46 protein-coding genes, 1 other RNA gene and 2 pseudogenes (1 of these 49 only partly in view) are annotated in these 57,671 nt (G+C 56.7%); 32 read left to right on the top strand and 17 right to left on the bottom strand.

Annotated features, from left to right (window positions below):
- The 6 genes from carB to grpE form a co-directional block, all read right to left on the bottom strand.
- Positions 1-2,515, bottom strand: partial view of a carbamoyl-phosphate synthase large subunit gene (carB, locus tag OPU96_RS12800; RefSeq protein ID WP_192298924.1) — the 5' portion only. Its footprint begins 707 nt before the window's first position; 2,515 of the gene's 3,222 nt are visible here — the first part of the coding sequence; its start codon is at positions 2,513-2,515; its stop codon lies beyond the left edge, outside the window.
- A 105-nt stretch (positions 2,516-2,620) separates the two neighbouring features.
- A complete protein-coding gene (gene carA / locus OPU96_RS12795; protein ID WP_192298925.1) occupies positions 2,621-3,757 on the bottom strand; it encodes a glutamine-hydrolyzing carbamoyl-phosphate synthase small subunit in 1,137 nt (378 codons plus the stop codon).
- Positions 3,758-4,016: 259 nt separating this feature from the next.
- The gene (dapB, locus tag OPU96_RS12790) at positions 4,017-4,823 is read right to left on the bottom strand and encodes a 4-hydroxy-tetrahydrodipicolinate reductase (protein ID WP_192298926.1); all 807 of its coding nucleotides are present in this window, start codon (positions 4,821-4,823) and stop codon (positions 4,017-4,019) included.
- A 9-nt stretch (positions 4,824-4,832) separates the two neighbouring features.
- Positions 4,833-5,957, bottom strand: a complete 1,125-nt coding sequence (gene dnaJ / locus OPU96_RS12785; RefSeq protein WP_192298927.1) for a molecular chaperone DnaJ — start codon at positions 5,955-5,957, stop codon at positions 4,833-4,835.
- Positions 5,958-6,275: 318 nt separating this feature from the next.
- Complete coding sequence (gene dnaK / locus OPU96_RS12780) at positions 6,276-8,192, bottom strand: molecular chaperone DnaK (RefSeq protein ID WP_226455732.1); 1,917 nt, start codon at positions 8,190-8,192, stop codon at positions 6,276-6,278.
- 102 nt (positions 8,193-8,294) lie between these two features.
- Positions 8,295-8,855 carry a nucleotide exchange factor GrpE gene (grpE, locus tag OPU96_RS12775; RefSeq protein WP_192298929.1) on the bottom strand — a complete coding sequence of 187 codons (561 nt, stop codon included), beginning with the start codon at positions 8,853-8,855 and terminating at the stop codon, positions 8,295-8,297.
- 253 nt (positions 8,856-9,108) lie between these two features.
- Here grpE and recN point away from each other — a divergent pair, with 253 nt between their 5' ends.
- On the top strand, positions 9,109-10,782 hold the full coding sequence (recN, locus tag OPU96_RS12770; protein WP_192298930.1) for a DNA repair protein RecN: 1,674 nt from the start codon (positions 9,109-9,111) through the stop codon (positions 10,780-10,782).
- 86 nt (positions 10,783-10,868) lie between these two features.
- Here the strand turns inward: recN and fur are convergent, their stop codons facing one another.
- Complete coding sequence (gene fur / locus OPU96_RS12765) at positions 10,869-11,273, bottom strand: ferric iron uptake transcriptional regulator (protein WP_192299108.1); 405 nt, start codon at positions 11,271-11,273, stop codon at positions 10,869-10,871.
- 98 nt (positions 11,274-11,371) lie between these two features.
- On the opposite strand from fur, the gene OPU96_RS12760 reads away from it, so the two are divergent.
- On the top strand, positions 11,372-11,899 hold the full coding sequence (locus OPU96_RS12760) for an outer membrane protein assembly factor BamE (RefSeq protein WP_192298931.1): 528 nt from the start codon (positions 11,372-11,374) through the stop codon (positions 11,897-11,899).
- A gap of 61 nt (positions 11,900-11,960) precedes the next feature.
- Here the strand turns inward: OPU96_RS12760 and OPU96_RS12755 are convergent, their stop codons facing one another.
- Positions 11,961-12,263, bottom strand: coding sequence for an RnfH family protein (locus OPU96_RS12755; protein WP_498559163.1), 303 nt, complete (start codon positions 12,261-12,263; stop codon positions 11,961-11,963).
- The gene (locus OPU96_RS12750) at positions 12,256-12,690 is read right to left on the bottom strand and encodes a type II toxin-antitoxin system RatA family toxin (RefSeq protein WP_017735533.1); all 435 of its coding nucleotides are present in this window, start codon (positions 12,688-12,690) and stop codon (positions 12,256-12,258) included. Before OPU96_RS12750 ends, OPU96_RS12755 begins: the two co-directional genes overlap by 8 nt.
- A 166-nt stretch (positions 12,691-12,856) precedes the next feature.
- Here OPU96_RS12750 and smpB point away from each other — a divergent pair, with 166 nt between their 5' ends.
- Entirely contained in the window at positions 12,857-13,339 is a 483-nt protein-coding gene (gene smpB, locus OPU96_RS12745; protein WP_192298933.1) for an SsrA-binding protein SmpB, read from the top strand.
- Positions 13,340-13,377: 38 nt separating this feature from the next.
- Here smpB and OPU96_RS12740 read toward each other — a convergent pair whose 3' ends face one another.
- Positions 13,378-14,145, bottom strand: coding sequence for a GntR family transcriptional regulator (locus tag OPU96_RS12740; RefSeq protein ID WP_498559162.1), 768 nt, complete (start codon positions 14,143-14,145; stop codon positions 13,378-13,380).
- Between the two features lie 261 nt (positions 14,146-14,406).
- On the opposite strand from OPU96_RS12740, the gene OPU96_RS12735 reads away from it, so the two are divergent.
- From OPU96_RS12735 to OPU96_RS12695, 9 genes and pseudogenes are all read left to right on the top strand, one after another.
- Positions 14,407-16,101: a lactate permease LctP family transporter gene (locus OPU96_RS12735; RefSeq protein WP_192298935.1), complete on the top strand. Its 1,695-nt coding sequence runs from the start codon at positions 14,407-14,409 to the stop codon at positions 16,099-16,101.
- Positions 16,102-16,171: 70 nt separating this feature from the next.
- On the top strand, positions 16,172-18,982 hold the full coding sequence (locus tag OPU96_RS12730; RefSeq protein ID WP_498559161.1) for an FAD-binding and (Fe-S)-binding domain-containing protein: 2,811 nt from the start codon (positions 16,172-16,174) through the stop codon (positions 18,980-18,982).
- A gap of 136 nt (positions 18,983-19,118) precedes the next feature.
- Positions 19,119-19,397, top strand: coding sequence for a PA2433 domain-containing protein (locus tag OPU96_RS12725; protein WP_226455738.1), 279 nt, complete (start codon positions 19,119-19,121; stop codon positions 19,395-19,397).
- Positions 19,398-19,498: 101 nt separating this feature from the next.
- Positions 19,499-19,895, top strand: a transfer-messenger RNA (tmRNA) gene (ssrA, locus tag OPU96_RS12720).
- 188 nt (positions 19,896-20,083) lie between these two features.
- Positions 20,084-21,340 (top strand): annotated as a pseudogene (locus tag OPU96_RS12715) (integrase domain-containing protein).
- Between the two features lie 953 nt (positions 21,341-22,293).
- Positions 22,294-23,691: a YfjI family protein gene (locus OPU96_RS12710; protein ID WP_498559160.1), complete on the top strand. Its 1,398-nt coding sequence runs from the start codon at positions 22,294-22,296 to the stop codon at positions 23,689-23,691.
- Positions 23,675-24,034 carry a hypothetical protein gene (locus OPU96_RS12705; protein WP_498559159.1) on the top strand — a complete coding sequence of 120 codons (360 nt, stop codon included), beginning with the start codon at positions 23,675-23,677 and terminating at the stop codon, positions 24,032-24,034. The genes OPU96_RS12710 and OPU96_RS12705 overlap by 17 nt, the downstream gene beginning before the upstream one ends.
- Positions 24,012-24,991 (top strand): annotated as a pseudogene (locus tag OPU96_RS12700) (integrase domain-containing protein). The gene OPU96_RS12705 and the pseudogene OPU96_RS12700 overlap by 23 nt, the downstream one beginning before the upstream one ends.
- Complete coding sequence (locus OPU96_RS12695; protein ID WP_498559158.1) at positions 24,988-25,299, top strand: hypothetical protein; 312 nt, start codon at positions 24,988-24,990, stop codon at positions 25,297-25,299. Before OPU96_RS12700 ends, OPU96_RS12695 begins: the two are co-directional and overlap by 4 nt.
- Positions 25,300-25,333: 34 nt before the next feature.
- Here the strand turns inward: OPU96_RS12695 and OPU96_RS12690 are convergent, their stop codons facing one another.
- Positions 25,334-25,780, bottom strand: a complete 447-nt coding sequence (locus tag OPU96_RS12690) for a very short patch repair endonuclease (protein ID WP_498559157.1) — start codon at positions 25,778-25,780, stop codon at positions 25,334-25,336.
- A 28-nt stretch (positions 25,781-25,808) separates the two neighbouring features.
- On the opposite strand from OPU96_RS12690, the gene OPU96_RS12685 reads away from it, so the two are divergent.
- The 10 genes from OPU96_RS12685 (at position 25,809) to OPU96_RS12640 (ending at position 39,388) form a co-directional block, all read left to right on the top strand.
- Entirely contained in the window at positions 25,809-27,434 is a 1,626-nt protein-coding gene (locus tag OPU96_RS12685) for a DNA cytosine methyltransferase (protein ID WP_498559156.1), read from the top strand.
- 218 nt (positions 27,435-27,652) lie between these two features.
- Positions 27,653-29,119, top strand: coding sequence for an ATP-binding protein (locus tag OPU96_RS12680; protein ID WP_498559155.1), 1,467 nt, complete (start codon positions 27,653-27,655; stop codon positions 29,117-29,119).
- The gene (locus tag OPU96_RS12675) at positions 29,116-31,857 is read left to right on the top strand and encodes a Z1 domain-containing protein (RefSeq protein ID WP_498559154.1); all 2,742 of its coding nucleotides are present in this window, start codon (positions 29,116-29,118) and stop codon (positions 31,855-31,857) included. Before OPU96_RS12680 ends, OPU96_RS12675 begins: the two co-directional genes overlap by 4 nt.
- The gene (locus tag OPU96_RS12670) at positions 31,847-32,779 is read left to right on the top strand and encodes a PD-(D/E)XK motif protein (RefSeq protein WP_498559153.1); all 933 of its coding nucleotides are present in this window, start codon (positions 31,847-31,849) and stop codon (positions 32,777-32,779) included. Before OPU96_RS12675 ends, OPU96_RS12670 begins: the two co-directional genes overlap by 11 nt.
- A 17-nt stretch (positions 32,780-32,796) precedes the next feature.
- Positions 32,797-34,884, top strand: a complete 2,088-nt coding sequence (locus tag OPU96_RS12665; RefSeq protein ID WP_498559152.1) for an AIPR family protein — start codon at positions 32,797-32,799, stop codon at positions 34,882-34,884.
- A gap of 605 nt (positions 34,885-35,489) precedes the next feature.
- Entirely contained in the window at positions 35,490-36,947 is a 1,458-nt protein-coding gene (locus tag OPU96_RS12660) for a DUF726 domain-containing protein (RefSeq protein ID WP_226455745.1), read from the top strand.
- 157 nt (positions 36,948-37,104) lie between these two features.
- The gene (locus tag OPU96_RS12655) at positions 37,105-37,920 is read left to right on the top strand and encodes an ATP-binding protein (RefSeq protein ID WP_498559151.1); all 816 of its coding nucleotides are present in this window, start codon (positions 37,105-37,107) and stop codon (positions 37,918-37,920) included.
- Positions 37,917-38,285, top strand: a complete 369-nt coding sequence (locus OPU96_RS12650) for a hypothetical protein (protein WP_305391552.1) — start codon at positions 37,917-37,919, stop codon at positions 38,283-38,285. Before OPU96_RS12655 ends, OPU96_RS12650 begins: the two co-directional genes overlap by 4 nt.
- A 3-nt stretch (positions 38,286-38,288) precedes the next feature.
- Positions 38,289-38,702 (top strand): hypothetical protein, encoded by a 414-nt coding sequence (locus tag OPU96_RS12645; protein WP_226455748.1) that lies wholly within the window; start codon positions 38,289-38,291, stop codon positions 38,700-38,702.
- Between the two features lie 65 nt (positions 38,703-38,767).
- Entirely contained in the window at positions 38,768-39,388 is a 621-nt protein-coding gene (locus OPU96_RS12640) for a hypothetical protein (RefSeq protein WP_498559150.1), read from the top strand.
- Positions 39,389-39,421: 33 nt separating this feature from the next.
- Here the strand turns inward: OPU96_RS12640 and OPU96_RS12635 are convergent, their stop codons facing one another.
- The gene (locus tag OPU96_RS12635) at positions 39,422-39,679 is read right to left on the bottom strand and encodes a hypothetical protein (RefSeq protein WP_226455750.1); all 258 of its coding nucleotides are present in this window, start codon (positions 39,677-39,679) and stop codon (positions 39,422-39,424) included.
- A 119-nt stretch (positions 39,680-39,798) separates the two neighbouring features.
- Here OPU96_RS12635 and OPU96_RS12630 point away from each other — a divergent pair, with 119 nt between their 5' ends.
- Positions 39,799-40,674, top strand: a complete 876-nt coding sequence (locus tag OPU96_RS12630) for a helix-turn-helix transcriptional regulator (protein ID WP_463983871.1) — start codon at positions 39,799-39,801, stop codon at positions 40,672-40,674.
- Between the two features lie 56 nt (positions 40,675-40,730).
- Here OPU96_RS12630 and OPU96_RS12625 read toward each other — a convergent pair whose 3' ends face one another.
- Positions 40,731-42,200, bottom strand: coding sequence for a hypothetical protein (locus OPU96_RS12625; RefSeq protein WP_498559149.1), 1,470 nt, complete (start codon positions 42,198-42,200; stop codon positions 40,731-40,733).
- A 206-nt stretch (positions 42,201-42,406) separates the two neighbouring features.
- On the opposite strand from OPU96_RS12625, the gene OPU96_RS12620 reads away from it, so the two are divergent.
- Both OPU96_RS12620 and OPU96_RS12615 read left to right on the top strand, forming a co-directional pair.
- Positions 42,407-43,432 (top strand): hypothetical protein, encoded by a 1,026-nt coding sequence (locus tag OPU96_RS12620; protein WP_498559148.1) that lies wholly within the window; start codon positions 42,407-42,409, stop codon positions 43,430-43,432.
- Between the two features lie 121 nt (positions 43,433-43,553).
- Positions 43,554-44,987 carry an ArnT family glycosyltransferase gene (locus OPU96_RS12615; protein WP_226455754.1) on the top strand — a complete coding sequence of 478 codons (1,434 nt, stop codon included), beginning with the start codon at positions 43,554-43,556 and terminating at the stop codon, positions 44,985-44,987.
- A 15-nt stretch (positions 44,988-45,002) separates the two neighbouring features.
- On the opposite strand, the gene OPU96_RS12610 is transcribed toward OPU96_RS12615, so the two are convergent.
- A complete protein-coding gene (locus OPU96_RS12610) occupies positions 45,003-45,491 on the bottom strand; it encodes a TIGR00645 family protein (protein WP_017739158.1) in 489 nt (162 codons plus the stop codon).
- Between the two features lie 162 nt (positions 45,492-45,653).
- Here OPU96_RS12610 and OPU96_RS12605 point away from each other — a divergent pair, with 162 nt between their 5' ends.
- Positions 45,654-47,477, top strand: a complete 1,824-nt coding sequence (locus OPU96_RS12605) for a hypothetical protein (protein ID WP_498559147.1) — start codon at positions 45,654-45,656, stop codon at positions 47,475-47,477.
- A gap of 3 nt (positions 47,478-47,480) precedes the next feature.
- Here the strand turns inward: OPU96_RS12605 and OPU96_RS12600 are convergent, their stop codons facing one another.
- Together OPU96_RS12600 and OPU96_RS12595 are read right to left on the bottom strand one after the other, a co-directional pair.
- Positions 47,481-47,789, bottom strand: coding sequence for a PA4575 family protein (locus OPU96_RS12600; RefSeq protein ID WP_226455756.1), 309 nt, complete (start codon positions 47,787-47,789; stop codon positions 47,481-47,483).
- A 308-nt stretch (positions 47,790-48,097) separates the two neighbouring features.
- A complete protein-coding gene (locus OPU96_RS12595; protein WP_192298958.1) occupies positions 48,098-50,536 on the bottom strand; it encodes a Lon protease family protein in 2,439 nt (812 codons plus the stop codon).
- A 268-nt stretch (positions 50,537-50,804) separates the two neighbouring features.
- On the opposite strand from OPU96_RS12595, the gene OPU96_RS12590 reads away from it, so the two are divergent.
- From OPU96_RS12590 to OPU96_RS12565, 6 genes are all read left to right on the top strand, one after another.
- Positions 50,805-51,293 (top strand): DUF3015 domain-containing protein, encoded by a 489-nt coding sequence (locus OPU96_RS12590; RefSeq protein WP_253399264.1) that lies wholly within the window; start codon positions 50,805-50,807, stop codon positions 51,291-51,293.
- Between the two features lie 91 nt (positions 51,294-51,384).
- Positions 51,385-53,238 carry an Lnb N-terminal periplasmic domain-containing protein gene (locus OPU96_RS12585; RefSeq protein ID WP_226455757.1) on the top strand — a complete coding sequence of 618 codons (1,854 nt, stop codon included), beginning with the start codon at positions 51,385-51,387 and terminating at the stop codon, positions 53,236-53,238.
- A 165-nt stretch (positions 53,239-53,403) separates the two neighbouring features.
- Positions 53,404-53,703 (top strand): chorismate mutase, encoded by a 300-nt coding sequence (locus OPU96_RS12580; protein ID WP_192298960.1) that lies wholly within the window; start codon positions 53,404-53,406, stop codon positions 53,701-53,703.
- 216 nt (positions 53,704-53,919) lie between these two features.
- Positions 53,920-55,005 carry a type I restriction endonuclease gene (locus OPU96_RS12575; RefSeq protein WP_192298961.1) on the top strand — a complete coding sequence of 362 codons (1,086 nt, stop codon included), beginning with the start codon at positions 53,920-53,922 and terminating at the stop codon, positions 55,003-55,005.
- A gap of 162 nt (positions 55,006-55,167) precedes the next feature.
- Entirely contained in the window at positions 55,168-55,524 is a 357-nt protein-coding gene (locus OPU96_RS12570) for a hypothetical protein (RefSeq protein WP_226455759.1), read from the top strand.
- 70 nt (positions 55,525-55,594) lie between these two features.
- Positions 55,595-56,083: a GreA/GreB family elongation factor gene (locus tag OPU96_RS12565; protein WP_192298963.1), complete on the top strand. Its 489-nt coding sequence runs from the start codon at positions 55,595-55,597 to the stop codon at positions 56,081-56,083.
- Here OPU96_RS12565 and gdhA read toward each other — a convergent pair.
- Entirely contained in the window at positions 56,080-57,417 is a 1,338-nt protein-coding gene (gene gdhA / locus OPU96_RS12560) for an NADP-specific glutamate dehydrogenase (protein ID WP_226455761.1), read from the bottom strand. The two genes, OPU96_RS12565 and gdhA, sit on opposite strands and share 4 nt — an antisense overlap.
- Positions 57,418-57,671 lie beyond the last annotated feature (254 nt).

The raw sequence follows: 57,671 nt of genomic DNA, 5'->3' as shown, positions 1-57,671 counted from the left end.
TAACGTAGATGTCTTCGCCTTGCAGCGCCAACTGTACGTTCATCAGGCCGACCACACCCAGCTCCAGGGCCATTTTCTTGACCTGTTCGCGCATCTCGTCCTGGATGTGCACCGGCAGCGAGTACGGCGGCAGCGAGCACGCGGAGTCACCGGAGTGAACGCCAGCCTGTTCGATGTGCTGCATGATCGCGCCGATCACCACGTCGGTGCCGTCGCAGACAGCGTCCACGTCCATTTCGATGGCGCAGTTGAGGAAGTGGTCCAGCAGCACCGGGCTGTCATTGGACACTTTCACGGCGTCACGCAGGTAACGCTTGAGCTCTTCTTCTTCGTAGACGATTTCCATCGCCCGACCGCCCAGCACGTAGGACGGACGCACCACCAGCGGGTAGCCGATCTTGCTGGCTGCACGGATGGCCTCGTCTTCGCTGCGCACAGTGGCGTTTGGCGGCTGACGCAGGTTCAGGCGCTCAACCATTTGCTGGAAGCGCTCACGGTCTTCGGCACGGTCGATGGCGTCAGGGCTGGTACCGATGATCGGCACGCCAGCCGCTTCAAGGGCGCGAGCCAGTTTCAGCGGGGTTTGGCCGCCGTACTGGACGATCACGCCTTTGGGCTTCTCGACGCGTACGATTTCCAGCACGTCTTCCAGGGTCACTGGTTCGAAGTACAGGCGATCAGAAGTGTCGTAGTCGGTGGACACAGTTTCCGGGTTGCAGTTGACCATGATGGTCTCGTACCCGTCTGCGCGCAGGGCCAGAGCGGCGTGTACGCAGCAGTAGTCGAACTCGATGCCTTGGCCGATACGGTTTGGACCGCCGCCCAGGATCATGATCTTGTCGCGACCCGACGGCGCCGCTTCGCACTCTTCCTCGTAGGTGGAGTACAGGTACGCGGTATCGGTGGAGAACTCGGCAGCGCAGGTGTCAACGCGCTTGTAGACCGGGAAGATCTCCAGCTTGTGGCGATGGGTCCGCAGGTTTTTCTCGGTAACTCCCAGCAGCTTGGCCAGACGCTGGTCGGAGAAACCTTTGCGCTTGAGGCGGAACATCATGTCGCGGTCGATGCTGGCCAGACCCAGGGTCTTGACCTTCTCTTCTTCCTTGATCAGATCTTCGATCTGCACCAGGAACCACGGGTCGATCATGTTCATGCCGAAGATGTCTTCGACGGACAGGCCGGCACGGAAGGCATCAGCCACGTACCAGATACGCTCGGCGCCCGGCACGGTCAGCTCGCGCTTGAGCACGCTCATGCTTTCCGGGTTGCTCAGGTCGAGCTTCTCGTCCAGGCCACAAACGCCCACTTCCAGGCCGCGCAGGGCTTTCTGCAAGGATTCCTGGAACGTACGGCCGATGGCCATGACTTCACCCACGGATTTCATCTGGGTGGTCAGGCGCGCGTCAGCCTTGGCGAACTTCTCGAAGGCGAAACGTGGCAGCTTGGTCACGACGTAGTCGATGGACGGCTCGAAGGACGCCGGAGTCTTGCCGCCGGTGATGTCGTTCGACAGCTCATCCAGGGTGTAACCCACCGCCAGCTTGGCCGCGACCTTGGCAATCGGGAAGCCGGTGGCTTTCGAGGCCAGAGCCGAAGAGCGGGATACACGCGGGTTCATTTCGATCACGACCATGCGGCCGGTGTTCGGGCAGATGCCGAACTGAACGTTGGAACCGCCGGTTTCCACGCCGATCTCGCGCAGTACCGCCAGGGAGGCGTTACGCAGGATCTGGTATTCCTTGTCGGTCAGGGTCTGCGCTGGAGCCACGGTGATCGAGTCACCGGTGTGCACGCCCATCGGGTCAAAGTTTTCGATGGAGCAGACGATGATGCAGTTGTCCTTCTTATCGCGGACAACCTCCATCTCATATTCTTTCCAACCGATCAGGGATTCGTCGATCAGCAGCTCTTTGGTCGGCGACAGGTCCAGGCCGCGGGCGCAGATTTCTTCGAATTCTTCACGGTTGTAAGCGATACCGCCACCCGTGCCGCCCATGGTGAAGGACGGACGGATGATGCACGGGAAGCCCAGGGTCTCGAGGACCGCGTTGGCCTCTTCCATGCTGTGGGCGATACCGGAACGCGGGCACGCCAGGCCGATGGATTTCATCGCCTTGTCGAAACGCGAACGGTCTTCAGCCTTGTCGATGGTGTCGGCGTTGGCACCGATCATCTCTACGCCGAACTTTTCCAGGACGCCTTCGCGCTCCAGGTCCAGGGCGCAGTTCAGGGCAGTCTGGCCACCCATGGTTGGCAACAGTGCGTCCGGACGCTCTTTCTCGATGATCTTGGCAACGGTTTGCCACTTGATCGGCTCGATGTAGGTGGCGTCGGCCATGTCCGGGTCGGTCATGATGGTGGCCGGGTTGGAGTTCACCAGGATGACGCGGTAGCCCTCTTCGCGCAGGGCTTTGCAGGCCTGGGCGCCGGAGTAGTCGAATTCGCAGGCCTGGCCGATAACGATCGGGCCAGCGCCAAGAATCAGGATGCTTTTTATGTCTGTACGTTTTGGCATGGGTTTGTCACTCAAATCCGCAGGTCAGTCGGCAAGCCGTCTTGAACAATCTTTGAAGAGCCTGCGGGGGCCACCGAGGTACGGGGCCGCCCGCAGGCCGCTCAGTCAGCGTCGCTTGGCCATCTCATTGATGAAACGGTCGAACAGCGGCGCTACGTCGTTCGGGCCCGGGCTCGCTTCCGGGTGGCCCTGGAAGCTGAACGCGCTCTTGTCGGTGCGCTCGATGCCTTGCAGGGAGCCGTCGAACAGCGACTTGTGAATGGCGCGGACATTGCCCGGCAAAGTCGCTTCATCCACCGCAAAACCGTGGTTCTGGCTGGTGATCATGACGACGCCAGTGTCCAAGTCCTGCACAGGGTGGTTGGCGCCGTGGTGGCCGTGCCCCATTTTCAGGGTCTTGGCGCCGGAGGCCAGGGCCAGCAGTTGGTGACCGAGGCAGATGCCGAACACCGGGATCTCGGTTTCCAGCACGTCCTTGATCGCCTGGATGGCGTAGTCGCACGGCTCAGGGTCGCCCGGGCCGTTGGACAGGAACACGCCGTCCGGTTGCAGGGCCAGGACATCGCTGGCCGGGGTTTGCGCCGGCACCACGGTCACGCGGCAGCCGCGCTCGACCAGCATGCGCAGGATGTTGTACTTGACGCCGTAGTCGTAGGCCACAACGTGGTAAGGCAGCTCGGCGGCCTCGATGGTCGCGTGACTGTCGGTCTTCAATTCCCAGACAGTGGAGCGCCACTCATACGATTCCTTGGTGCTGACCACTTTTGCCAGGTCCATGCCTTTCAGGCCAGGGAAACCCTGCGCAGCAGCAATTGCAGCAGCTTCGGAAATATTGTCACCGACCATGATGCAGCCGTTCTGCGAGCCTTTTTCACGCAGGATGCGTGTCAGGCGGCGCGTATCGATACCGGCGATCGCCACAACATTGTTGGCTTTCAGGTAATCGGACAGCGACATCGTGTTACGCCAGTTGCTCGCAACCAGTGGCAGGTCACGAATCACCAGACCAGCCGACCAGACACGATCAGACTCGACGTCTTCCGGTGTAGTACCGGTGTTGCCGATGTGTGGATAGGTCAGGGTAACGATCTGTTGGGCGTAGGAAGGATCGGTAAGGATTTCCTGATAGCCGGTCATGGCGGTGTTAAACACCACCTCTCCAACGGTCTGACCGTCGGCTCCAATGGCTTCGCCGCGAAAAATGCTGCCATCAGCAAGGGCGAGTATGGCTGGCTTAGTCAAGAAGACCTCCCGTAAATAAAGCCTGAAAGGGCGATCGCAGGTTGTAAAAAAGCGGAGTGACGTATGGACACGTCACCCCGCTTCTTCACTGAATTATTCTGCGCGCTTTTAGTGGACACACTAAAGCTGTAGCTTACAGAAAAAGGCTTTTTGGGTCCACCGCTAATGAGCCTAAAAGGCAGGGGAATGCGACAGGACGTCGCTTAGCGGGTAAAAACGGGGCCTCAGGATAATCCTGACACCCCGTTTTAGCTACTGATTAGTGCAGATCCAGCACATCACGCATGTCATACAGACCCGGCTCACGGCCGTCCAACCAGAGCGCAGCACGCACCGCACCCTTGGCAAAGGTCATGCGGCTGGATGCCTTGTGCGTAATCTCCAGACGCTCGCCTTCGGTGGCGAACAGCACCGTGTGATCACCGACCACATCGCCACCGCGCACGGTCGCAAAGCCGATGGTGTCACGCGCACGCGCCCCGGTATGGCCTTCACGACCGTACACCGCAACCTTCGACAGATCACGACCCAACGCATCGGCAATTGCCTCACCCATGCGCAGCGCAGTGCCCGAGGGCGCATCGATCTTATGACGGTGATGGGTTTCGATAATCTCGATGTCCGCCTCATCTCCCAGCACCCGCGCCGCCAGATCCAGCAACTTGAGCGACAGATTCACGCCGACACTGAAATTGGCCGCGAACACGACAGGAATCTCCTTGCCCGCCTCCACCAGCACCTGCTTCTGCTCAGCGCTCAAGCCCGTAGTACCGATGACCATGGCCTTGCCCGCCTTGCGGCAGAACGCCAGGTTCTTCAGCATCACGTCCGGCAGGGTGAAGTCGATCAGGACGTCAAATTCATCCGCCACCTGCTCCAGGCTGCCCGACAGCGAAACGCCGATCCGACCCAACGAGGCCAACTCACCGGCGTCCGCACCGATCAACGTGCTGCCGGGGCGAACGATCGCCGCCGTCAGCCCGGAAACCGGCGAGCGCTGCTGCACCGCCTCGATCAGCGTCTTGCCCATGCGCCCGGCAGCGCCCATTACGGCTATACGTCGCATATTCATTCCTTACAGGTCGCCGAAGAAGCGCTTCACGCCATCGAAAAAGCCTGTGGTTTTCGGCGAATGGGAGTCATCACCTTCCAGCGAACTGCGGAACTCTTCAAGCAACTCGCGCTGACGACGATTCAGATTGACAGGCGTTTCAACCGCCACACGGCACATCAGGTCGCCAGCACCGCCACCGCGCACCGGCGCAACGCCTTTGCCACGGATACGGAACTGCTTGCCGGTCTGAGTCCCCTCAGGGATCTTCAGCTTGACCCGACCATCCAGCGTCGGAATCTCCAGCTCGCCACCCAGCGCCGCATCCACAAAGCTGATCGGCACTTCGCAGAACAGGTGCTTGCCGTCACGCTGGAAGATCGAGTGCTCGCGCACATTGATCACCACGTACAGGTCGCCCGTTGGCCCGCCCTGAGTGCCCGCTTCGCCCTCACCCGACAGGCGGATGCGATCACCAGTATCCACGCCCGCCGGCACTTTCACCGACAGCGTCTTGTACTCTTCGACACGCCCTTCGCCGTGGCATGAATCGCACGGGTCGGAAATGATCTTGCCCTGGCCATGGCAACGCGGGCAGGTCTGCTGCACCGAGAAGAAGCCCTGCTGCATGCGGACCTGACCAATACCACCGCACGTCGGGCAAGTGATCGGCGAGGAGCCTTTCTTGGCACCCGAGCCGTCGCACGGCTTGCAGTTAACCAGTGTCGGCACACGAATGTTGACGCTGGTGCCGCGCACGGCCTCTTCCAGGTTCAGCTCGAGGGTGTAGCGCAAGTCGCTGCCACGCTGGGCCCCGCCACGCTGACCGCCACGACCACCGCCGAAGAAATCACTGAACACATCGCCGAAAATATCGGAGAAATTCTGACCACCAAACCCGGCACCACCGCCACCCATGCTCGGGTCGACGCCGGCATGGCCATACTGGTCGTAGGCCGCACGCTTATTGGGATCAGACAAGCACTCGTAGGCCTCGTTGGCCTCTTTGAACATCTCTTCGGATTCTTTGCTATCCGGATTACGGTCCGGGTGGTGCTTCATCGCCAGGCGACGGTAGGCCTTCTTCAGGTCCGCATCGCTGGAGCCGCGCTCCACACCCAACACTTCGTAATAGTCACGCTTTGCCATAAGTCTTTGCACTCTTGTAGGACGTTCAGCCAGACCCTCCTGAGCCTTGCCAAACTCGTTGAGCCCCAATACAGGCCCGGACCCAACTCACGTCAATTCAACGATCCTGGTCATAACTACTTTTAGCCAGGGACCTGGCCAAAAATGCGGTATTTACTGCTCGGAAAGCAGGAGCATTCCCGATCACACCGCCAGCATCCGAGCGATGTCGCATGCTGTAAAAATTCCCATACCCCAGACACGCCAACGCGGGAGCAAGCTCCCGCGCGGCGACATCCTACCAGTCACCGCTTGATAGCGGTCAACCGGACGAGCAACTTACTTCTGCTCTTTGACTTCTTCGAACTCAGCATCAACCACGTCGTCGTGCTTGGCTTCAGGCTCTGCCTGTTGCGCGCCGCCCTCAGGCTGAGCCTGTTGTTCGGCGTACATCTTCTGAGCAACCGGCGCGGAGACTTTCGACAGCTCCTCAACCTTGGCATCGATGGCAGCCTTGTCGTCGCCCTTGATGGCGGCTTCCAGGGCAACCACGGCAGCTTCGATCGCGGTCTTCTCTTCGGCAGTCACTTTGTCGCCAGCATCAACGACCATTTTGCGCGTCGAGTGAACCAATGCATCACCCTGGTTACGGGCAGCGGCCAGCTCTGCAAACTTGGCGTCCGCGTCAGCGTTGGCTTCAGCATCACGAATCATCTGTTGAATTTCTTCATCAGACAGACCGGAGTTGGCCTTGATCGTGATCTTCTGCTCTTTGCCGGTAGCCTTGTCTTTCGCACCAACGTGCAGGATGCCGTTGGCGTCGATGTCGAAGGTCACTTCGATTTGTGGCACGCCACGTGGTGCTGGTGGAATCTCGGCCAGGTCGAACTTGCCCAGGGACTTGTTCTGCGCAGCCTGCTTACGCTCACCTTGCAGCACGTGAATGGTCACAGCGCCCTGGTTGTCATCGGCAGTCGAGAACACTTGCGATTTCTTGGTAGGAATCGTGGTGTTTTTCTCGATCAGCGCAGTCATCACGCCACCCATGGTTTCAATACCCAGGGTCAGCGGGCTGACGTCCAGCAGCAACACGTCTTTCACGTCGCCGGCCAATACCGCGCCCTGGATAGCAGCACCCATGGCAACCGCTTCGTCCGGGTTAACGTCTTTACGTGCTTCTTTACCGAAGAACTCGGTTACTTTTTGCTGTACCAGCGGCATGCGAGTCTGGCCGCCGACCAGGATCACGTCGTTGATGGAACCAACGTCGATACCGGCATCTTTCAATGCAATGCGGCAAGGCTCGATGGTGCGCTGAACCAGGTCTTCGACCAGCGATTCCAACTTGGCGCGAGAAATCTTCACGTTCAAGTGTTTAGGACCGGTGGCGTCTGCAGTGATGTACGGCAGGTTCACGTCGGTCGCATTGCTGGACGACAGTTCGATCTTGGCTTTTTCAGCAGCTTCTTTCAGACGCTGCATCGCCAGCGGATCACCCTTGAGGTTCATGCCGCTTTCTTTCTTGAATTCGTCGACGAGGTAGTCGATCAGGCGAATGTCAAAGTCCTCACCACCCAGGAAGGTGTCGCCGTTGGTGGCCAACACTTCGAACTGGTGCTCGCCGTCAACTTCAGCGATCTCGATCACGGAGACGTCGAAAGTACCACCACCCAGGTCATAAACGATCACGGTGTGGTCGCCTTTGGCCTTGTCCATACCGTAAGCCAGAGCGGCCGCAGTAGGTTCGTTGATGATACGTTTTACGTCCAGGCCCGCGATACGGCCGGCGTCTTTGGTTGCCTGACGCTGGCTGTCGTTGAAGTAGGCCGGAACGGTGATGACCGCTTCAGTCACTGGCTCGCCGAGGTAGTCTTCGGCGGTTTTCTTCATCTTTTTCAAGACTTCAGCCGAGATCTGCGGTGCAGACATCTTGTTGCCGTTTACTTCAACCCAGGCGTCACCGTTGTCAGCCTTGGCGATTTTGTACGGAACCATCTTGATGTCTTTCTGCACGACTTCTTCGTCGAACTTACGACCGATCAGACGCTTTACCGCGTACAGAGTGTTGTGCGGGTTGGTGACAGCCTGGCGCTTGGCCGACTGACCTACAAGAATTTCACCGTCATTGGCGTAAGCAATGATCGACGGCGTGGTACGCGCGCCTTCGGCGTTTTCGATAACTTTAGCTTTACCGTTTTCCAGAACGGAGACACACGAGTTGGTGGTCCCCAGGTCGATACCGATAATTTTGCCCATGATTTACTCTCCCGAAACTTGAATTTGGTTGCCGCAGCAGTGGTGGCTAACTGCGGTAGCACTTAAACGCTTGACTTATAGATGGGGGCCTTGCGGCGGATTTCAAGCCTGCTCATCAATAGAAGGTGCAACAGGTGCCGGCGTCTTGCTTACCACCACCATTGCCGGGCGCAACAAGCGACCGTTGAGCAGATAACCCTTCTGGAACACTTTCAACACGCTGTTCGGTTCAAGGTCATGGCTTTCCTGCATGGCCATGGCCTGGTGATGCTCAGCGTTGAACGGCTCGCCGCCTTGCGGATCAATCGCCTCCAACTGATAACGCTTCAGGGTGTCCTGGAACATTTTCAGGGTCAGCTCGATCCCTTCGCGCATTGGGCGGATGTTTTCATCGTCCGGGTTGGACAAATCAAGGCCACGTTCCAGGCTGTCGATAATCGGCAGCAGGTCGCCAGCGAATTTTTCCAGCGCGAACTTGTGAGCCTTCTCCACATCCTGCTCGGCACGGCGGCGGACGTTCTGCAGATCGGCGGCAACACGCAGAGCCTGATCATTCGCCGCAGCCAATTGCTCTTCGAGCACTTGCACACGCGTTGCCAGCTCATCACCGACAGCCGAATTGGCGTCTGGAGTTTGCGTATCCTGCGTCTGTTCGTCAGCCATAGTTTTCTCCTTTCAAAATCATGCGCGAACTCAACTCGCGCTTCTGTTCCGGTATATGGGGCCACAATTTCCAGGTTCAAGGGCCAGAGCGTTACCAAAAGTCGTTCACGTGCTCCGGATCAGTTCCTGCACGATCATTCCTCATCGCGCTAAAAAAAACAGCCGATCAAGCAAATCGAGCTAAGCATCAGGATTGTCAGCCCAGAACAAAACACTGTATAAATAACCAGACCTAACGCCTGGGAGCGCCCTCATGCTCGTGCACCTGTCTGTACATAACTACGCCATCGTTGAACACCTGGATCTCGAACTGGATCGCGGGATGAGCGTAATCACGGGCGAAACCGGCGCCGGTAAATCGATCATGCTCGACGCCCTGGGCCTGACCCTCGGTGACCGCGCCGATAGCGGCGTGGTGCGCCCAGGCGCAGACAAGGCCGACATCCTCGCGACCTTCGACCTGGCAGACATTCCCGAGGCTGAAGCCTGGCTGGCCGAACGCGACCTTAATAATGACGGCCCATGCATCCTGCGCCGGGTCATCACCGCCGAAGGCCGCTCACGTGGCTATATCAATGGCACGCCCTGCCCCCTTGGCGACCTGAAAGCCCTGGGCGAGTTACTGATCGACATCCACAGCCAACACGAACACCAGTCCCTGCTGAAAACCGACACCCATCGTCGCCTGCTTGACGAGTACGCCGGCGCCACCGACCTTGCGCGACAAGTGCAACTGGCCGCCCAACGCTGGCGCCAGACCCGCCAGGAACTGGAACGCCTTTCCAATTCCGGCGACGAACAGCGTGCTCGCCACCAGCTACTCAGCTACCAACTCGAAGAACTCGAAAGCCTGGGCCTGGGCGAGACCGAACTGGAACAGCTTGAGCAGGAACACAAAAACCTGACCAACGCCGAAACCCTGCTGGGTATTTGCCGCCAGGTGGTCGAGCAGTGCAGCGAAAGCGACTCCGGCAATGTGCTCAACGCACTGACTGCCAGCCTCAATCGCCTGTCCAGCGTTAACAACGCCTCTGGCTCCCTTTGCGAAGCCACCACCCTGCTGACCAGCGCCCAGATTCAAGTGGAAGAAGCCGTCGGCGAGCTGAATCGCTTCCTCGACCATTTCGACGCCGACCCGGCACGACTGCAGGAAATCGAAGAGCGCCTGGACACTATTTATACCCTGGCGCGCAAACATCGAATCCAGCCCACCGAAGTGGCAGCGATGCAGCAGAAGCTGCTGGATGAAATCGAAACCCTGAATGCCAATGACGAATCCATCGAGCGACTCGGCGATGAGCTCGCCTCTTTCGCCCGCCACTATCAAGAGAAGGCCCGCGAACTAAGCGACCTGCGCCAACAGGCCGCCACCAGCCTCGCCGGCGCAGTGGAACTGGAAATCCAGCGCCTGGGCATGCCAGGCGGACGCTTCACCATCGAGCTACGCGCCAACTCCAACGCCGAACTGCAACCTCACGGCCTTGAACAGGTAGAACTACTGGTCAGCGCCAACCCTGGGCAGCCGCTCAAGGCACTGGCAAAAGTGGCGTCCGGCGGCGAGCTGTCCCGGATCAGCCTGGCCATCCAGGTCATCACCGCACAGACATCTCGCGTGCCAACGCTGGTATTCGATGAAGTGGACGTAGGGATTGGTGGGCCGACCGCGGAAATTGTGGGCCAACTGCTACGCCGACTGGGAGATCGCGGTCAGGTACTTACCGTCACTCACCTGCCGCAAGTGGCGGCCCAGGGGCATCAACACCTGTTCGTGCACAAAGTCCGCGGTAGCGATGCGACGCACACGGCCGTGTCCAAGCTGAACAAATCGGAACGCGTGGAAGAAGTAGCACGGATGCTCGGCGGCATCGACTTGACCAAGGAGTCCTTGGCGCACGCGAAAAAAATGGTAGTGGCGTCGAAGGCCTGACCTGACGCTTTTACCTTTATATAGAACGCACGAAGGCGACCCCAGGGTCGCCTTCGTGCGTTTCACAGAACAAATCTGCGCTATTTTTACTTTTTCTTACGGATGTACAACACGAGATTATGGTCAATCAAATCGAAGCCATGCTCTTCAGCTATTTTGTGCTGGAGCGCTTCGATTTCCGGACTGGTGAACTCGACAACCTCGTTGGTATCCAGGTTAACCATGTGATCGTGATGACCACCGTCAGCCAGTTCAAATACCGCATGACCGCCGTCGAAATTATGACGAACCACCAGCCCTGCGGCTTCAAACTGGGTCAGCACACGGTAAACCGTGGCCAGGCCAACGTCCTCGTTAGACTCCATCAGCGCCTTGTAGACATCTTCAGCACTCATGTGACGCTGCTCAGCAGAATCGAGCATTTGTAGAATCTTGACTCGTGGCAGAGTCACTTTAAGACCGGCTTTACGTAGTTCGCTATTTTCAACCATGGTTAGCTTTCTCGCGGATGCTGCTTCGCAGCTTCTCTTAATACGGGTATGATCGGCGTTTACGTTGTCCCAGCCAAGATAGTGGAAGTCGCCCACCGATGCAAAACACCAAGCTCTTGCTAACCAGTTTCACCTTTGTGGGACTGCTCGCACTCGCCGGTTGTTCATTCCCCGGGGTTTACAAAATCGACATCCAGCAGGGCAATGTCGTCACGCAGGACATGATAGACCAGTTACGCCCGGGAATGACCCGACGGCAAGTACGGTTTATCATGGGTAATCCCCTGCTGACCGACACTTTCCATGCTGATCGCTGGGATTATCTCTACAGCATCCAACCTGGTGGCGGTGAGCGCCAGCAGGAACGCGTCAGCGTCATTTTTAATGGCAACGACCAGCTTGTGAGCCTGTCCGGTGACTTCATGCCTGGCGTAAGCCGCGATGAAGCCTTGCTCGGCAAGGACAACGGCACCAACGTGACTGCGCCAGCGCAGGAAGCCGAGAAGCCGAAGTCCGAAGTCCCTGCCAAACCAGGCTCTCTGCTCGACAAGATCCAGAAAGACGTCGACGGCGTGGAAACTGTTCCAGTCCCAACGCCACAGCCTCTGGACACCAGCCCGCAGTAAGTGTGCGGCGCTCAAAAAAGCCCGGCATGCCGGGCTTTTTGTTGCCTGCCGCTTGGCAAGCTCAGGAGTTCTGTTGCCGGGCCAAGGCCGCCTTGGCTGCACGCAGCCTACGCACCTCCTTAGGGTCCGCCAGCAAGGGCCGGTAGATCTCAATCCGATCACCCGCCTGTACGGCGCGCACCTCTGCATCCGCAACGACCTTGCCGAATATTCCCAAGGGACAATCAGCCAGATTCAGCTCGGGAAATTGCGCCGCAATCCCCGAAACCTGCACCGCCGCCCGCAGGCTGGTGCCGGGCGCCACTGCCACTGCCAGCAAGACCTGGCGATCCACGCCGGCATACACCACTTCAATCTCAACCATGCAGTTGCTTGGCTCGCTGACAAAACGCGTCCACCAACGTATTGGCCGCCTGGTTGAACAAAGGCCCCAGTGTCGCGCGAACAAGCGGCCCCGCGTAATCAAAAGAAAGATCCAGGCTGATCTTGCAAGCCTTGTCAGTCAGCGCCTTGAATACCCATACGCCATGTAACTGGGTGAACGGCCCTTCCTGCAGATTCATCTCGATGGATTTCCCGGGCACCAACACGTTACGTGTAACAAAGTGCTGGCCAATGCCCCCTTTCGCCACACCAACGCTGGCAACCATATGCTCATCACTGCTTTCCAGCACCTCGGCCGCCGAGCACCAGGGCAGGAATTCCGGGTAACGCGCCACGTCGTTGACCAGGTCATAGAGCGCTTGCGCCGGATAAGGCAACAAGGCCGAACGTTGAATATGCGTCGTCATGTGAGCGTTATTTCCACTGCTGAGGCAAACATCGCGAAACAACAGCCCGATCCGCGAGAGAAAAAAACCAAAGAACTGCCCGTATTGTCCGGGATTCATCCAACACGCTCAAGCACGCAGGTTGACCGTAGCCGACTCGCTCGCAACTCCCTATAATGCCGCCCCTATGGCTAAACAAAAGAAACACCCCACAGGGACCATCGCGCAAAATAAAAAGGCGCGACACGATTACTTCATCGAACATCGGTTCGAGGCTGGTCTGGTCCTGGCCGGCTGGGAAGTAAAAAGTCTGCGTGCCAACAAGCTGCAACTGGTCGACAGCTACGTGCTGCTCAAGGATGGCGAGGCGTGGCTGCTGGGCAGTCATATCACCCCGCTGACCACCGCGAGCACCCACGTGATTGCCGACCCGGTGCGCACGCGCAAACTGTTGCTCAATGCGCGCGAACTGGAAAAACTCGCCGCCGCCGTACAGCAGAAAGGCTATGCCTGCGTCTGCCTGTCCTGGTATTGGAGCAAGCACCTGGTCAAATGCGAGATAGCACTCGGCAAGGGCAAGAAGGAATACGACAAGCGCGATACCGAGCGTGAACGCGACTCCAATCGCGAGCTGCACCGCGCCGTGCGCAACAAGGGCAAGGAAGAGTAATCCTTGCAGCGATGTAGCCTTGGGTGCATCACCCTTGGCTACATGCCTTTACGCCGCTCAGCCCGCGCAACCCGCTGAACCTCCTGACGCACCTCTTCCAACACTTCCTGCACGTACTGCAGATGACGCGTGGAAACCTCACGCGCCGCCTCGGCCCGCCCCTCGATAATCGCCAGATACAAATCCCGGTGCTGACTGATCAGCATGTCGCGGGTTTCCGTACGCTGCTGATACATCCCACCGATATTGGTCACCACGTTGCGCTTGAGCAAATCGAACAGCCCGCGGATGGTGTGCAGCAACACGGCGTTATGACTGGCCTCGGCGATCGCCAGGTGAAAGCTCGCATCCGCCGCCCCCTCCTCCGCCCGACTGACCTCATCGACCCGCGAGTAGCAATCCTGCAACGCATTAAACGCCACTGTCAGCCGCTCACGGTCAACCTCGGTGGCACGCAACGATGCGTAATACGCACATGACGCCTCAAGCGTCTGGCGAAACTCCAACAGATCCCGTTGCGCCTCGGGGTTGTTCTCCAACAGGTGCAACAGCGGATCACTGAACGTAGACCCCAACGATTCAGCGACATAGTTACCCCCGCCCTGGCGACTGACCAGCAACCCCTTGGCCGCGAGCTTCTGGATCGCCTCGCGCAACGACGGTCGCGACACGCCAAACCGCTCCGCCAATGCGCGCTCGGCTGGCAAGCGCTCGCCCGACTTCAGCGTGCCCTCAAGGATCATGCCCTCAAGCTGCTCGACAATATCGTCGGACAAACGGCGCTGACGCACCTGATCAAACCCCATAACTCACTCTCCACCATCCCGACCACTCGCCGGGCCCTCTATTCTCGCCTATCGCAGCGCTTGCAGCACCTATCAGAGCGCCTCGGATTTATCCGATCAGATCCCCTCGCCCAACTTCCTACGACGAAAGTTTCGCAGGCGGCAAATTGACACATCCCCCGAAGGCTTTTAACCTAGCCAACAGCGATTGTAAATTGGTATTACCAATTATCCAAATCGACTAAACAGTGCCTGACCAACAACAATTAGGGGCCACCCCATATGCAAACTTGGCAACAGCTCTACAGCCCGCTCGGCAGCCTCGGCCTGTCCGCACTGGCCGCCGTCATTCCCATCGTATTCTTCTTCCTGGCCCTGGCCGTGTTTCGCCTCAAAGGCCACGTAGCCGGCAGCATCACGCTGGCCCTCTCGATCCTGGTGGCGATCTTTGCCTTCCAAATGCCGGTGGACATGGCGTTCGCCGCGGCCGGTTACGGTTTTGCCTATGGCCTGTGGCCGATCGCGTGGATCATCGTCGCCGCGGTATTCCTCTACAAACTGACCGTCAAGAGCGGCCAGTTCGAGGTCATCCGCAGTTCGGTCCTGTCGATCACCGACGACCAGCGCTTGCAAGTGCTGCTGATCGGCTTCTGCTTCGGCGCCTTCCTCGAAGGGGCTGCCGGTTTCGGCGCGCCCGTGGCGATCACCGCCGCACTATTGGTGGGCCTGGGTTTCAACCCGCTGTACGCGGCCGGTCTGTGCCTGATTGCCAACACCGCACCCGTGGCGTTCGGCGCCCTGGGGATCCCGATCATCGTGGCAGGCCAGGTAACCGGCATCGACGCGTTCAAAATCGGCGCCATGACTGGTCGCCAACTGCCGCTACTGTCGCTGTTCGTACCGTTCTGGCTGGTGTTCATGATGGACGGCCTGCGCGGCGTTCGCGAAACCTGGCCCGCGGCACTGGTCGCAGGCTTGAGCTTTGCGATCACGCAGTACTTCACATCCAACTTCATTGGCCCGGAACTGCCGGACATCACCTCGGCCCTGGCCAGTCTGATTTCCCTGACCCTGTTCCTGAAGGTCTGGCAACCCAAGCGCACCGCGGGCGCGCAGATTGCTGGCGCCACCGCCGGCGCCACTGTCACCGCCAGTGCCGGCGGTTTCGGCCAACCACGCACCACGGTTGCATCGCCCTACAGCCTGGGGGAAATTTTCAAGGCATGGTCGCCGTTCCTGATCCTCACCGTATTGGTGACCATCTGGACCCTCAAACCGTTCAAGGCCATGTTCGCTGCGGGCGGCTCGATGTACAGCTGGGTCTTCAACTTCGCGATTCCGCACCTGGACCAGATGGTAGTGAAGGTCGCCCCCATCGTGACCAATCCGACCGCGATCCCGGCAGTGTTCAAGCTGGACCCGATCTCGGCGACCGGCACGGCGATTTTCTTCTCCGCACTGATCTCGATGCTGGTACTGAAGATCAATATCAAAACTGGTCTTACCACTTTGAAAGAGACCTTCTACGAACTGCGCTGGCCGATCCTGTCCATCGGCATGGTGCTGGCCTTCGCCTTCGTCACCAACTACTCCGGCATGTCTTCGACCATGGCGTTGGTATTGGCCGGCACGGGCGCGGCATTCCCGTTCTTCTCGCCATTTCTCGGCTGGCTGGGCGTGTTCCTGACAGGCTCGGACACCTCGTCCAACGCTCTGTTCAGCTCGTTGCAAGCCACCACCGCACACCAGATCGGCGTCAATGACACCCTGCTGGTCGCGGCAAACACCAGCGGCGGCGTCACCGGCAAGATGATCTCGCCGCAATCGATCGCCGTGGCCTGCGCCGCCACCGGCCTGGTCGGCAAAGAGTCAGACCTGTTCCGCTTCACGCTCAAGCACAGCCTGTTCTTTGCCACCATCGTCGGCCTGATCACCCTGGCCCAGGCCTACTGGTTCACCGGTATGCTGGTGCACTAAGACCTGCACGCAATAGAGTAAGAACCGACGCCGGACCACGGTTCCGGCGTCAGCTATTTCTGGAGGACCGATGAGCCTGCCTGCTGCTTTTCTGCGCGATGTCGCACAGCTGATCCCACAGGATCGACGCTTCGACGACCCACTTTCCACCCTCGCCTTCGGCACTGACGCCAGCTTTTACCGACTGATCCCACAGCTGGTTATCCGCGTGGAGTCAGAAGACGAAGTCGTCGCACTGCTTCAACTGGCCCAACGCGACCACGTACCCGTCACTTTCCGCGCAGCCGGCACCAGCCTGTCCGGGCAAGCCATCAGCGACTCCGTGCTGATCGTATTGGGCGACAACTGGAACGGCCGCGAGATTCGCGGGCAAGGCACGCAAATCCGCCTGCAACCTGGCGTCATCGGCGCCCAGGCCAACGCGTGGCTGGCACCATTCGGGCGCAAGATCGGGCCGGACCCGGCGTCGATCAACGCCTGCAAAATTGGTGGCATCGTTGCCAACAACGCCAGCGGCATGTGCTGCGGCACGGCGCAAAACACCTATCACACCCTCGCAGGCATCCGCCTGGTACTCGCTGACGGCAGCCGCCTGGATACCGAAGACGCAAGCAGCATCGCGGCCTTTCGTGAACAACACGGCCCACTGCTTGAGCGCCTGGCGACACTGGGGCGCGAGACGCGGGCAAACGCTGAATTGGCGGCTAAGATCCGCCACAAATACCGTCTGAAAAACACCACCGGCCTGTCACTCAACGCCCTGGTGGATTTCGACGAGCCGCTGGACATCCTCAGCCACCTGCTGGTGGGCTCCGAGGGCACCCTGGGCTTTATCAGCGCAGTAACCTACGACACAGTGGTCGACCATCCGAACAAAGCCTCGGCGCTGATTGTGTTCCCGGATGTGGAAACCTGCTGCAACGCGGTAACGGTACTGAAAACCCAACCGGTTTCAGCCGTTGAACTGCTGGACCGGCGCAGCATGCGCTCGGTACAGAACAAACCGGGCATGCCTGCTTTCGTACAACACCTATCGGAAAATGCCTGCGCGCTGCTGATCGAATCCCGCGCCGCTTCGCCGTCACTGCTGCACGAGCAATTGGCATTGATCATGGCGTCCCTGTCCGCATTTGCGGTGGAAAAACAGGTCGACTTTACCGAAGACCCCGTGGAGAACGCCCGTCTGTGGGCGATCCGCAAAGACACCTTCCCAGCAGTGGGTGCCGTGCGCAAAACCGGCACTACAGTGATCATCGAGGACGTAACCTTCCCGGTCGAACAGCTGGCCATCGGTGTGAACCGCTTGATCGAACTGTTCGACAAACATCACTACGATGAAGCCATCCTTTTCGGACACGCTCTGGAAGGCAATCTGCACTTTGTATTCACCCAAGGCTTCAACAGTGCGCAAGAAGTCGCACGCTATCAAGCGTTCATGGATGACGTCGCCCAGTTAGTGGCCGTGGAATTCGGCGGCTCGCTGAAAGCCGAGCACGGCACGGGTCGCAACATGGCACCGTTTGTCGAACTGGAATGGGGCAGCGATGCCTATCAGTTGATGTGGCAACTCAAGCGCCTGCTCGACCCCAACGGCATCCTCAACCCGGACGTGGTACTCAGCGAAGACCCGCAGATCCACCTCAAACACCTCAAACCGCTGCCCGCCGCCGACGAGCTTGTGGATAAGTGCATCGAGTGCGGCTTCTGCGAGCCGGTGTGCCCGTCCAAAGGGCTGACGCTGAGCCCGCGCCAGCGCATCGTGATCTGGCGCGACATCCAGGCGAAGAAGCGCGCTGGCGTCGACACCACCGAACTGGAAGCGGCCTACCACTACCAAGGCATCGAAACCTGCGCTGCCACCGGCCTGTGCGCCCAGCGCTGCCCTGTAGGAATCAACACCGGCGACCTGGTGAAAAAGCTGCGTAGTCGCGACGCCGACCGCACGAAAACCGCCGAATGGCTCGCCACCCATTTCGCCACCGCACTGCAAGGCGCGCGCTTTACCCTGCACGTGGCCAATGGCGCACGCATGCTGTTGGGCGCCCCGCGCCTGGCGAAACTGTCGGCCACGGTGACCAAGCTGTCCAAGGGGCAAATCCCACAATGGACCAACGCCATGCCGCAGCCGGAAAAGGCTATCCGCTTCAGTCCGCCGGTGACCGACGAGCGGCCACGCGTGGTCTATCTCGCGGCCTGCGTCTCACGCACCATGGGCCCGGCAGCTGGGGATAAAGAGCAGATGTCGCTGTACGACAAAACCCGCGGCCTGCTGGAAAAAGCCGGTTACCAGGTCGTCTTCCCCGACAACCAGGACAGCCTGTGCTGCGGCCAGCCCTTCGCCTCCAAAGGCTACGCCGAACAAGCCGAACACAAACGTCAGGAACTCATTGGCGCCCTGCTCCACGCCAGCCGTGGCGGGCTCGACCCGATCTATTGCGACACCAGCCCATGCACCCTGCGCCTGGTGCAAGACCTCGGCGAAACACGCCTGGACCTTTACGATCCGGTGCGTTTTATCCGCACCCACTTGATGGACCGCCTCGACTTCACGCCGCAAGACGCACCGATCGCCGTGCATGTCACCTGCAGCACCCAACACCTGGGCGAAAGCCAAGCGCTGATCGACCTGGCCCGACGCTGCTCCAACACGGTGGTCATCCCGGAAGGCATCCATTGCTGCGGCTTTGCCGGCGACAAGGGCTTTACCACGCCGCAACTCAACGCCCACTCACTGCGCTCCCTCAAAGACGCGGTGCAACATTGCAGTGAAGGCATCTCCACCAGCCGCACCTGCGAGATCGGCCTGAGCCAGCATGGCGGTATCGATTACCACGGCCTCGTGTACCTCGTGGATCGTGTCACACAGGCACGCGCCCATTGATCCGACAAAAAAAACAGAACCCCCGCGCACCCGCGTAGTCATCTAGATAGGCCTCGGCGAACGAGGCTCATCAGTGATGTCGCTGGCAGCCGTTGAACGCCAGCAGCGTCGAGCCCTATTTGCGAGGAGATACCCTATGAAGCGTTCCGCTCTTGCTGGCTTGTTCATCACCGCTGCGATGCTGGCCTCCCCTGTTTTCGCCGCCGGTGACAAAGACCTCTGCGAGATCAACCTCAACAAAATCAACAACGGCAAAGCGCTGCTCGCCACCGACTCCAGCGGTAAAAGCGGCGAAATCGACACCGCCGTCGCCCAGGCCAAAGCCGCCCACGCTGCCGGCGATGAGAAAAAGTGCATCGAGATCACCAGCAAGGCGCTGCAAGACCTGCAAGACCTCGACAAAGGCGGTAAATAATCCCACAGCCGTGAGGCCAACCTTCGGGTTGGCCTTCCCGCGCTGTTTGGCGTACACTGCACAGGCTTGTCACTCACTATGAAACAACGAGTTACAAGCACGGGGCCGTTTAGGATTCGACGCCGGTCGCGAAACTTTAGGTGCATGCCGAGTTGGTAACAGAACTCGTAAATCCACTGTTGCAACTTCTTATAGTTGCCAATGACGAAAACTACGGCCAGGAATTCGCTCTCGCTGCGTAAGCAGCCTTAGCCCTGAGCTTCTGGTACCTTCGGGTCCAGCAATCACCAGGGGATGTCTGTAAACCCAAAGTGATTGTCATATAGAACAGAATCGCCGTGCAGTACGTTGTGGACGAAGCGGCTAAAACTTACACAACTCGCCCAAAGCACCCTGCCCTTCGGGTCGCTGAGGGTTAACTTAATAGAAACGGCTACGCATGTAGTACCGACAGCGGAGTACTGGCGGACGGGGGTTCAAATCCCCCCGGCTCCACCACTTCAACATCTAAAGACGTCCACGGACGTCTTTTTTTGTGCCTGTAATTCAGTGAAATCAAAGACTTGTAGCGCTTTTGAGAGCCACAACGGTTTTTTGAGTTCCAGCCCTCTCGGTATTCCCAGTGGTATTCCCGGCTACCTGGGACTAATCTTGGGAATACCAAAAGGTCTCATGGAGCTCATCCCATGTGTGCCCAAACAGCCCGACTCTCGGACCGTCAGCTCAAGGCGGTCAAACCCAAAGACAAGGACTATGTTCTGACCGACGGTGACGGCCTACAGCTTCGCGTCCGGGTCAACCGCTCGATGCAGTGGAATTTTAACTACAGGCACCCGGTTACTAAGAACCGAATCAACATGGCGCTTGGCTCGTATCCCGAGATTTCTCTAGCGCAAGCTCGGAGGAAAGCCGTTGAAGCCAGAGAAATACTAGCGCAGGGCATCGATCCCAAAGCTCAGCGCAACGAGCTCACGCAGGCCAAGCTAGCCGAGACGTAACATACGTTCGAGAAAGTGGCAACCGCCTGGTTTGGGCTGAAGAAGGACTCGGTCACGCCAGCCTATGCCGAGGACATCTGGCGCTCACTCACGCTGCACGTTTTCCCTAGCATGAAATCGACACCAATCTCGGAAGTCGGCGCCCCGATGGTGATCAAGCTCCTTCGTCCTATTGAGGCGAAAGGCAGCCTGGAAACTGTGAAGCGGCTTAGCCAACGGCTCAACGAGATTATGACCTACGGGGTCAATTCGGGAATGATCTTCGCGAACCCCCTCAGCGGTATTCGGGCAGTGTTCAAGAAGCCGAAGAAAGAGAACATGGCCGCGCTTCCACCTGAGGAGCTTCCCGAGCTCATGCTGGAAATAGCGAACGCCAGCATCAAGCGCACAACCCGCTGCCTGATCGAATGGCAGTTGCACACCATGACTCGCCCTGCCGAGGCGGCAACCACTCGCTGGTCAGACATCGACTTCGAAAGGCGTGTCTGGACCATCCCACCGGAGCGGATGAAGAAGCGCCGCCCGCACAGCATCCCGTTGAGCGATCAAGCCATGTCATTGCTGGAGATACTGAAGCCTCACAGTGGTCATCGGGAATACGTCTTCCCGGCGGACCGAAACCCTCGTACTCATGCCAATAGCCAGACCGCCAACATGGCATTGAAACGCATGGGCTTCCAAGACCGCCTGGTCAGCCACGGCATGCGCTCGATGGCCAGCACCATATTGAATGAACATGGGTGGGACCCGGAGCTCATCGAAGTGGCGTTGGCGCACGCCGACAAGGATGAGGTGCGCAGTGCCTACAACCGAGCCGACTACATCGAGCGACGACGGCCGATGATGGCCTGGTGGAGCGAGTACATTCTGAAGGCGTCGACGACCAATCTCTCGGCCAGCGCGATGAATGTGGCCAGGGATCGGAACGTAGTACCCATCCGATAGGGCGGAGACACTGGCGACAGACCGCGTGCAATCTACATCCTTGCCGTCTGAGCGGATGGCGACAGTCGCCAACTCGCCTCGATTTTGGCTTCTCCGGCTAAGCCCCTGAGCATGGGAGGCTTCGCATCCCCACGCTCACGGGCTAACACTAGAAAAGCGACAAACGGCCACTTTGCCACTGACACCCACCGACTTCCAAAGCACGCCAGAGGAGGAATCTGGCGCATTTCCATGTGCCCTTCACCAATTGACCCGTGCCGCGGTGACCGATAGAACGAAGATTCAAAGCGCGCCTTAGGCAGCACCCCAGATAACCAGAGCCTTCAAGGTCATGCCGCTAACCCGGTGGTTCATCCCAAAGTGCGATTCGCGCCCAGAGGCTCGCACGGTCATTCGCCAGAATGACGGACGCCCTCTAAACAATCCGCCTAGTGCGGCCGCCCGCTAACCCTTTAGCCCTGCAGCAACGAACCTGCTCGGCCGACGTTTTGCGCCAACCGTTCGCCCGTCTCTTTTTCCAGAAAAGAGACGGGCGCTCCTACCACTACTGCAGCCCTCATCGCACAGCGCTTTACGGCAATTCCCCTCGTGACAATCGGCGTGACAAACGCCGATGTCACCAGCAACAGCGCTGTAGATGATGGTGCCGCAGACCAGGGAATGGACTGCACCTGACTGACAGTCAGGCATGCCCCGGTCATCGCAGTGCTGCTTGCAGCTGGCTCAGGATCTCGCGGCACTGGTCTCGTCAGCCAATGCAGCCTCCACCCGCCCACCAGTAACGGTGTTCAGGAGGCCAGATCATGAGATGCCCTTGCTCCTGGTCGCAAGGAGCCGCCAGTCCCGCGTCAGTGGACACCCTCACAGGTCGCAGGGGCCTTGATCCCTGATAACACTCAACATTCTTGGCGGGATGACGTGAGGGATAGATCGGTAATTTATGGAGGAAGGCTATGCAACTGCGCGAAGTCCAAGGGCCACCACACCCCTTGTTGGAACAGCAGATTACGCCCCTACCCTACCCGGTCGCGGCGCTGGGCGATCTTTTGCGGCCGGCCGTAGCGCGCATGGCCGATGTGATCGGCGTGCCCTGTGCCATGGCCGCGCAATCTGTTCTAGCCACGGCAGCTTTGGCGAGCCAGGCGCACGTCAATGTTCACCTCGACGGACGAATCTATCCGTTGTCGCTGTACTTGCTGACGGTGGCTTGCTCGGGTGATCGCAAAAGCGCGGTGGACCATATTGCACTGCAGGCCGCACGCGACTGGGAAAGACAGCAGTGGATCGCCTATAGCGAACAGCTCAAGGCGCACCGAGCTGCAATGAGCCTCACCGCGAAGTCAACGACCTCGAAAAAGTCAGCACAGCTAGCGCTGGACGCCCGACCTGAACCTGTCCAACCAAGACTGCTCACTGCTGAGCCGACCATTGAGGGCATGGTCAAAAGCCTGTGCCACGGTTTGCCCAGCATGGGGCTGTTCAGCGATGAGGGCGGGCAGTTTTTGGGCGGCAGCACCATGAGCAAGGACAACATGATCAAGGCGATCACTCACTTGTCGACGCTGTGGGACGGTAGTCCGGTTGATCGGTCGCGCTCGATGACTGGAGAAAGTCTGCGTGCCTATGATCGCCGCCTCAGCATGCACTTGATGCTTCAACCCCGCCTGGCAGACCGCTTGCTGCAGGACGCTGATCTCAAAGACCAGGGCATCCTGGGACGCTGTCTGATCAGTTGGCCAGAGCGTCTAGTTGGACAACGACTGTACAAAGCCGTCGACCTGACCCGAGATCCAAAGGTTCACCTATACCAGCAGTGCATTGCCGCGCTCATGAAGAAGCCTTGGTCACGGCATACAGATGGTGGCCTCACACCTGCGGTCATAGAGTTGAGCCCACGCGCCCGTGATGCATGGATTGCCATTCACGACACCATTGAATGCGAGTCAGGGGAGTTCGGCGAGCTGATCAACGTCCAAGCTGCAGCGAGCAAAGCGGCCGCGAACGTACTACGTATGGCTGGTGTGATGGCGGTGGTTGAGGAATCGACTGTATTGGAAGACATGCACATTCAGCGCGCGTCCACGCTGATGGATTACTACCTGGCCGAGAGCCAACGCCTGACTGAACAGGAACCACTGAATAAGCTTCGCGCAGAGGCTGATTGCCTGCTGCGCTGGTTGATAAAGAAGAACTGGCCACCGTTTCGCCTCCGCGATCTCACGCGCAACGGCCCTCGCTTTGCCCGTAAAAGCACGCGGCACACTTTCGAGTTATTGCTGCAGCTGGTTGCCCACAACTGGCTGGACAATGACGGGGACATATTCGAGGTGCGCCATGTTCCGCCTCAATGACGCCGTGCGCCGCTATCGGGCGCAACATTGCTCGCCGACCGAGTTACTGCGTGTCGCTGCCACTGCCACCACTTTGTCGCCACGTGCCAATCCAGATGCGGCGGGGGTTGTCGCCAGTGTCGCCGCTGTCGCCGCTCCAACATCTGAGTCAATCGACCTCGCTCGGCTCATCGAGCAGTTGCAAGAAGACGGGGCCTTGCTGCAACACAGCGAAAACGCCCTTCTCATCCGCCCGGCACACTGGGTACAGTTGGACAGCGTCAGCGCCCACTGGAAAGCCCTGCTGCTGCACCTACAAACCAACGATCAAGGTGAAGACAATGGCGCTGGTCGGTCGGCGTGATGGTCGCAACTTTGGCTATGGTCGCCAATTGAGCTATGCCGGTCGGCAGGCACTAGGGGACATGTTCGCCGGCGGCCACTTCGCCACGGTCAAAGCGCATATCGATCGCTGGCAAGCACTCGTAGACTGGTGCCGGCCAGAGTGCGGCCCCGGTTACAACGACGCGCGCCAAATTGATCAACAGACGTTCCAGGACTACGTCGCATACCTGCGTCAGCAGTTCCAGCAAGGCGAATTATGCATCGCTACCGCGCAAAATCGCCTGAGCAGCGTCAACCGCACCCTTGCCGCGCTGCGCGGTGATCAGGAAGTGAGAGTCATCAGCCCGAGCCAGGCATTAGGGCAGCAGCGCTCCCACGTACGCTCCCAAGCTCCAGCTGGCCAAGACCATCAACAGGTACAGCGCGTGCTGCAGGTATTGCGTGAACAGCAGTACGAGCGAGTGGCCGCGATTGCCCTGTTGGCCAGAGCAACCGGCATGCGCCTGCGCGAAGCGATCCTAGCGGACCTGTCACGCTTGCACCATGAGGCCAAGCACTTGGGTCGTATAATATCCAAGACGGCACCAAAGGCGGCCGCTCTGGGGCATCAGCGCCGCGGTGGATTGCTGCCAACAATGAGGTAAACGAGGCAATCCTTTTCGCAAGAAATGCATCACCGAGGGGCAGCCGTAACCTGCTGGCCCCAGAAGAAAACTACGCCGCGTTCCTGCAAATGACGGTGCGCCCTGCCCGCAAAATTCTGCATAGGCACAAGCTAAAGGGGTTTCATGAATTGCGCGCCGCCTACGCTTGCAAACGCTACGAGCATTTCACAGGCTATGCAGCCCCAGTCAATGGCGGCCACTGCTATCGAATCGACCCCGACCTTGATCAACAGGCACGCCTACAAATCAGTCTTGAGCTCGGACATAACCGGCTCGATGTGGTTTCGGCCTACATCGGTGGCCGGTCATGAGCAAATCCTTTGATATGACGTTGTTCTTGATCGGCGTTCAGTGCGGCTCGAAGAGCACGCAGCAAAGGCACCTCCGACAAGCTCAAATCATGCACGCGGCGATCCAAGAGCGCTGGCAACGAAACACCCCTTGGACTTGGCAGCGAAAGCATATGCGCTGGTTTTTGACTCACTTTCTGAAGGACCACTCAAGCGCAAGCCAGTACTACTACAAACTCACCGCTTTACTAATCAGTAAGCGGCTAGGGACTGCGCGGTTGCTGACAGATCGATCAAATGGCAAGCGCTCCTGCCGTCGACGGCCGTAGAAGTCACGATCACCCTGTCCAGTCGGCGCCAACATTACGTACAGCGAGGCCTCACTGAGGCAGCGGACAACTCCTTCACTTGTAGGGCCTCATGTAGATCAGACAAGCGCCCCCCGCCTTGCTTGATCTCGCACTCCCACACAACCATGACCGTCCAGCCTTTGGCCTCCAGCGCCTGTACATTTTCGAGGTCTCTCTCAACGTTCCTTGAAAATTTTGCCGCCCAGAATTCGCTCCGAGTCTTAGGTGTAGTAGCGTATTGACATCCAACATGTCGATGCCAAAAACATCCGTGTACAAATATACAGGTCCGGAGCTTGGGCATTACAATGTCAGGCTTGCCAGGGAGGTCCTTGCGGTGCAGGCGAAAACGATAGCCCAAAGCATGAAGGAAACGGCGCAATGCGAGCTCAGGTTGTGTATTTTTGCCGGCTATCGCAGCCATCATCCGAGATCTGGTCGCTTTATCTACAACATCCACTTTCGTTTACCTTTGGCAGATGTAGCTCATGAATTGTAACAACCCTTTACAGGTCGTGGATCTCTTCGCTGGCCCTGGCGGCCTTGGTGAAGGTTTCTCTTCACTCAATGAGGGCAGAAGCTTTGATGTATTAGTCTCAGCAGAAATGGACCCGTTCGCTCGATCTACGCTAAGACTCCGTGCATTTTATCGATCGCTGAAAAAAAACAATCCAGCAGCCCTTGACGACTACTATTACTACTGCGAGACGGGTGGGGCATCACAACCTTGGACTTCGAACAGCGCCAAAGAATGGCAGCATGCCGATAAAGAGGCCCGCCAAATTAAACTAGGGAGTGCGGAGGGGAATGCCGAGCTAGACCGCATCCTAGAAGCGAGACTAGATACCAGTAAACCTTGGGTATTGATTGGTGGTCCCCCTTGCCAAGCTTATTCAATAGTTGGACGAGCACGCAACAAGGGAAATGCAGAATACAAAGCGGAAGATGACCACCGCCACTTCCTCTACCGGGAGTATCTTCGGATAATTCAGAGCAAGCGCCCTGCAGTATTTGTAATGGAAAATGTCAAAGGGATTCTTTCCTCTAAGGTTAGCGGCACTCAAATATTCCCACAAATACTCCAAGACTTAGCTGACCCTGATGCCGCATTAGGTATCAAAGGCGGATGTGGTACGAAATATAAAATCTGCTCCTTGGTCTCTGATGACATATACGAATCAGGAATGTCGCCAGATTCAATTGACTTTAGCAACTTTGTAATACGCGCTGAAGAATATGGCATTCCGCAAGGTCGCCACCGGGTCATTTTGATCGGTGTTTCACAAGATTACATTGGTGAGGTAAACGAGCACAAGCTTGAAACTGCCGAACCAGTTACAGTTGGAGACGTAATCGGAAACCTTCCGCCTCTACGAAGTACGCTGTCGAGGGGAAGCGACACTCCAGACAAGTGGTGCAGTGAAGTTTTAAATCACCTGGACACATTATATGCAGACCTGATTTCCTCTGGAAAGCAGGATCCAAACTTAGAGATGAACCTTAAAATCTTCCGAGATTCATTTTCGGGAGGCCGGTTGAATAATGGCGGATTGAGAGTAAGAAAGACAAACTCTTGGAGTGGCAAAACAAAATCGGGCGATTTGGATTCGTGGTTTACAGACGACAGGTTAAACGTCTGGCTCAACCATGAAGCTCGAAGCCACATGAGTGCAGATCTCAAGCGATATGTATATGCCTCCGTCTTCGCACAGGCTCACCATGTCTCTCCAAAGGGTCATCAAGAATTCAATCTTCCCGGATTGGCTCCTGACCATAAAAACTGGGAAAGCGGTAAATTTAGCGATCGCTTTAGAGTACAACTTAACAACCAGTACTCCTCAACGATAACAAGCCATATATCGAAAGATGGCCATTACTTCATCCATTATGACCCTAATCAATGTCGCAGCTTGACTGTTAGGGAAGCAGCTAGATTGCAAACTTTCCCAGATAATTATTTTTTCCTAGGCAATCGCACGCAGCAATACCATCAAGTTGGGAATGCCGTCCCACCTCTTCTTGCAAGTAAAATTGCCAAACTAGTAGAGCGTATAATTAAGGGCGGGGCTATAAGTCCGGAGCATGCTGGAGTAGTGGATTCGATGATCATCTAAGTGATGACTAGGCAGGTCCAAAGCAGTGGAGGCTGGAAATGAGGCTTGCATCATAACCAGTTTTATGCAACGAATAGTGGCCAATAGATGTCACGCCCTGCCGTCTGCGGCTTATGTCCCACGGTAGAGGGACTGTAGAAAATCAACGCGAGCCCTTGGGGGGTAGGAATGTTGTTGGAGAGAGTCTTGGTTACCTTTTGTACTAGGAGACTGGTGCGATGATAGAGGTTCAGCACCCTCCCCACGCAGCGTCACTGCTCGAATCAATGCGGTCAATTGGCTACACCTTGGATTCGGCGTTGGCGGACTTAATTGATAATAGTATTTCCGCCCATGCCAAAGAGATCCACATCGAGTTCCGCCCTACTGACAACCCTTACATCGCGATAATAGATGACGGAAAAGGAATGTCGCATGAGGTATTGCAGAGCGCAATGCGACACGGCAGCAAAAACCCTCTTTTAGAGAGGGGGGAAGACGATATGGGTCGGTATGGCTTAGGGCTCAAGACAGCCTCCATATCACAATGTCGCCGGATGACTGTCATTTCCAAACAAGATGATGATATCAACGCATTTTGTTGGGATCTCGATGTAGTTATCGAAAAAGGCGCTTGGGTCATGCTTCAGCTTGAACTTTCAGACTGCCAAGCCTTACCTCACTTTAGTCAGCTAGAAAGTAAAAAATCAGGAACGATGGTACTGTGGCAAGAACTCGACAAATTGCTTGTTGGGGAAGCAGATCCAGAAAACGCATTGGGAACAAAAATGCTTGCGGCCCGCGAGCATCTATCACTTGTTTTCCATCGCTTCCTAACAAAAGAAGGGAGCAAGCTAAAAATATCAATGGCTCTCAACGGTTCTGCAATTGTTCCGTTTGATCCTTTCTTGGCCAATCATAAAGCTACTCAGCCTCTGGACGAGGAGAAGTTTTCCGTCGAAGGCAAAAGGGTCGTAGTCAAACCTTTTATTTTGCCGCATATGAGCAAACTTAGTAGCAATGATGTACAGCTAATCGGCGGGAGCGAAGGCTTTCGAAGCCAGCAGGGATTCTATATATATAGAAATAGAAGACTGATAATTTGGGGAACTTGGTTTCGCCTAGCAAGAAAAGACGAGCTAAGTAAGCTTGCGCGAGTACGGGTGGATATCCCCAACACACTTGATCACCTTTGGACTTTAGATATAAAAAAATCGGCCGCTCATCCGCCTGAGTTGGTTCGGCAAAACTTAAAACGCACAGTGGACAGAATCAGATCCGTCAGCGGCAGAACGATCGCTTTTAAGGGTCGCAAAATCTCTGACTCTGATGTCGCCCCTGGCTGGAACGAAGTTCTCGATCGATCAGGTGTTAGATTCGATGTAAATCGAAACCACCCACTAATTTCAGAGTTCTCAAAATCTCTTGACAAAGAAGGAAGAGCACGACTCAACCTAGTTTTAGGGGTTATTGAGAGCTCATTCCCTGCGGATGCCTTGTACAACCGTATGGCAAGCGACGTCCGACCTGATTTCGCAAGTGACAGTGCGGTCGAAAATATCAACGATATGATTTCGACAATTATAGTAAATATGCCAGCAGATTCGCCGGTTAGAAGGCAACTGCTAATATCGCTTCATTTAATAGAACCATTTAATCTATATCCAGAACTAACAAAGAAAATTGTTGAGGAATATAACTCGTGAGTGAGACGTCAAGGATGGTACTGTCAGCGAATGCTCGTCGCTTGGAATTAGGCGTTATCACAGCCCTAACAGTTGATGGAGTTCCAACCGAAGGGGCCATCTTTGACTTGGCGTCCACTCTAAGAAGTATACCGCCCTACACTGTCACGGACGACGAGTTCGAAGTAGTTATTAAGAAGCTTCATGAAGCGCTCACAGTTGACATGGGATTGGGGGACTGTGTTTATGATGAACACAATCCTTGGCTGAGAGCTAAAAAAGCTGCAATCGAACCATTTTATTGGAGTCGCTACCAAACCGATCTTTTGAAGCAGGGTTGGGGCCCCAAAGTTGTTAACTCGCTAGATAAGGTAACGGATGAGATCCTAGATTTGATGGGAGATCCATCAGGTCGCACAGGATGGCCGCGCCGAGGTTTAGTAATGGGCGACGTGCAGTCGGGGAAAACCTCTAACTATACAGGTTTGATTTGCAAGGCGGCAGATGCGGGGTACAAATTAGTAATTCTGTTGACAGGGACGCTAGAAAGTTTGAGAAGACAAACTCAGGAACGTTTAGACTCTGGGTTTGTAGGACTGGATAGCTCGGGCGTCGTAAACAACCGGAAGCGCCATCGCAAAGAAATTGGCGTTGGATTAATCAATGGTGCACGCTCAGCGGGTGTCTTTACGTCTACAGTAGTAGATTTCCGGGCGGCAATGGTAAACCAACTTGGATTTAGGTTAAACGACTACAGAGAGCCTGTTCTTCTTGTAGTTAAGAAAAACAAGCGAATCCTCGAAAACCTGGTGGAGTGGCTGGTTAATTATAATGCTGGCTCCGGCGGAAACATAGACATCCCCCTTCTGCTTATTGATGACGAGGCGGACAATGCCTCTATCAATACAAACCCCAAAAAGGCAACTGCTATAAATGCGGGGATCCGTGGACTGCTGAAAGTTTTCCCGAGATCCAGTTATGTAGGGTTTACCGCAACTCCGTTTGCCAACGTATTCATCAACCCTGAAACAACGAATAATGTCGAGGGTGACGATCTATTCCCTCGCGATTTTATTTACACATTAGACGCGCCTACAAATTATGTTGGGGCAAGCCGCATTTTTGGCGAAAACTCCGACCTAAAGTGTTTAAACGTTATCGATGATGCCGAGGAGTACTTTCCGCGCGGACAGGCCTCTGACAGCGTGGTGGAGGGCGTCCCGTCATCGCTTAAAGATGCGGTCACATGCTTCTTCTTAGTTAACACGCTAATGGACATTCGTGTTGGGATGCCAAAGCATAGATCCATGCTAGTAAACGTTAGTCACTTCACCTTGATACAAAATCAAGTCCGAGACATCCTCGATCATGAAGTCCGGCTGATGCAGGGAGACATTCGAAATTACGCTTCCCTACCTTTCGATGAAGCCATACGTAATAGTTCCATTAAATCTCTACACAACGAATTTCAGAGAAACTTCTCCAACGTAGAAATAACGTGGCAGCAGGTCCAAGCCCAACTTTCAGCTTCTACGATGCCGATTCAAACTACTGCAGTAAACCAAAAAAGCGGGCCGGCCAGCTTAGATTATACCGCCTACAAGGAACACGGCTTGAGGGTAGTAGCAGTTGGTGGCAACAGCCTAGCGCGTGGTTTGACGCTCGAAGGGTTGTGTATTAGTTACTTCTACAGAACAACTCAAATGTATGATGCTTTACTTCAAATGGGAAGGTGGTTCGGCTATCGATCCGGTTACGAAGATCTATGTAAAATCTGGATGACTGAAGAAACAGCAGATTGGTATGCACATATTTCAGAGGCCACTGACGAGCTTCGTAACGAAGTGCGTCGAATGCAGAACTCTCGCCTCAAACCAATCGATTTTGGGCTTCGCGTGAGATCTCACCCTGAGTCTTTACTCATTACCGCCAGAAACAAAATGAGGGACTCAGATGAAATCGTCCAGATAATATCTATTACTGAAGAAAGCTTGGAGTCGCCCCGTTTACTAAAAGACCCCTCGATAGTTTCCTCAAACTACAAGGAGGCGCAGAGCTTTATACGATCAGTAACAACTAGTCCTGATTCTAAAAAGATGGAAGATGGCGCCTTCCCCGTATGGCGATCCGTACCGAAGCAACTGGTCGTAAAATTCCTGAAGGCCTTCATCAATCATCCTCTTAGCGTAAAGCTACAAACATCTAGCCTGGCTGATTTTATTGAAAAATCCACCGACCATAAGCTTGATTTTTGGGATGTAGCTTTACCCACGGGCAGCGGCAGCTCGATAAAATTCGCAGAAGAGTTAGAGGTAAAAAGAAGGGTCCGCAAGATATCTATTGATGACAATATAAAAGCCTTGCTTGTTAACGGGACTAAACTGCGGGTGGGATCAGCGGCCGATGAGAAGGCAGGATTGTCAAAGCCTGAAATCGAGGCAGCAGAGATTAGGTATAGAAGCGAAGCCAAAAAAGGTATCCAAACAATTCCGGGCAAAGCATACACTGCCGTTAGACAGGCACCGCTATTGCTAATCCACTTGATTGAGCCCAGAAACGAAGGGGGAAAAGAAAGTAAGTTTCAACTGCCGTCCGATTGCGAAGCGCTTGTAGCCATAGGCCTAAGCTTTCCATCCCTTGATATCAGCAGTCATCGTGTAGCTTATCGTATTAACCTTGTCGAACTCCGAAATATGTTGTCCGGGGATAGCTCCTCAATTGATGACAACGATGATGAGGAAGACGATGATGACGAATAAAATCAAACTTATTTGGGACACAGTGAAAGCAGAAGCGGTCGGATCAGGATTTCGCAGGGTTGACGTGGAGCACATCCTTGATTTCTACGCAGGTGTGGATTCATTGGGTCGATTCACTCTATTGTTGATTACGCAAGAAAATCCCGGCGTCGACTTAGAACTTCAATCAGTGAAAATACACACTGTACTCCGGGAAGATGGCCGATGGTCTCTACTATTCATTTTGGAAAAACCAGATCTTTTTGAGCTATTTCGATTGTTCTGTGAAGATTTGATTGCATCTTCACGCCGATGCTCGGATAAGTCTAATGGCCTTCCGTTCGTTTTAGCGCGTATTGTTAGCTGGCGCCTGCTGTTCGAAAGAGGCAACCTAGAAACCTTGAACGAATCTCAAGTCCGGGGTTTGAGCGGCGAACTTCTTCACCTCAAATCACTTATTGAAATGATCAGCGCGCCTGCAGCTATTCAAAGCTGGAAGGGGCCTGATCGGGCTGATCAAGATTTCCAATTTGAGAAGCTGGCTTGGGAAGTAAAAACTGTCTGGCCATCAGTAAACGAGGTGACGATTGCATCTGAAAGACAGCTCGATTATACCTACCGCGAATTGCAGCTTGTTGTTGTTCAGCTGGGAAGCGGAGCAGAAAGCACAGTTAATGGCTTTACGCTGAATCAGCTGGTTGACGACATCCGAAAATCACTTAAGTCAGACTTCGAAACTTACTCAGCCTTTGAAAATTGCCTATTGAGATGTGGGTACTCCACACACCCGGAATATGACAACCAAGTGATGATATTGTATAGCACCTCCCGTTATAAAGTAGTTACTGGCTTCCCTTGCATCCGACCGCAAGATTTGTCGCCAGGTCTTAGTAGTGTAAAATACAAGCTAAACCTTAATAACTGCACAGCCTTTCAAATCTAGCGCACGGGTCAGTTCATATGGATCTTGATACTTTCCATAAAGATTTTATAGAGGCCGTTCGCTCAAAAGCGGAGTCTTCACGCGACTTTATCCGCACTGCTTTTGTAGAGGACTGCGGAGATAGACTCATAGAGGCTGAAGAGCTTCTATCCTTTGAAGTTTGTAGATTTGAAGGTGTTAACGGAAAACGCAAAAAGCTGCGCATCGACGGCTACGCATTTGATGAAGCAGACAATTCAATGGCGCTACTAATCGCTGATTTCTTCAATGAAGATGAAGTTACCTCATTCGTCACTTCCGATGTCAAGGCTGCAATTGGTGATTTGCGAGCCTTCCTAGAGGAAGCATTGGACGGGAATTTGACTGACGGTAGCGTGGACGAAAGCCAACCTGGCCATGGTTTTGCATGTGACCTAATGGATTGGCATTCAAAGATAACTAAATATCGCTTCTATTTCGCCAGCGACGCCATGCTGAAAACTCGCCAAAAAGGCTGGCCTGAAGAGCAAGTGAGAGGAACCCCAGTCGAGTTTCATATCTGGGATATCGGAAGATTCCATTCAGCTTATATATCAGCTACAGGACGGGATGATCTTGTGGTTGATTTCTCCTCAATTGGAAGCAGTGGACTGAAATGTCTTGCTGCAGCGGAGTCCCATGGGGACTATAGCGCCTATCTCTGTATGATTCCCGGGGACACCTTGGCAGACATTTACGACATGTACGGCAGCAGATTGCTTGAAGGGAACGTTCGAACCTTTCTCAGCACTAAAGGGAAAGTTAACGCAGCTATTCAAAACACTATACGCAATCAGCCTGAGATGTTCTTCGCCTTCAACAATGGAATTGCAGCTACTGCTGAAAATGTCGAACTTGAAGAAGATGCGGGCGGCGTGCGCATTCGAAGCGCCGTTAACCTGCAAATCGTGAATGGTGGACAAACCACTGCATCATTAGCGTTTGCGAAGAGAGGCGGTGCTGCCCGCAAAGAATGCTTGGACCTCTCGAAAGTTATGGTGCAAATGAAGCTTTCGGTTTTGCCTTCAGAAAAAGCAGGTGAGTTAACGCCAGAGATCGCACGTTACGCGAATAGCCAAAACAAGGTAAGCGACGCAGACTTTTTCTCCAACCATCCGTTCCACATTCGACTTCAAGAGTTTTCCCGTAGGTTGTTTACCTCACCAAGCGGCGGTGCTCAGTATGGTACACACTGGTTCTATGAGAGAGCTCGCGGCCAATATCTAAATGAGCAAGCAAAACTATCGACTGCCCAAAAAAATCATTTCTTAATGCAAAATCCAAAAAGTCAGCTCTTCACAAAGACTGATGTTGCAAAATATGAGAACAGCTGGCGGGAGCAGCCTCATAGAGTAAGCATGGGTGCTCAAAAAAACTTCATATTCTTCGCCGACACCATCTCCAAGTCATGGACATCGGATGGCAAGATCTATAATGAAGAATATTTCCGTAAGATAGTTGCTTTAGCTATAATCTTCAGAAAAACAGAAGCCTTGGTCAGTCAGCAACCGTGGTACCAAGGAGGGTACCGAGCGAACATTGTCACGTACTCAATCGCTAAGCTGCACAACTTAATATCTGAAGATGCACTTGGCAAACAACTTAACTTTAGGACCATTTGGGACTCACAAGCTGTCCCACAATCACTATGCGAACAATTGTCCATAATTTCAGAAAAAGTCTTCCATGTGCTAACCGATCCTGACAGACCTAAAGACAACGTTACTGAATGGGCAAAAATGCAGGCGTGTTGGGAGCAGGTGAAGGATACAAAAATAAGATTAGTTTCGAACGCCGATGAATTCCTCCAAGAAGTACGCCAATCTGTCGAGGAGGGTAAAAAATCCAAATCGACACAAAAGACTGATGACAGCATTCAAGTTCAGATCATGGTCGTTGACTTACCTGGCGCTGAATGGACTCGACTATTAAACTGGGGAGTTAAAAAAGAAAAGCTTTCTCCTCGACAGATAAATCTATTAAAAATCGCCGCACAAATACCACACAAACTCCCTACAGAACGCCAATGCATCGAACTTTGGAAGCTACGTGGAGAACTAATCAAAGATGGCTATCTTGCCCTTTAAATAAAGAAAAAAGGTAAAAGTGGAGAGCTACTGCTTTTACCTTTTTATCTAAGCCCGCTTAAATCCATATATATCTGAAAATATGTGCTGCTATTTTTTGATTACCACTTAGTTTTATCCCCCCTAAGATGGCCGAAGCCACACTGGAGAGCACCGTTCGTGTACCGGGCCATAGGGGACGCGCAGTCGCATCGTGCATGCAGCAGGTAAATCCGATGAGGCAATTCACTAGCATTCAAGATTAACTAGCGTGCTGCGCATCATTTCATACAGCTGGAATAAATTTGACTCAGCGGTTAATCGAGTAGGGAAGCTATACCCTCGGCATTCCAATCAGTATTCCAGCACAAAATGATTACTGGAAATAGTATTATTAATTAATACCTTACCCGCTCCGTTCAACTTACCCCGGCACTTCAACATCTAAAGACGTCCAAGAACGTCTTTTTTTGTACCTGCAACTCCTCTCCCCCCCTTCCAAATCCCCCGAACCACCTCCCCCCCTTCCCCCAACAAGAATGATGGCCTTCTGCCCTAAAGTCCCCCCCCTCCCAGCCGATAACCTAACGCTCCCCCAAACCACGCGACTGAACGGAATCTCAGCGTTGGAAACAAAACACTTCAGCTTCACCACCCAGTCCTTCAGCGCCAGCACCATCGCCAACGTGTTTATCCACGGCTACTCGGCGGGCCATAACCTGGGCGATCGTACTCTTCTGTCCAGCCAGATCCCGCAAGCGCTGGACGGTGACATCAACCTCCTGGCGTTCTGGCGCTCCAGCCACTATTCCTCAATCAGTTCGATGTCACGCAACGTCATCATGGGCGCTTCGCGATTGCATCCCGGTGCGGGTATTGCTGCATTTGCTCTGGATCGGTCGGTGCATTTCGCGGTGGTTCGCAAGCGGGCGAACCGCATTGGCGAAGCGCTGCTTGAGGAGCTGGAGGCCCATCTGCTGGAGCACTATCCGTATGTCACCCACGTCAATCTGGTCGGCCATTCCCTGGGCGGGCGGGTGGTGGTCAGTGCGTTGCGCAAGCTGGCCAGCCATCCCGAGTCTTGTGAGCTGATCATCGGCGATGTGCTGTTGATGGCTGCGGCGGTCGAGGTTTCGGCAGACGAGGCCCAGGCATTGAACAACTGCGCGGCGGGGCGGGTGATTAACGCCTATTCAAAATCCGATGCCATCTTGTTGATGAATGTGGATGAGACCTGCGTGGGTCGACACGAGGTACCGCACTTTAAAAATGTCGAAATGACCGACTTCGGCCACTTGGACTATTGGCCCAAGCTGCATGACGTCTTGCTGCGCACTCGGTTCGCGGGTTTTAGCGGCCAGCGGCTCGGCGCGGTGATGTCGCAGGACCCAATCCACACTGACGCGCTGCTCTACGGTCTGATGCAAAGCGCGCCAGCAGCCGTGCTGGAGCAAGGCATCAAGCACCTTAAAAGCAGCAGTTGGGTGTCCTTCGACGAGCAGAAGCCGCTGTATTCCTTCATCCAGGAACTGCAACTGCTGGGCGGGCATTGCCTGGCCAATTTGACCCGCGGGCGCGGCCTTGCCTATGCCAACGTGCTCGATGGGTTAGTCAGTCATTTCGACTTGGGCAATGGCCGGCAAACCTGTAGCTCCGTAGTAGAGCTCGAAGCCCTGCTGATTCGACAAGTGTTCGATAACGCGTTTCCAGATGGCCATGCGTTCAGCCGTTCAACGATTGCCGTGGTCAAGGCCATGCCCGCCGACACCTACTTCAAACATGTGGACGCGTTGGCGGAACGGCTGACCCTGGCCTCTTACCTCAAGAGCCCGTCAACCCCACCGCAGGCTGAGCCGTCAGGCGAGTTGGCGGTTACCCGTGGCGAGATCAACCTGAGCGGCCTCGCTACCTGGAATGTGGTTTCGGCGCTCCCGAGCCTGCTGGACATGACCCCGGTGGGGCGCTGGATGACCAATTTGAAGACCGCCTTGAAGCCCGGTTATTCGGCACTGGTGCCGGTGGTCGCCGTAGTGTTTTTTGCACGTGTGCATTGGGGTAACGAGCGTGGGTTCAAGCACCCATGACCCCTCCTATGCACGCGTTTGATTTTCCAAGCCTGGAGTAGATATGCCCATCGGAAGACCGCTGGCCAAGGCCGAGCCACATAGCAAGGAGCAAGCGCCCGCAGCACCGGCGTATGACTTTGAAGTCATTGTTCCCAGATACAACCTGGATGACGTCGTGGTCAACAGCCACACCAAAGACGAAATTCTCTCTGCGATTGCCCTGCGCAAAGACAGTGAATTCGTCTACAAGACCCTCGGCTTCGCCAGCACCCACAAGATGTCAGACAAATTCGTACTGAATTTTTATGGCGAGCCCGGCACTGGTAAAACCATCACGGCGCACGCGGTTGCCCAAGCGTTTGGCAAGGATCTGCTGGTCGTCGACTACTCACAGATTGAATCGAAGTATGTGGGCGACACGCCGAAGAACCTGAAGAAGGTGTTTGATTTCGCCAAGGAAATGGACTGTGTGATTTTCTTCGATGAGGCCGATGCCATCTTGAGTCGACGGGTCACCAACATGACCAGCGCCACCGATACCAGTGTCAACCAGACCCGCTCGGTACTTCTGAATATCTTGAATGACTTCAGCGGCATCCTGATTTTCGCCACGAACTTCATCTCCAACTACGACCCCGCCTTCATGCGTCGGATCGCCAAGCACATCCACTTCAAGCTACCGGACCATGACAACCGCGTCGCGCTGTTCCAACGCTACATCCCGCAACCGCTGCAAGCCGGCCTGGCGCTGGAAACCTATGCACAGGCGGCGCAGGGATTGAGTGCGGCGGACATCGAGAACATCACACTGATGGCCGCCTTCAAGGCCGCTTACAAGCAGTCGACCTGCCTTTGCGAAGAGGACATTTTGAAGGAAATAAACAACACCCTTGCCAGCAAACAGGCAAACGCAAAAAGCGAATACACAACTACAACCAAAGTGGTCTCCAAGGACTACGTCGAAAAGCAAACAGGGATGGTGCTGGAATGATTCCATTTATTTTGTTGGGCGCGGCACTGTTCGCCGGCGCCGTGGTGGTCTCTGCATTTTGGGACAAGATAAAGAACTTTCTGGAAGCCTCCGTCAAACACGTACGCCAAATCGTCAAAGCAACCATCGTCGGCCTGACCGCCTACATCAAAACCCAGAATGTGGTTGCCGGGATTGCCGCAGGCTTACAGGCGCTGAACAAGTTCTACTCGAAAAATGAAGATCAGCAGTGGGAAGAAACCGTCACCACGCGGACCATTCCCGCATCAGATGTGCCCGAGCATATTCGCCGCAAGCTGGAAAGCACCCAAGCGCCGGTGGACATTTCAGAAGACATTGCCAAAGAACTCAAGCTGGAGCTGTAACTCATGAATCACGACGACAAGACATTGGGTGGCGCCCTGCTGGAAGACTTCAAGAAGGCGGTCAAGCTGGGCTTGAGAGAGTTGCTCAAAGAGGGCGAAAAACTGATCAAGGAAGGCCAAGTCTCAGTCGATGACTACCTGGCTCAAAAAACCACTGGCCTCGACCCCTACATTCTTCACGAGCAAACAGCCAAACAGTTGGACTTCGTTTCAGGTGAGGTTTTCATTGCGCTGCAGGACGAGGATAAGTTCGTCTTTGGCGTAGACCTTTACTTCACGGACGCCAATAAACAATGGGTTAAAAGCGCCCACATCGATACGCCGAAACCCTTGGACCTCTACTTCTTGAAAGAGGACCAGGCGCGTATCCGCGCCGAGAAAAAAATCGCCTACACGTACGACAAACCAACGGCCTGATGCCTTAAGCGGAGCGTGCCGGTGCACGCTCTCCACTGTTCTATTTGTCGGATAGCAGAGTCACCATGATCATTATTGTCTACGGGTTTTTATTGCTGCTGGCGATCGGCTTCGCGGGGATCATCCTCAAACACGCCTGGTCCGTCACCAAGTGGGTATCGATCTGCGCGCTGGGCATTGTGACCCTGCCTATCAGCATCCCTTACCTGATCATCAAGGCCTACCGCGACGGCGTGAAGAACCGCGAACTGCTGAAAAAAATCCCCGCTGCCTTGCAGCGTCAAGACTTCCTCCAAGCCCTGCGGCTCATCAAGGAACACAACCCTGATGACCTCAAGGCCACGATGGAATTGATCGCCCAAGAAGGCCTCGACCTGCGTGCGCTGAAGGAGGATCTGAAAGCGCGTTATACCCAGGCGGTGGAAGCCGAGATCAAGACACGCCTGGACGTTTTGGAGGGCAGCAACTTTATCGAACTCTCCAGCCTGCTGCGGCCGCTGAAGCCTATTTACCAGCAGTATCTGCTAGAAAAAGGCGACTTCCCACCCCCGCAAAAAATCGTCGAAGCCAAGTTCAAAAGCAAAGAACTCGAACTGGAAAAACCGCGCACTCAAGACGAAGAAAAACCGGTGTTCCTGGTCCGTCGCCGCATGCAGGATGAGTTCGCGGATGCGATTGAAATCTGAGTTGCAAACAGCCCGCAATCTGACACCGCTGAGCTAGCCTTCCACCGGAATCATCGCCTGCAACAACTCCAACTTGCGCTGCAACTGCGCAACGTGTTCACGCTCGGCACGTAATGCCGAGCGCAGTTCGCGGTTCTCCACTTCCCAGATCTGCGCCCAGCGCAGGTCTTTCTGGTAGTGCGCAACCATCTTCCACAGTTCGCTCAGTTTCAGGCAATGCTGGATCAGCACCAGCAGGATGATCCCCATCACCACCAATGCCCCCGTCGAAACCACTTCCGACATACTCATGTTCACGTCCTTTCAGGCCTTCGAGGTATTTCGAAGACAGCAACACGATATGTAGTGATTCACGACAGGTCTAGAATGTAGACTTATACAGGTAAAGTATTCACACACATGGAGCAGCCATGAAACGCAAGCAATCCATCGAGCAAGTGCGCTGGGACCTGGCACTTCGCTATCGCCTCATCGAGACCGTCGCCTGGTGGGAAGGCCGGCTGACCACGGGGCACTTGATGCAGAGCTTTGGCATCAGCCGCCAGCAGGCCTCCAAGGACATCAACACCTACATCAATGAACATGCGCCCCGAAACTTGACATATGACAAGCAGCTAAAGGGCTACGTACCGAGCAAACACTTCAAGCCGCGGTTCATCGAGGACAGCGCCAGTGCCTATTTGCACCTGCTGTACCAGAACAATGAACGGGCGCCGCACATCGATGGGCTGGCCCTGGCCTACGCCCACACCAAGGTGCTGGAAGTGCCCGACCGGCCAATCCGTCCGGAAATCCTGCGGCCGTTGCTCAAGGCCTGTCGCGACGGTTTGCGCCTGGAGACCGAGTACGTTTCGTTCAACACGCCAAACGTGGAAATCCGCCTGATCGCCCCGCACACCCTGGTGTACACCGGCATGCGCTGGCACGTGCGCGCCTATTGCGAGAAGAACCGCCAGTACCGTGACTTCGTGCTGAGCCGCCTGCGCGGCGAGCCGGAGCTGCTCGACGCGTCAGCGTACACACGCGAGCAAGATGACGACTGGAACACCGAAGTGCCGATCATCTTCGCCCCCGACAGCCGCTTGAACACCGCGCAGCAGGCGATCATCGAAACCGACTTCGGCATGACCGATGGGCAACTGGTGGTCGCCAGCCGCAAGGCGTTGGTGCGGTACGTGTTGCGCCGCTATCAGATCGACCCGCGAAACCTGGCCACCACGCCAGAGGCGCAGCAGATTGTGGTCAGCAACTTGAAAGAGTTGCGGCCATGGCTGTCGTTCGATTGAGGGCTACGCGCTGGCAACTGACGGCCAGCGCGCAAAGATCGAGGCGCTAGAACGCCTCAGGCGTCGAGGTCGCAATCACCGAAGAACCGCTCGAACAGCGGCGTGGGCAGGTATTGCGCGTTGAGCAGGCCAAAGTGCTGGCCGACGTTGCGGCCCAGCGACAGCAACGTATTTGCGGCATTCTCGGTGCCGGCATAACCGGCGTTGAGGATGTAGGCGGCGCGCGCGTCAGCGGTCTGCGCCCGTTGATACGCCGTGCCCGTGATCAAGACGTCCACCAGGCAGACGTTGACCCGTTCATCACTCAGGCTGAAGGGCTCCAGCACCTCGCTCGCCAGCGCCGCGCGCAGGCCGTCCTCGCCACCGGCGACGATGCGTTCAAGCACGTCAAGCGGTCGCTCAAAGAGGTCGAACTCAAAAATGGAAAACGCAAAACAGTAGCCGTTGGCGGTTTCATGGGAGATCGGCTCTTTCTCGCTGGGACGCGTCGGCAGCCAGTTGACGAAGGACTCTTTATTGTCCTGCCCACCGCTGCGGCGGTAGACCAGATAGTCCTGGATCACCTGACGGAAGGGATGGCCTGTCGGCACCCAGCCCGTACCTTGGCGCTTGCGTTTCTTCTTGCCAACTACCGGCACTACGGCCACCGGCACGCCCCCAAAACAACGCAAGTCATACCCCAACACAAACAGGCTGGCCTCAAACGCATGGCAGCGCGCAGGCAGCGTCCCTTGGTCGGCGAACCACTTCGTACGCCCCAGCAGCTCACGGATGATCCAGCCCAGGCGCACCTGCGAGCGGGCCCAGGTTTCATAGCTGATCGACGAAAACTGCCGCGCCGCCAACCCGTTCACAAACGCGCCCGGGTTGCGCAATTGGCTGCCACGGGCACCACCGGAGGGAAACGCCAGCAACGGTTTGCCGCCGCCGCTCCACTGTTGACGAAACAACGAATACAACATCCCCATCGCCGCCCCCACACGGCTGTCATAAATCGGCGACCCCGACGCATCCAGCAGGGCATGGATCTTGGTCAGGCCCGCATCAAAACGCTGGACGCTGCTGGCGTTGAGGTCATCCAGGTCCTGCTCACCGTCGAGCGCTATCAGCCCGGCCATCTTGCGCAAATACGCCGACAATTCCCCGTTGGTCGCCAATCGCTGCAAAAACGGAATGGCGCCGCGTACCCCGCCCCAACGCAGCACCTGCAAGCAGGCTTGCAGCGCTTGCGGCTCGTCACCCGCGTCGACTGCGCGTTTAAGCCAAGCGCCCAACTGTCCAAGGGACTGCCGGGTCTGCACCCAGCTCTGCGAATTGACGCTCTGCTGCTGGGCATCCTGCCAGCTGGCCTTCCAGCGGTAGTGCCCGATCACCTGCTCGAAGCCCTGCACCTGAGCAATCAAGCCACCGGGCACAAACTTGCTGGCCTTGAAGTTCAGGTTGAAGGTCAGCGTCGGCAAATTGGCCTGCAACCATTCAACAAACGACGCGACTTCAGGTTGTGTCAGGAACTGTTCACGCTTCATGCAGACTGCCTTATGGCTGATATTGAATCGCCACACCCTAAGTAAAACAGCAGGTCGCGTCCACGTTGTGCGTTCATACAGGTAAACAAAAAGAGCAGGTCGTGAAACTCAATCGCGATGGGGCACGAACTTCGGTATAGGTTGGTTCCGCACGCACTTCCCATTACCCTAGCGCTCTCTATCAGACAACCGGAAGTCCGATACCCGTGTTCAAGCCCCTTGCCGTCCTGACCCTCGCCTGCACCCCTTTGCTCGCCACTGCCGCCGACCTGGCCGGCGTGTGGACCGGCACCCTGGGCAAGTCCGCGATCACCGCGTGTTTCAACGGCGCCCACGGCGCCAATGGCAGCTACTACTACCAGCGTATCCTCAGCCCGATTCAGTTGACCCAGGCCAACGCGAGCGAGCCCTGGGTAGAAGACGGGCAAACCGGGTTCTGGCAGTTGGACGACCCTCAAGGCGACACACTCACCGGCACCTGGAGCAAGGCCATAGGCGGCAAAGGCCTGGCATTGCGCCTAAACCGTGCGGACGCGGAGGGTTGCGCCAGCGACAGTTACAACAACCCGCTCGAAGCGTCGCCGCCGCCGGTAACGGTGGAAAAGAAGACCTTCAACGAACACGCCTATCAGGTCAAAACCCAGGGCGGGCAAGTCACCCTGAGTCTCGACGGCGACGGCCCGGCCATCAGCAAGATCAACGCAGACCTCGCGCGCATGGCCATCAGCCCCGAAGGCCAGGCGCAGTTCTACCGAGAGCGCCGCAACGCCCTGGACCAGAGCGGCGGCACCTACACCAGTGAGATCACGGTGGAGCCGTTCTACTGGTCCTCGCAGTGGATCACCGTGCGGTTCTACCACTGGGCGGCAGGCTACGGCCGTGGCGGCATCAGTTGGGGCCTGCACAGCTGGAACCTGCACACCGGCGAGAGCGTCGACCCGTGGACATGGCTCGGCGGCCAGGCGCAGTGGGACAGCCCCTACTCCGGCCAAGTCCAGCTGCCGGCCACGTTCAGCGCCTGGCTGGCCAAACAAACCAGCGTCGACGAAGGCTGCCCGGCGGTCACCAGTTACTCCACCTTCGACTTGAGCTTCAACACCGAGGGCCTGCAACTCTCCACCCCCGCCCAAGGCGACGGTTGTGACAACGAGTTGAGCTTCACCTGGGAGCAACTGGCGCCGGTCCTGACGGCACAAGGTAAAGCGGCACTACCGAGCTTGCAGGCACCGTAAGAGACTTGGGCGTAGAAAAATCCCGCGCTCATTCACGAAATATTCAGAATCGCCGACCGATACTAGCCCATTGCAATGACCGCTCCCCCCGAGCGCTCCCTCGCCCTGGTAGCCAGAATCCATGACGCGTCCTGTTCCTCTGTTGCTCCTGCTTGTTGCCCTGTTGTTCTTCTTTGCCCTTGGCAGCCACGAACTGCAAGGTTCTACCGAAGCCCGCGTCGCCGGGATCGCAATGGCCATGCACCTGGACAACAACTGGGTCGTGCCGCAACTGTTTCGCGAACCCTTCCTGGAAAAACCGCCCCTGAGCCTGTGGCTCGACGCCGGGGCGATTCGCCTGTTCGGCGGCACAACCTGGGCGGTACGCCTGGCCTCGGCATTTGCCGGTTTGTTCAGCGTGATGCTGTTCTACGGGATGCTGCGCAAGTTCGGCCGCCCGCAGACCCTGGCGTTCAGCGCCGCGCTGATCCTTGCGACCATGGCTAGTTACTGGAGCAACGTACGCGGCGTGGGTGAAGACTCGCTGCTCAGCCTCGGCGTCACCACCGCGCTGCTGGGGTTCTACCAGGCGATGCGTCCTGAGAACCAAGGCTCCAAGTCCGGCGCCTGGGCGCTGTTTACCCTCGGCATGGTGATCGCCACCCTGAGTAAAGGCGTGCTGGGCCTGGCGATGCCGGGCATCGTGATCTTCGTGTATCTGGTCGTTACAAGCGTGATCGACAAACGCCTGCGCATCGGCGACTGGCTCAAGCCCGGGCTGTTCACCTTGCTGGCGTTGGTGCCGCTGCTGATCTGGCTGGGGTTCTTGTTTCAACGCGGCGGTATGCAAGCCGTCGGCGAAGTGCTGTGGACCAACAGCGTCGGGCGCTTCAGCGGTTCGTTCGTCGAGGCTGGGCACTACGAACCGTTCTACTACTACCTTGCCAAGCTGCCCGAAGCCTTTCTGCCGTGGAATATCCTGGTGTACCTGGGCCTGTGGCACTTGCGTAAGAGCCTGGCACGCAATCGCTACTTGCTGTTTTTCTGCATCTGGCTGGTGGCGCAATTCACCCTGCTGACGCTGGCTTCGAGCAAGCGCACCGTGTACCTGATGTCGCTCACGCCAGCCGCCGCGGTGCTCGCGGCAGAATATGCGCGGGTGCTGCTGGACCGCCTGAAAGACCGCAAGCCCGCACTCTACCGCTACCATCGGCAGGTGATCGGCGGCGTGTTCGCCGTACTGATTGCCAGCTATATGAGCGCTGCATTCGTGTTCGCGCCCAAGGCCGACAAGCGCGAGTCATTCGTGCCGGTGATCAGCCAGCTCCAGGCGCTGCAAGCAGAAGGTCGAGAAGTGGCGATGTTTCAGCCCAACGAGCGGATTGCCGGCGCGGGGGTGTTCTATATGCAGGGCTACGTGCCGCTCCTGCAAACCGAGGCCGAGTTGCAGGCATTCCTCAGCGCCAAACCCGGCAACGTTGCGTTGACGGATCAAACCAGTGTGCTGAAGGAACCGGTGAAGGTCATCAAGGAGATGGCGATCAGTCGCAAGCCTTACTACTTCATAGAGCAGTAAGGCCTGCGTGGGGGATCAGTGCTTGGTCAGCTTGTCCAGGTAACCCATGGCAAACGCCGAGACGACGAAGGTCATGTGAATGATCACGTACCACATCAGGTGTTGTGGATCGACGTTCTTGGCGTCCATGAAGATGCGCAGCAAGTGGATGGAGGAAATCGCCACGATGGACGCCGCCACTTTCATCTTCAGCGAGGAAGAGTCCATGGTGCCCAGCCAGTTGAGCTTTTCCTTGTTGTCATCGATGTCCAGTTGCGAGACGAAGTTCTCGTAGCCGGAGATCATCACCATCACCAGCAAACCACCGACCAGCGCCATGTCGATCAACGACAGCAGCAGCAGGATGACGTCGGCTTCCAACATGGTGAACACGTTGGGCAGCACGTGGATGATTTCCTGGAAGAACTTCAGCGCCAGGATCAGCAAGCCCAGGGACAACCCCAGGTAAATCGGCGCCAGCAGCCAGCGTGAGGCGTACATAGTATTTTCGATAAAGCGTTCCATGGGATCTCACACAGCGTGGCTAAAAATGGCGGCGAGTATACCAGCCGCTGTCAAACACCTGTAACCGCGAGAAAACTGACCTGGCCGGCACTTGTAAGAGAATTTTTCTGCTAGTGTCGAGGCCATTAAATCGGCTCGATGATGTCGGACAGGAAGACTCAGATGATGGATGTGCGATCCCCTTTGGCCAACATCGGCCTGTGTGCGGCGTTGCTGATGGCCAGCGGCTGCTCCCCCAAAGATGAGCAGAAGCAGGCCACCCTCGAAGAGAAAACCGCGAAGTTCGAGCAATCCCTCGACAGCATCCAGGACCCCAAACTGCGCGACGCCATCGCCGACCTTGGCGGCTCGCTGCTGTTGCTGGAACGGGCGCGGGTCAAACTCGCCGACAAACCCGTCGAAGCCGAATACGGTGAAAACTCCCTCGCCCTGCTAACGCATTACCCTACGCCCCAGGCGCTGGTGGACACCTATATCAACGGCCTTTTCGTACTGCGCAAAGCCTCGCATTCCGACTACCTGACGGATCTGCAACCGGTCTTCCCGTTCAGCTTCAACGCCCCGGACCAATTCCCCTTCCCCCATGGGCTGGAATGGCAGTCGGTCACGCTGAGCAACAACAAAGTCATCCCATTCCAGCCGGAATGGTCGGAAACCGACCCTGGCATCCAGTTGAGCCCCAGCAGTTCCAACCTGACCAACCCCGATGACCTGACAGTAACCTACCCGTTCATCGAAGGCGTCGAGACGGAAAACAAAAGCCAGCCACAGCCCGTCAGCCTCAAGGGCACGGTAGAAGTGGTCGCGCCGGGCAAGCTGCTGAACTTCGAGCTGTCGAAACAGGACGTTGGCCGCACCCGCACCGATGGCACTGTGAGCCTCAAGCTGTTGTTACTGGAAAAGAACTACGCCGAAATCGAAATGACCAACAGCGCGCCACTCGCCGCAGAAGTGGGCGACGAATCGCCCAACCCATTGCTGGTACAAGCGCAAGACAGCACCGGGCAATTCCTCACGCGCTCGGGTTCGATCAACGAAAGCGCAGCGCAGGTGGCGTTCTACGAGAAACAACTGGCCGAGATGCAAAAGCAGACGGCCTGGTCGGATGCGTTCGAGAAAAAACTCGTCGATGAGCAGAAAGCCTTCGAACACAAACAAACCAGCCACTACGCCAAAGTCTATTTCAATGGCGTGATCGACAAGCTACACGTCAACGTGCTGGATTTCTCCACCGCCACGCTCACCCGCAAAGACCTTGATCTACCAGTGCTGCGCTTCGACAAGAACAGCCTGCAGAAAACCGTGCAAGCCTTGCCGATGCCGGTCACGGTGTATGACGACGGCGCCGCCGATTGGCTCAAAGACGCGAGCATGACCGAAGACCAGCTGAAAAACAGCGTCACCATCAGCCAGTCGACCGAAGACGCGAGTGCCGCCCATATCGTGTTCGACCACCCGTTCACCTTCAATGACGACCTGGTCGGCGCCGAGCGCAACAGCAGCGAATCGCCGATTACCTTCTTCACCGCCGATGACAAGGGCGAGCGCGGTGAGCCGATCGAGTTGCCGACCGAAGCCTTCGAGCTGAACCCGGCACGCGGCACGCTGACCTACGACCTCAACCTGTTCCCGGAAAACCCGGCGTTTGTGGTGGGCTCGGTGCCGCTGTTCCTCGCCACCATCGACAAAGCCACGATCGATGTCGCCAAGCTGCCCAAAGGCCTGTCGCTCAAGGACAACGCGCTGATTGTCGACCAGAAGGAATTCCCCGCCGACAGCTGGCGCTTCTATGCCAAGGACGCCAGTGGCAACTACCTCAAGGAAATTCTCGGTGTGAGCCACCGCGCCGAGGAATTCGGCACGGCGATGTTTGACGTGCACTATTTCTACGGCCAGCCAACCACCCTGGAAAGCTACCAGCGCACTGACCTGAGCACCGTGCAATACGGTTTCGAGGTCAAGCTGGACAAGCCCGAGAGCAAATAGCGCTCAGTGCTGGGTGTCGCCATTGAGCTGTCGCAGATGGGCCTGCATGTGCAGGCTCCAGATCTGCGGGTCGCCCGCCTTCTCATAGCCATGGGAAGTAAGGCTGTCGACGATTGATTCCAGCATGCTTTCCGCCACAAAAGGCCCATGGAACGGGCCTTGGGACTTGATGGTGGACGGCTGCTCACCGGTCATTCCGGCGGCAAACAACAAGGTCCACAGCCCGTTATCCCCCGCGAGAGGGCGAATGGAGCATTCGATACGGGTGACCAGGCCAAAACACTGGCGGGTAAGGCAAAGGTTGCGCGACATGGCGGCGACCCTCGTTAGATCGGCGTTCAGCCTCGATCACACACGGCGAGGCTGTTTCTATCCTGCGACTCCTGTAGAAATCCCTTGAGCAGAGAATAGAATAAAATCGCTACAAACCAAGACCGTAGAGACCAACGGCCATCACCCCCCCTCCACCGCCAATTTTATGACTGTAGTGAGCGGGCTTGCCCCGCGCCGGGTGGCGAAGCCGCCCCAAACGGAACGCCGCGGTGTTTCAGACAGACCGCGGCGTATGGATTTGGGGCGGCTTCGCCACCCGGCGCGGGACAAGCCCGCTCACTACAACGTCAGGTCGGCTTGGTTTCGGCCAGCGCCTCCTGCGCCAGCTCCTTCTCCGCGTCCTTCAGGTCTTCCTCGCTGATCATCTCCGCGATCACGCGCAAACGCTCAACCACCCGCGCATTGACGGAGCCTTCCGGGAACTGCCCTTCTTCATCCGGCGCACCGGCCGGCTCGCCCACCAGCAGGCTCAAGGCTTCGTCCGCCTGACGTACCGCATAGATATGGAACTGCCCGGCACGCACGGCCTGCAACACCTTCTCATCGAGCATCAGCGTGGCGACGTTGGCCTGGGGAATGATCGCCCCCTGCTCGCCGGTCAAGCCGCGGGCTTCGCAAAGACGGAAGAAGCCTTCGATCTTTTCGTTGACCCCACCCACCGCCTGCACTTCGCCGAACTGGTTGATCGAGCCGGTGATGGCAAAGCACTGCTTGAGCGGCGTCTTCGACAGGGCCGAGATCAGGGTGCACGCCTCGCCCAGGGACGCGCTGTCACCGTCCACATAACCGTAGGACTGTTCCAGCGCAATGCTCGCCGAAATCGCCAGCGGGAACTCCTGGGCATAACGGCTCCCCAGGTAACCCGTGAGGATCATCACGCCCTTGGAGTGAATCGGCTGGCCAAGGTTGACCTCACGCTCGATGTCGACAATACCGCTGCCGCCCGGGTACACCGTGGCGGAAATCCGCGCCGGCACGCCGAAGGCCGAATCGCCGACTTCCAGCACCGTGAGCCCGTTGCACTTGCCCACGGCCGCGCCGTCAGTGTCGATCAGGATGACGCCGGCGAGCATGTCGTCGAGAATCCGCGCCGACACACGCCCGGTGCGGGTGGCCTTGGCCTTGAGTGCGCGCTCGATATGCCCGGCGTCGGTCATTTCATCGCTGGCCAGGTGACGAATGAAATCGGCCTCACTGACCAGTTGGAACAAATCCCCAATCCGCGCCGACAAGCGCCCCTGGTGTTCCGCCAACCGCGCGCTGTACGTGGCCAACCGCGCCACCGCGTCCGAGGTCAGCGGTGCCATGCCTTCTTCCGAGGTGCGGGTCTTGAGCAACTGGGCGAACTGCTCCAGGCTCTCGTCGACCATCGGGATGTCCTCGTCGAAGTCCACCAGCACGCGGAACATCTCCTGGAAGTCCGGATCGGCGTCCTGCAACGCGTAATACAGCTGGCGCGAACCAATGATGATCACCTTGACCTGCAACGGGATCATCTGCGGGTTGAGGGTCACGGTAGCCAGGCGGCCCAGTTCGCCCAACGGCGACTCCATCTTGAGTTTGCGCGATTGCAGGGAGCGCTTGAGGGCGTCCCACACAAACGGTTCGCCGAGCATTTTCTCGGCCTCAAGGATCAGGAAACCACCGTTGGCACGGTGCAAGGCGCCGGGACGCAGCTGGCGATAAGTGGTGTAGAGCGCGCCCTGGTCGGTGCTGTATTCGATCCGACCGAACAGGTTGTCGTAGGTCGGATGCGGTTCAAACACCACCGGCGCGCCGCCGTTGACCGGATGGCCCACCACCAGGCTCGGGCAGTACTGCTCTTCGAGCAGCTTGCGCGCCTGGGCGTCGGTCTTGGCGTCATCGACCAGTTGCTCGACCACGGTCTTGAGCAGGTACACCTGCATGGCTTGCAGGTAACCGCAGACACCAGCATTTTCCGCGTATTTTTCCGACAGCGGCGCAAGCAGAGGCTGCAGGGCCAGGGTGATGGTTTCTTCGTTGAACTGGCGCAGTTGGTTGTTCGACTCACGCTTCCATTGCGGCAGGCTCGCCAACTCTTCGTTGAGGCGCTCCTCCAGCTCGGAAATATCGGTGTGGAAGCGCTCGCGGTCAGCTTCCGGCAACTGCGAAAACTCCGCCTCGTCCAGCGCCTTGCCGTCGAGCATCGGGGTGAAGGCGATGTTGGAGCTGTCGCGGTACAGCGCCACGTCCTTTTCCAGGGCCAGGCGCTCGATCACGTCCAGGGCCTTGTCGTAGCGCTGGTTGAAGGCGCGGTCGATCGCACTTTTGCGCTGCTGGTAGGTCGGGTGCTCGAAAACGGCCGGGAAGGTCGCCACCAAGTTGTCGACCAGGCCGTTGATGTCGGCAATGAACGCTGCCGCCGCACCGCCTGGCAATTCCAGGGCACGCGGCTCGCGAGGCTCATCGAAATTATTGACGTAGACCCAGTCCGATGGGGTCTGCAGGCGTTTACCTTCGGCCTTCAGGTAGCGTTTGACGAACGAAAAGCGACCGGTCCCCGGCTCGCCCATGACAAACACGTTGTAACCGGGGCGTGGCATGGCCACACCGAACTGCAAGGCTTCAACCGCACGTTCCTGGCCAAGCACACCGCGAAAGGGCTCCAAATCATTGGTGGTCGAGAAGCTGAACTGTTCAGCGGAGAAAGGGCGAGTCAGCGCTTCGGGCGCTAGACGCAAGCTGGCAGCAACAGGATCAGGCATCGGGCTTCCTTACATCAGGCGGGGCAGATGACGGCATTCTGGCTCTCGCTTGCGCGCTCTGGCAAGGCGCGACGTTGGGAAAGCTCGGATACGTAACAGGTCCTACATAAAAATCGCGAAAACTCTGATTGTTAGTAAAAAATCACGGAACCCCTGGAACCTGCCTAAACTCCAAACTGCGCGGGTCGGACAAATAATAACTGGCCCCTGAGGCGCTGCGACGCGCCTGACCCTTGTCCATTGGTTTGCACACAAAGAGAAAAAAGCTATGAAACGGATCCTTCTCGGTACTCTCTTCACCGTTGTCTCCCTCAATGCAATGGCAGAATCCCCAGGCGGCCCGAACTGCGGTTGGGGCAACATGCTGTTCGAAGGCCAACGCGGTACGCCGGCACACTTCCTCGCCTCCACCACCAACGGCACGTCCGGTAACGCCACTTTCGGCATGACTTCGGGCACCAACGGTTGCAGCACCAACAGCGCCCTGACCTACGGCGGCAAGTCCTGGATTGCCATGAACGGCATGATGAACGAGCTGTCCGAAGACATGGCCAAGGGCAATGGCGAAGCACTGACCACCTACGCGGTGGTACTGGGTGTGGCGCCAGAAGATCGCGAGCACTTCGCGGCCGTGACCCACGAACACTTCCAGCAGATCTTCAGCAAGGCTGACGTGACCGCTGACGACGTGCACAACAACACCCTCGCTGTCCTGAAAAGTGATGCACGCTTGGCGAAATACGTAACCCAAGCTTAAGCTCGACCAGCCCGCGCCTCCCCAGGCGCGGGTTTTACGTTTGGACCCGCTCCCCTTTTGGGTCTCACTTTTTCCGACTTAAGTTGCCCTTATGCTCAAACGCCTTGCCTGGATGGCACTCTTCGCCTGCGCCCCGCTGTACGCGGCCCCGCATCTTGATGATCAACGTTTGCAGCAACTGGCCAACGACCCGTTCTGGCTGTCTCTGGGCCATTACGAAGCCGGTAAAATCAGTGGCTGGCGCAGCTATGTCAGCGACCAGAAATTCTTCCTCGCCGCCGACGGCGCGCACCACCCGGATGCCGAACTCAAGGCGACCGTCGACGCGCTGTATGCGCCCGCAAGCCTGGGTGAAAAACACGCCCAATGCGTCTACCCCGCACGTACCCGCTGGCTCAAGGATCAATTGCACCTGAGCGGCCTGCCCGCCGTGGACTGCAGCGAATTCAAGCAATGGTTCAAGGACGTCGCGCCCCACAGCGCGGTGATGATCTTCCCGGCGGCCTACCTCAACAGCCCGTCGTCGATGTTCGGCCACACCCTGCTGCGCATCGACCAGGCCGACGTGCAACGAGACAACACCGCGCTGCTCAGCTACGCGATCAACTTCGGCGCGTATATCGAAGGCTCGGACAACAGCATCCTCTACGCCTGGAAAGGCCTGATGGGCGGCTATCCCGGCCTGTTTGCGCTGGTCCCCTACCAGGAAAAGCTTTCCGAGTACCGTAGCCTCGAAAACCGCGACCTGTGGGAATACCGCCTCAACCTGACCCAGGTCGAGACCGAGCGCATGGTCGAGCACGTGTGGGAGCTCAAGCAGATCAAGTTCGACTACTTCTTCTTCGACGAAAACTGCTCCTATCGCCTGCTGGAATTGCTGCAAGTCGCCCGCCCCGGCCTGCGCCTGACCGAACAGTTCCCACTGACCGCGATCCCCACCGACACGGTCAAGGCCGTCAAGGACGCCGGCCTTGTCGAGAAGATCGACTACCGCCCATCGCGCGAACGCGAGCTGCTGGAACGCGCCAAGCCCCTGGACAGCGATGAGCAGCAATGGGTGCTGAAGGTCAGCGAAGAACAGAAACACTTGCAGGACCCCGCGTTCAAAGCGCTCGCCAAAGACCGCCAAGCCCTGATCATCGACGCCGCCTACCGTCTGGGCCGCTACCGCGCCAACGGCCTGGAGCGTGACCCGGCCCGCTCCCAGCGCAGCTTCGAACTGCTGCGCGCAATCAACCAGAACCCTGCTCCGGACCTGAAGATCCAGCCGCCAGGCCTGCCGGAAAACGGCCATGAGTCACGCACCTGGCAAGCCGGCATCGGCACCCGGGGTGACAAGGCCTTTGGCGAATACGGCCTGCGCATGGCCTACCACGACCTCAACGACAACGCCGAAGGCTTCCCCCTCGGCGCGCAGATCGAAATCCTGCAAATGAAACTGCGCCAGTACGAAGGCAACCACTGGCAATTGCAGCAACTGGACCTGGCCACCATCCGCTCCCTGACCCCGCGCAACGCCTTGCTGCAACCGCTGTCCTGGCAAGTCACCGGCGGCCTGGAGCGCGTACCGGGCAAACACGACGACGAAACCCTTGTCGCCCACGTCAACGGCGGCGCCGGCGGCACCTGGCAACTGCGCGACGACATGCTCGGCTTCGCCCTCGGCACCGTGCGCGTGGAACACAACAACGACTTCAACGAGGCCATCTCCCCGGCGGCAGGGTTCAACACCGGCGTGCTGTGGAAAAACCCGCTGGGCAACCTGAGCCTGGAAGCCAGGGGGGATTTCTTTACCAATGGCGAAGTACGCCGTAGTCTCAGCCTGAACCAGCAGTGGGAATTGTCGCGCAACCTGGGCCTGCGCCTGAGTGCGCAGCGTGAGTACAGCCACCTGTCGACCCCCATCAACGAGGTGATGCTCGAAGTGAAGTGGTACCACTACTGACCCCGCCCCAAAGCCCGACACAGATCAAAAATGAGGGAGCGGGCTTGCTCGCGAATGCAGAGTATCAGCCACTTGCGTATCGACTGCCCCACCGCATTCGCGGGCAAGCCCGCTCCCACATCGGGCCCGCATCCATTCAGATACACCTAAAGGAGCTCAACCAACATGGCCGTTACCTGCACCACCCTCGAACACGTGCGCAGCAACATCGACCGCCTCGACCAGCAAATCGTCACCCTGCTGGCAGAGCGCGGCAACTATGTCTCCCAGGCCGCGCGCTTCAAAAAAGACACCGATAGCGTCAAGGCGCCCCAACGGGTTGAACAGGTCATCGCCAAGGTGCGGGACTTGTCCCACACGCTCGGCGCAAACCCGGACGTTACCGAACAGGTCTATCGCGCCATGATTGCGGCGTTTATCCAGCAGGAGCTGGCTGAGCATGCGAAGCTCGGAGAAGTCAGCTAGAAATTAGCAAATTTGTTGGCCTGCATAGAAAACCCACATGCCACATTCAACTCACTGATTAGCAAGCAAGAAATATCTAAGGGTTTTTTAGCTTTTTCGGCGAGCATCAAACTTGTTGCTGCTAAGCCTCGCTTTATACGGATTTGAGTCTAGTCTCGGGTAGCAATCAAATTGCCACCACATCTATACACGGATCCGAATAGGTAGAGGCTAAGTATGGAATTTTTTGAAAAGCTCACCAGTCTGGCAGCAAAGGTTCGGTTACAAGGCCCCGCCATTCAAACCGAAGAAGCGACAAAAAATGCTTTCGTAATGCCTTTTATCAACACGGTGCTGGGTTACGACGTGTTTGATCCACAAGAAGTGATGCCCGAATTCGTCTGTGATGTGGGTACGAAGAAAGGCGAAAAAATCGACTACGCGATCATGAAAGACGGTGAGGTCCAGATACTCATCGAATGCAAAAAAATTGGCGAATCATTGAGCATCAATCACGCATCACAGCTCTTTCGTTACTTTCATGTCACCAGCGCAAGAATCTCGATTCTCACTAACGGCCAGGTCTACCGCTTTTTTACAGACTTGGACGCCCCTAACAAAATGGACGAAAAGCCGTTTCTGGAATTGGACCTGCTAGACATTGATGAATACTCCGTTCCGGAGTTGATCAAACTCACCAAGTCGGCATTTGATGTTGATTCCATTATCAATGCCGCCGGAGAGCTGAAATACGTCAGCCAACTCAAAAAGCTCATTGGCAGCCAGGTCAGCAAACCAGAAGACGACTTTGTGAAATTCTTCGCATCCCGTGTTTACGAGGGTGTCATCACGCAGAAAGTGCGCGAGCAATTTTTCGAGCTAACACGAAAAGCGTTGGCCCAATTTTTAAATGACCAAATCAATGATCGCCTCAAGTCGGCAATGAGTGGCGTGATCCAACCGACACTGGCATCAGCCCCCATTTCGAACGGCACCCCCCCAGAGGTGCAAAATAGAGACGAGTCTGAAGAAAAAATCCTGACAACCCTGGAAGAGCTAGAGGGTTATCACATCGTTCGGGCTGTCGTGCGCTCGGTGGTCGACGCAAAACGGATTGTCCAGCGAGATACCCAAAGCTATTTTGGGATATTGCTGGACGATAACAATCGCAAGCCGATTTGCCGCCTGCACTTCAATCGCAGTCAGAAATACCTCGGTGTTTTCGACGAAGAAAAAAACGAGACCCGCCACGCAATCTCGTCCATCGATGAGATTTACGAGTACGCGGATCAACTGAAAAAAACAGTGGGTTACTACGACTGACCCCGCTCTTAAGCCCAACAAAGGCCAAAATGTATGAGGGGACAAGTCCCCTCCTACATTTACCCCGCGCCCAACAGCCTTCTCACCTCCCTTTCACACCCCCCCGACAATTCCCTATCTAGACTTATCCCCATCAGCCGGTAAGCGGCCAGGGAGTTCGTCATGTGGCGGTATGCGGTATTGCTATGCGCGGTGGTGTGGTTGTCGGGTTGCCAGTCGACCCATCAGGAGTTATTGGCCAAGGGCTACCCCCCAGCCTTTGCCGATGGCTTTGACGACGGCTGCAGCAGCGGGCGGCAAGCGGCCGGGGTGATCAGTGGGGAGTTTCGCAAGAACGTCCCGCGTTATCTGAAGGATCGCGAGTACGCCGAAGGCTGGGAGGACGGCTTCCGCCAGTGCAAGGCCATGCGTGAGAACGAAGAGTTGCGCGACTACAAGGACAATCACTGGGACGACCGTGAGCGCGCCTGGCAGCATGAGAAGGACCGCGACGCCGCCAAGGCCTATCGTTCGCAATAGGTCGCTTTCAGACATCCACTGAAACTAAAGCGCGGCGAACATGGCCGAAACTCCATTGAGGGAGACTGTCATGAGCCGAGCTTTTGTAAATGAGGACAACGCCGCCGCCCAGGCTGACCAGCCGGTGGAGCGTCACGTCAGTGATCAGCCCAACCGTGTGACTGCGCAGGGGTTGGCGCAGTTGCAGGCCAAAGTCGCGCAATTGCAGCACGACTACAGCGTCGAATCCGCCAAAGATGATAAACAGCGCCAGGCCGACCTTGAGCGGGACCTGCGTTACTTCAACCAGCGGGTGCAGAGCGCCCAAGTCGTAGCGCCGGCCACTTCCACCGAAAAGGTGCAGATCGGCAGCTGGGTGACCTTCGCCAATGAGCAAGACGTGCAGCAGCGCATTCAGTTGGTCGGTGAAGACCAGGCCGACGCTGCGGCAGGCCTGATCAACTGGGGTTCGCCCCTGGGCCGCGCATTGCTCGGGGCCCAGGTGGGGGACGAGGTGCTGTGGAAGCGCCCCGTCGGCGATCAGTTGATCGAAGTGTTGCGCATCGACCCCGAGGTTTAGACGATGCCTTGGGCCAGCATCGCGTCGGCGACTTTGACGAAACCGGCGATGTTCGCGCCCTTGACGTAGTTGATCCGGCCGTTTTCTTCGCCGTAGTGCACGCACGCATGGTGGATCGACTGCATGATGTTGTGCAGCTTGCTGTCCACTTCACCGGCCGTCCACAGCAGGCGCATGGCGTTCTGCGACATTTCCAGGCCGCTGACGGCCACGCCACCGGCATTGGAGGCTTTGCCCGGCGCGAACAGGATGCCCGCCTCGATGAACAGATCCACGGCCGCCAGCGTCGTCGGCATGTTGGCGCCTTCGGCTACGCAAATGCAGCCATTGCGCAGCAGGGTGCGCGCCGCATCGGCGTCGAGTTCGTTCTGGGTCGCGCAGGGCAGTGCAATATCGCAGGCCAGCTCCCACGGCGTCTGGCCCTTGCGGAATTCCAGGCCGAAACGCTCGGCCAGCTCACTGATGCGCCCGCGTTGCACGTTTTTCAGTTCCAGCAGCGCCGACCACTGTTCTTCGGTCAAGCCGCTTTCGGCATACAGCGTGCCTTCGGAGTCGGACAGGGAAATCACTTTGCCACCCAGGTCCATGACCTTGCGCGCCGCGTATTGCGCCACGTTGCCGGAACCGGACACCGCCACGCGCTTGCCTTCAACCCGCAGGCCGTCGCGCTTGAGCATCTCTTCGGCGAAGTACACGCAACCGAAACCGGTGGCTTCCGGACGGATCAGGCTGCCGCCATAGGTCATGCCCTTGCCGGTCAGTACGGAGGTGAACTGGTTGCTCAGGCGCTTGTACTGCCCAAACAGGAAACCGATCTCGCGGGCGCCCACGCCAATATCGCCGGCCGGCACGTCGACGTCGGCGCCGATGTGACGGTACAGCTCGCTCATGAACGACTGGCAGAAACGCATGACTTCGGCGTCGCTCTTGCCCTTGGGGTCGAAGTCCGAACCGCCTTTACCGCCGCCCATGGGCAGCGAGGTCAGGGAGTTCTTGAAGGTCTGTTCGAAGGCGAGGAATTTCAGCACGCCCAGGTTCACCGACGGGTGGAAGCGCAGGCCGCCCTTGTACGGGCCGATGGCGCTGTTCATCTGGATGCGGAAACCGCGATTGACCTGGACCTTGCCATGATCATCGACCCACGACACCCGGAAGGTAATCGCGCGTTCCGGCTCGCAGATGCGCTCCAGGATGCCCGAGGTCAGGTAGTGGGGATTGGCTTCGAGAAACGGCCACAGGCTGCGTAGGACTTCTTCTACAGCCTGGTGGAATTCTGGCTGGTCCGGGTCGCGTTTCTTGAGTCGGGCAAGGAAGGATTCGACGGATTCGATCATGAAAAGTCTCGGCAAATTGATTGTTTTTAAATGAGATTGAGCCGGACTTTATCAATTCATGTCGCACTGCGACAGGGCAAAATGTCGCTTTTGTGAATTTAAATGGTGCATTGGATATAAATAAACCTGAAAAACAGGTTTTTTTTGCACCTTAAAAGGGATTACCAACCCAAGCAATGCACCAACAAATAAACAGCCTTCGCAGGCAAGCCAGCTCCCACATTTGACCGAGTACATCCGCAGCGACGCGGTCG

Source organism: Pseudomonas sp. RP-B7 (assembly GCF_059803535.1).
The sequence above is the reverse complement of the archived record's forward strand: the minus strand, read 5'-3'. Positions and strand labels throughout refer to the sequence as shown.

Excerpts from the sequence above, each read along its gene's own strand:
- dapB (WP_192298926.1), bottom strand. The coding sequence starts at position 4,823 with ATGCGACGTATAGCCGTAATGGGCGCTGCCGGGCGCATGGGCAAGACG.
- dnaJ (WP_192298927.1), bottom strand. The coding sequence starts at position 5,957 with ATGGCAAAGCGTGACTATTACGAAGTGTTGGGTGTGGAGCGCGGCTCC.
- dnaK (WP_226455732.1), bottom strand. The coding sequence starts at position 8,192 with ATGGGCAAAATTATCGGTATCGACCTGGGGACCACCAACTCGTGTGTC.
- grpE (WP_192298929.1), bottom strand. The coding sequence starts at position 8,855 with ATGGCTGACGAACAGACGCAGGATACGCAAACTCCAGACGCCAATTCG.
- recN (WP_192298930.1), top strand. The coding sequence starts at position 9,109 with ATGCTCGTGCACCTGTCTGTACATAACTACGCCATCGTTGAACACCTG.
- fur (WP_192299108.1), bottom strand. The coding sequence starts at position 11,273 with ATGGTTGAAAATAGCGAACTACGTAAAGCCGGTCTTAAAGTGACTCTG.
- OPU96_RS12760 (WP_192298931.1), top strand. The coding sequence starts at position 11,372 with ATGCAAAACACCAAGCTCTTGCTAACCAGTTTCACCTTTGTGGGACTG.
- OPU96_RS12755 (WP_498559163.1), bottom strand. The coding sequence starts at position 12,263 with ATGGTTGAGATTGAAGTGGTGTATGCCGGCGTGGATCGCCAGGTCTTG.
- OPU96_RS12750 (WP_017735533.1), bottom strand. The coding sequence starts at position 12,690 with ATGACGACGCATATTCAACGTTCGGCCTTGTTGCCTTATCCGGCGCAA.
- smpB (WP_192298933.1), top strand. The coding sequence starts at position 12,857 with ATGGCTAAACAAAAGAAACACCCCACAGGGACCATCGCGCAAAATAAA.
- OPU96_RS12740 (WP_498559162.1), bottom strand. The coding sequence starts at position 14,145 with ATGGGGTTTGATCAGGTGCGTCAGCGCCGTTTGTCCGACGATATTGTC.
- OPU96_RS12735 (WP_192298935.1), top strand. The coding sequence starts at position 14,407 with ATGCAAACTTGGCAACAGCTCTACAGCCCGCTCGGCAGCCTCGGCCTG.
- OPU96_RS12730 (WP_498559161.1), top strand. The coding sequence starts at position 16,172 with ATGAGCCTGCCTGCTGCTTTTCTGCGCGATGTCGCACAGCTGATCCCA.
- OPU96_RS12725 (WP_226455738.1), top strand. The coding sequence starts at position 19,119 with ATGAAGCGTTCCGCTCTTGCTGGCTTGTTCATCACCGCTGCGATGCTG.
- OPU96_RS12710 (WP_498559160.1), top strand. The coding sequence starts at position 22,294 with ATGCAACTGCGCGAAGTCCAAGGGCCACCACACCCCTTGTTGGAACAG.
- OPU96_RS12705 (WP_498559159.1), top strand. The coding sequence starts at position 23,675 with ATGTTCCGCCTCAATGACGCCGTGCGCCGCTATCGGGCGCAACATTGC.
- OPU96_RS12695 (WP_498559158.1), top strand. The coding sequence starts at position 24,988 with ATGAGCAAATCCTTTGATATGACGTTGTTCTTGATCGGCGTTCAGTGC.
- OPU96_RS12685 (WP_498559156.1), top strand. The coding sequence starts at position 25,809 with ATGAATTGTAACAACCCTTTACAGGTCGTGGATCTCTTCGCTGGCCCT.
- OPU96_RS12680 (WP_498559155.1), top strand. The coding sequence starts at position 27,653 with ATGATAGAGGTTCAGCACCCTCCCCACGCAGCGTCACTGCTCGAATCA.
- OPU96_RS12670 (WP_498559153.1), top strand. The coding sequence starts at position 31,847 with ATGACGAATAAAATCAAACTTATTTGGGACACAGTGAAAGCAGAAGCG.
- OPU96_RS12665 (WP_498559152.1), top strand. The coding sequence starts at position 32,797 with ATGGATCTTGATACTTTCCATAAAGATTTTATAGAGGCCGTTCGCTCA.
- OPU96_RS12650 (WP_305391552.1), top strand. The coding sequence starts at position 37,917 with ATGATTCCATTTATTTTGTTGGGCGCGGCACTGTTCGCCGGCGCCGTG.
- OPU96_RS12645 (WP_226455748.1), top strand. The coding sequence starts at position 38,289 with ATGAATCACGACGACAAGACATTGGGTGGCGCCCTGCTGGAAGACTTC.
- OPU96_RS12640 (WP_498559150.1), top strand. The coding sequence starts at position 38,768 with ATGATCATTATTGTCTACGGGTTTTTATTGCTGCTGGCGATCGGCTTC.
- OPU96_RS12635 (WP_226455750.1), bottom strand. The coding sequence starts at position 39,679 with ATGAGTATGTCGGAAGTGGTTTCGACGGGGGCATTGGTGGTGATGGGG.
- OPU96_RS12630 (WP_463983871.1), top strand. The coding sequence starts at position 39,799 with ATGAAACGCAAGCAATCCATCGAGCAAGTGCGCTGGGACCTGGCACTT.
- OPU96_RS12625 (WP_498559149.1), bottom strand. The coding sequence starts at position 42,200 with ATGAAGCGTGAACAGTTCCTGACACAACCTGAAGTCGCGTCGTTTGTT.
- OPU96_RS12615 (WP_226455754.1), top strand. The coding sequence starts at position 43,554 with ATGACGCGTCCTGTTCCTCTGTTGCTCCTGCTTGTTGCCCTGTTGTTC.
- OPU96_RS12610 (WP_017739158.1), bottom strand. The coding sequence starts at position 45,491 with ATGGAACGCTTTATCGAAAATACTATGTACGCCTCACGCTGGCTGCTG.
- OPU96_RS12605 (WP_498559147.1), top strand. The coding sequence starts at position 45,654 with ATGATGGATGTGCGATCCCCTTTGGCCAACATCGGCCTGTGTGCGGCG.
- OPU96_RS12600 (WP_226455756.1), bottom strand. The coding sequence starts at position 47,789 with ATGTCGCGCAACCTTTGCCTTACCCGCCAGTGTTTTGGCCTGGTCACC.
- OPU96_RS12595 (WP_192298958.1), bottom strand. The coding sequence starts at position 50,536 with ATGCCTGATCCTGTTGCTGCCAGCTTGCGTCTAGCGCCCGAAGCGCTG.
- OPU96_RS12590 (WP_253399264.1), top strand. The coding sequence starts at position 50,805 with ATGAAACGGATCCTTCTCGGTACTCTCTTCACCGTTGTCTCCCTCAAT.
- OPU96_RS12585 (WP_226455757.1), top strand. The coding sequence starts at position 51,385 with ATGCTCAAACGCCTTGCCTGGATGGCACTCTTCGCCTGCGCCCCGCTG.
- OPU96_RS12580 (WP_192298960.1), top strand. The coding sequence starts at position 53,404 with ATGGCCGTTACCTGCACCACCCTCGAACACGTGCGCAGCAACATCGAC.
- OPU96_RS12575 (WP_192298961.1), top strand. The coding sequence starts at position 53,920 with ATGGAATTTTTTGAAAAGCTCACCAGTCTGGCAGCAAAGGTTCGGTTA.
- OPU96_RS12570 (WP_226455759.1), top strand. The coding sequence starts at position 55,168 with ATGTGGCGGTATGCGGTATTGCTATGCGCGGTGGTGTGGTTGTCGGGT.
- OPU96_RS12565 (WP_192298963.1), top strand. The coding sequence starts at position 55,595 with ATGAGCCGAGCTTTTGTAAATGAGGACAACGCCGCCGCCCAGGCTGAC.
- gdhA (WP_226455761.1), bottom strand. The coding sequence starts at position 57,417 with ATGATCGAATCCGTCGAATCCTTCCTTGCCCGACTCAAGAAACGCGAC.